Genomic DNA, 42,212 nt, shown 5'->3' on the forward strand with positions numbered 1-42,212 from the left:
GGCGGCGTGGCCGCGGGCGACGCCTGCACGAGCGCCGGAGCGGCGTCGATTGGACGGCCCCACGCGAGCTCGTTGGCGCGGGCGACGCCCAGGCCGAGCGGCAGGATGCCGGCGTGCGCGCTGCCGTCCGCGCGGCGGATCCGCAGGCCCGTGATGGCATCCAGCGAGGTCTCGGTCCACGTGCGCACCCCGCGTCCTTCCACGATCCCGTCCGCGCTCTCCACGGTGATCGCGCCGCGCACGGCGACGCGGGCCCGCTCGGGGCTGTCATCCGAGAACTCGACGACGGCGAAGTCGGGGAGAGCGTGGATTCCGGCGGCCACCAGGACCCCCAGCACGTCCTCCAAAAGCGCGCGCTCGGAGGCTGCGGCATCCCACAAGCCTGCGATCAGCGAGTCGGGGATCCCGGGAGGAAGGAGCATCGCGAACCGGTCTCCCGCGATCGCGTACCCGGCGGTGGCGGGCTGCTGCGGGGCGGGGTAGCGGAACACTCCTCCAGCCTACGTGGGGCGCCTCGGAGGACCCGCCACCGGCGCGGTCAAATCCAGGAGCGCATCCAGGCGTGCAGCCAGTAGAACTCGTACGGCACGCGCATCGCCGACCACAGCGGATACCAGAACGCCGACAGCAGGGTGACGACGACGAGGACGGTGAGCACGACCCGCTGGCCCGACCTGCGGCGGTTCGCCTCGGCGTGGCGGGCCCCCGCGATCTCGCGCAGCGTGAAGGTGAGCGCGAGGATCAGGAACGGCAGCATGAGCACCGTGTAGAACTGGAAGATCGTCCGCTCGGAGTAGAGCAGCCACGGCAGGTAGGTCGCGCCGAGGCCGACCAGCACCACCCCGTACCGCCACGAGCGGGCCACGGCGAAGCGGTAGACGAGCCACAGCGATGCGGCGATCCCGCCCCACCAGATCAGCGGGTTCGGCATGCTGTAGAGCACCTCGATGCAGCCGTGCGCGCTCGCGCACCCGTCGACGCCGTCGGCGGTGTTGCCGGCGTACATCGAGGTCGGCCGGATCAGCAGCGGCCACTGCCATGCCGGGCTCGCGTAAGGGTGCGCGGTGGTGATCGTCGCCGTCGAGGCGTAGATCGTCTGATGGTAGTTCCAGAGGTTCTGAAGGCTGAGCGGCACCCACGAAAGCCACCCGGAGGCCGGGTCGCCATCGACCGCTTGACGCCCGTAGCCGCCGTCGGTCGCCAGCCATCCCGCCCACGAGGCGAGGTAGACCACGAGCGCGACCGGCACGAGCAGCAGGAACGAGGCGACGCCCTGGCGGACGGCGTCGACGGGCCAGAAGTGCACGCCCAGGCGTCGCCGGGCGAGCGCATCGGTCACGACGGTGTAGATCCCGAACGCCGCGAGCACCCAGGCCCCCGACCATTTGACGGCGGATGCCGCGCCGAAGGCGACGCCGGCGGCGACGAGCCAGGGGCGGTTCCACAGCATCGGACCCCAGCGGCTCCACGGCAGCGACTCGGCGGTCACCGGGCCGCTCCGGGCGACGATGACGGCCGCGAGCCGGTCGAGGTGGCGCCGGCGGTCGAACAGGATGAACCAGAATCCCAGCAGAACGAACGCCGTGAGGATGATGTCGAGGATCGCGACCCGGCTCATCACGATCGCGAGCCCGTCGATCGCCATGAGGCCGCCGGCGATGCTCGCGAAGGCGATCGAGCCGCTCAGCTGCTTCGCGATGAGGTAGACCAGCAGCACCGCGGCGGTGCCCGCGACGGCGACCGCGACCCGCCAGCCGAACGTCGAGTCGGGGCCGAACAGGGCCATGCCCGCCCCGATGAGGTATTTCCCGAGCGGGGGGTGGACCACGAAGCTCGGATCGGTGGTGAAGAAGTCGGTTTCCCCGGCGGCGAGGCGGGTGTCGGCATCCTCGGGCCAGGTGGCGGCGTAGCCGAGCACCCACTGCGTCCAGGAGTCCTTCACGTAGTACGTCTCGTCGAAGACGACGGCGCGGGGGTGGTTCAGGTTCCACACCCGCAGCAGCGCACCGAACAGGGTGATCACGAGCGGTGCGATCCACGACAGCCGGCGGTGCAGGAGCGGATCCGCGGCCAGTCGCGCACGCCACGCGTCGTAACGGGTCGGCGGGATCTCGGGTGCGTCCGGCAGCAGCGGGTCCGCGGTCGAGGTCACGGCCTCCAGCCTAGGACGTGCGCCGCCTAAGCTGAGGCGGTGCTCATCCTCGCCGCCACGCCCATCGGCAACCTCGGTGACGCCACGGCGCGCCTGCGCACCGCCCTCGAGGAGGCGACCATCGTCGCCGCCGAGGACACCCGGACGACGCAGCGCCTCCTGCAGGCACTCGGCATCGAGAACCGGCCCCGGCTGATCGCCCTCCACGACCACAACGAGAAGCAGCGGGCGGCCGAGCTCGTCGACCTCGCGCGCGACGGCGATGTTCTGCTGCTCAGCGACGCCGGCATGCCGACCGTCAGCGACCCCGGCTACGCCGTCGTCGCCGAGGCCGTCGCGCGCGGCGTCGACGTCACCGCGCTGCCCGGCCCGAGCGCCGTCATCACGGCGCTCGCCCTCGCGGGTCTTCCCACCGATCGCTTCACGTTCGAGGGGTTCGCGCCGCGGAAGGCGGGGGAGCGCCGCACCGTCTTCGGCGCGCTCGCTTCCGAGCCGCGCACGATGGTGTTCTTCGAGGCGCCCTCACGGCTGGCCGACACGCTCGCCGCGATGGCAGAGGCGTTCGGCGCCGATCGCCGCGCCGCCGTCTGCCGCGAACTCACCAAGCTCCATGAGGAGGTCGTCCGCGCTCCGCTCGGCGACCTCGTCGCCTGGGCCCGTGAGGGCGTCCGCGGGGAGATCGTCGTCGTGATCGCCGGGGCGCCGGTGCGCGCGGTGTCGGAAGAGGACGCGGTCGCCCAGGTGCTCCGGATGGTGAGCGGCGGCACCCGGTTGAAGGATGCCGCGGCCGAGGTCTCCCGCGAGACGGGACTGCCCTCCCGCGACCTGTACCGCGCCGCGGTGGCCGCGCGGTCCTGACGCCCGCCCGGAACGCCGAACGCCGCCCCATCCGGCGGATGAGGCGGCGCCCGACGTGGCTGTCAGCCCTTGACGGATCCGGCGGTCAGCCCGCCGACGATGTAGCGCTGCAGGGACAGGAACAGCACGAGCACGGGGAGCGAAGCAAGGATCGCCCCGGCTGCGAACAGGCCCCAGTTGCTGGAGAGCTGGTTCGAGACCCACTGGAACATGCCGACGGCGAGTGTCCAGTTGCCCTCGGAGACGAGGACGACCTTCGCGATGATGTAGTCGCCGAACGCGGCGATGAACGCGAGCAGGGCGACGACGGCGAGGATCGGGGTCACCAACGGCATGATCAGCTTCCAGAAGATCTGCGCGTGCGTCGCGCCGTCGATCTTCGCGGACTCGTCGATCTCCATCGGGATGGTGTTGAAGAAGCCGTACATGAGGAACGTGTTCACACCCAGCGCGCCGCCGAGGTAGACGCAGATGAGCGAGATCTTCGAGTCCAGGCCCAGGGCGGGGAAGACCTCGCCGAGGGTGAGGAGCATGAGGAAGATCGCGACGAACGCGAGCGCCTGCGGGAACATCTGCACGATGAGCAGCGCCGTCAGGCCGATGCGGCGGCCGGTGAAGCGGAATCGCGAGAACGCGTACGCCGCCGCCGCGCCCATCAGCACCGCGCCGATCGCGGACGCGCCGCCGACGAGCAGCGTGTTGCCGTACCAGGACCAGTAGCTGGTTCCGGCGAGGTCGCCGAAGTTGTCGAGGCTGAACACGGAGAACAGCGAGTTCGCCGCGGCGAGGTTGCCGTTGGGGTTGAACGCCGCCGAGACGACGTAGACCAGCGGGAACATCGCGTAGAAGAGGATGACGGCGGCCAGCAGGTACTTCCAGCCGACCTCGGTGAACCAGCGGCGCCGCTGCGCGGGCCGGCGGTTCTGCGCCTGGGGGCGGGTGTCGCCGCGTGTGGCGGGAGCGGTGGTGGTGGGAGCGGACATCACTGGTACTCCTCCAGCTTCTTGGTCTGGCGGAACGCGATCGCCGAGATGACACCGACGACGATGAACACGAGGATCGACAGTGCGCTGGCGAGCCCGTAGTCGGCAGCGCCGCCCGAGACACCGGAGATGTCGTAGATGGCGGAGATGAGGATGTCGGTGTTGCCGAGCGCGTACGGGGCGCCGGGGATCGCCGGGCCGCCGTTGTTGAACATGTAGATGACGGTGAAGTTGTTGAAGCTGAACGCGAACGACGAGATCAGCAGCGGCGCGGTCGACACCAGCACGAGCGGCAGGATGATCGAGCGGAGCTGACGGAACTTGCCGGCTCCGTCGATGGATGCCGCTTCCAGCGCATCCTGCGGCAGCGCCTGCAGGGCGCCGGTGCAGACCAGGAAGTAGTACGGGTAGGTCAGCCAGACGTTGACGAACAGCACGGCGAACCGTGCCAGCCACGGATCACCGAGCCAGTCGATCTGCGCACCGCCGAAGAAGAAGTCGTTGATGACGCCGAACTCCGCGTTGAACATGCCTCGGAACAGCAGCGCCGACATGAAGGCGGGGAAGGCGTACGGGAGGATGAACAGCGTCCGGAGCACCTTCTGCCCGCGCACCCGCGGGTCGTTGAAGATGAGGGCGAAGACCAGGCCCAGCCCGAACGGGATCGCGACCGACAGGATCGCCCACGCGAACGTCCACCCGGTGACCATCGCGAGCGGCTGCAGCATCGCGGGATTCGTGAACAGCTCGACGAAGTTCGCGAAGCCGACGTTGACCGTCCAGCCGGCGGGGAGCGCGGTGCCGTCCTCGGAGACGAACCGGCCGTCGTCGGTGGCCGTGTAGACCGCACCCGAAGCGCTGTCGGAGATGGTCTGGGACTCCGGGTCCCACGTCATCGTGGAGAGGTAGACGGCGCCGCTCGATCCGTCACGGGTTCGGATGGACCCGTCGTTGGGGTCGTCCGAGACCGGCACCCGCAGGTCGACGACCTGATCCTGCAGCGCCTTGTCGGAGATGATGTTGTTGCGCGGGACGATGTTCCACCCGGGCACCTCGGTCGGGGCGCCGGATGCCGGTGCCGCGCCGACCGAGTCGAGCGGCTCGTCGGCCGTTCCCGCCTGGATCTCACCGTCGAGGACGACCGCGAAGCCCAGCTCGCCGCCGCGTTCGACGACCGCGAGCGGCAGGGAGGGGGAGCCTTCGACGCGGCGCTCGCCCTGGGCGAGGGCCGCTTCCACGGCCTGCTCCTGCGAGCCGACATGGCCGGAGCCGTAGTTGGTGAAGGCGATGTAGCCGGTGTACAGGAAGATGAACACCTGGAAGATGAGCAGGAACGACAGCCCCGGCAGCAGGTACTTCAGCGGAAGCGCCTTCTTCGTGAAGTAGACGACGTCCGCGATGACCAGCAAGGCCAAGGCGAAGCCGAACACGATCCAGGACTCCGCCTGGAACGCGGCGATGATCGCCAGCAGGCCGACCGCGTTGACGGCGGCCATGAGGACGAGCTTCACGATGAAGCCGACGCCCAGACCCGACCATCTGCGGGCGTGCGATTCGGGCGGCGGTGCCGAGGTGTCCGCGTCGAGAGTGCTCTGCGGGGCCGTCATGGTCATCTCCCTTTCCAGGAAAAACGGGTTCCGGGCGCGGAGCGGTGTGCTCCGCGCCCGGAAGGGGATCAGCCGATCGCAGCCTCGATGTCAGCGACCATCTTGTCCCACGTCTTCACGGGGTCGGCGCCCTTGATGACCTGGACCTGAGCGGCGTTCCAGAGGTCCCAGACCGAGCCCATCTCGGGGATGGAGGGCTGGGGCACACCGTTGGCGGCAGAAGCCAGGAAGCCGGCGACGATCGGGTCCTCGGCGATGGCCGGGTCCTCGGCGAGCGTCTTCCATGCGGGCAGGCGCGGGTCAGCCTCGTAGAGCGCCTTCTGCGCGTCGTCGGTGGCGAGGTAGTTCACGAGGAACTCTTGCGCGACGAGCGCGTTCTCGCTCTGCGAGCTGACGTAGAAGCCCTGCACGCCGACGAAGGGCGCTGCGGTCTCGCCGCCGGCAGAGGGGATCGGGCTGACCTTGATGTTGGCGTCCTGCGCGGTCAGCGCCTCGATCGCCCACGGGCCCTGGATGGTGAACGCGGCCTTGCCGGACGCGAACAGTTCGTTGTTGGTGTCGTAGTCGATCGTGGTCGAGATGTCTCCCGTGCCCTTCTCGCCCTTCTCGCCGAGCCACGTCGCGAACGCAGCGCCCGCCTCGCCGCCCATGCCGACCTCGGTGGTGTACGAGCCGGACTCGTCCTGCACGAACACCGGAGCGCCGAAGGAGGTCTGGAAGCCGTACATCGTGTACGCGTCACCGGTCTGGCCACCCGTGTTGATCACGAGAGCGCGCTCGGCGCCGGCCTCGTCGGCTTGGGCGACCATGTCGTCCCACGTCGCCGGGACGTCTTCGCCGACGAGGTCGGTGTTCTGGATGAGGGCGATGGACTCGAGGGCGTACGGGAAGCCGTACACCTGTCCGTCGTAGCTGAACGCGTCGACCGCGACCTGCTCGAGCTCATCTGCGGCGGCGCCGAGGTCGACCGTGTCGACGACACCGGCGGCGACGAACGCGCCGAGGAAGTCGTGGGCGCCGATCGTGATGTCGGGGCCTTCACCGGTGGGGACCTGGTTGATGAAGTCGTTGCGGATGTCCTCGAAGTTCTTCTGGACCAGCTCGATGGTCGCGCCGGTCTCCTCCTCGAAGGCGGCCGCGGCTGCCTCGATGGCAGGCTCCCGGTTCGCGTCGGTCCAGACGGTCAGCGTGACCCCGCTGGCGTCGATGGGAGCCGCTTCCGACTCCTCGGGTGCTGCGGGGGTGTTCGTTCCGCCGCTGGCGCAACCTGCCAGCAGCAGGGATCCGGCCGCCAGTGCAGCGACGCCGATGCCCATCTTGCGCATGGATGTTCCTTCCGGATGTGGTCGATCCGGCGGGGCCTCGGGTGAGATCGCGCCGTCACGACCGGTGGTGTGATGTTCCGATCAGGCGATCGGAACGGTTTCTCTCAGTGCGGTTGACGGTTCCCCGTCGAGGAGCGCTCGGTCATCGACCGCTCCCGTCGGCTGCATGCGGCAGGCGGACGACGGCGACGTCGCCTCCTGCCAGCACCAGCGTGCCCCGGATCTCTTCCTGTGTCAGCAGGTCGAGGCCGGAAGTTTCGAGCGTGGCCGGTTCGGCCGCGTGGTTGATGGCGACGAGGTAGTCGGCGTCGGCGCCGCGCCGCACGATCGTCTCGACGCCGGCGGGGGTGCCGGGCGGCGTGACGCCGGCGTCCGCGTAGACCTCGGACATGATCGCCTGCAGGCCCTCCGCGTCGGGACGCGTGCTGATGTACCAGGCCGTTCCCTCGCCGAGCGTGTTCCGCGTGATCGCGGGCTCGCCCTCGGCCGGCCCCGACAGGTAGGTGCCGCGGACCTCGGCGGTGGTGATGATGAGGTCTTCCTGCCACACGTCGGCGCGGATCGTCGCGCCGTCGAAGTCCACCTCGGCGCTCGCGCCCTCGCGCAGCGGCAGGTGCTCCTCAATCCGAAGGCCCAGGGCCTCCGCGAGCGGCGCCGCGAAGCCACCCGGGTGGACGGCGTCGTTCGCGTCGACGACGGCCGAGAAGAACGACACGACGAGCGTGCCGCCGCCGCGGACGTAGGCGGTGAGGTTGGCGGCATCCGCCTGCGTGAGCAGGTACTGCGCGGGCACGACGACGAGCTTGTAGCGGGAGAGGTCGTGACCGGGAAGGGCGAAATCGACGGTGATGTCATCGCGCCACAGACGCTCGTAGAACGCGCGGATGCGCTCGTCGTGGTTCACGTCCTCGGACGGGCGCCACTCGAGGTCCTGCGCCCAAAACGACTCGAAGTCCCAGAGGACGGCGACGTCGGCGTCCACGGTCGCTCCGCGCACCTCGGCGAGGCGGCCGAGCTTCGCACCGAGGTCGACGACCTCGCGGAAGACCCGGGTCTCGGTGCCGGCGTGGGGGAGCATCGCGCTGTGGAACTTCTCGGCGCCCGAGCGTCCCGCGCGCCACTGGAAGAACAGGATGCCGTCGGCGCCGCGTCCGAAGTGCGAGAGGGAGTTGCGGGCCATCTCACCCGGACGCTTGGCGACATTGCGGGGCTGCCAGTTCACGGCGGACGTGGAGTGCTCCATGAGGATCCACGGCTTGCCGCCGCCCACTGAGCGTGACAGGTCGGCGGCGATGGCCAGGCCGATTTCGCCCTCTTCGTCGGCCGCCCACAGATAGTGGTCGTCGGAGACGATGTCGACCTCCTGCGCCCAGGCCCAGAGGTCCACACCGTGGTGCTGGTTCGCCATGAAGTTCGTCGTGATGGGCTGCGCGGCGTGAGCGCGGATCGCGTCCTTCTCGATGCGGAAGCACTGACGGAGCTGTTCGTCGGTGAAGCGCGCGAAATCGAGCCGCTGCGCCGGGTTGATGGTGGAGGGCGCCGCGGCGGGGGCGCCGATGTGCTCCCACTCCTCGTAGTGCTGGCCCCAGAAGGCGGTGCCCCAGGCGGCGTTCAGGGCCTCGATCGCGCCGTAGCGCTCGCGGAGCCACTCGCGCCAGGCGCGAACGGCGTTCGGGGAGTAGTCCTCGCCGACGGGGACGCCGTACTCGTTGTGGATGTGCCACATGACCACGGCGGGGTGGTCGGCGTAGCGCTCCGCGAGGGCGCCGGCGATGCGGGCGATCGCGGTGCGGTACTCGGGTGCCGAGTGGGAGACCATGCCGCGGGCGCCGAAGCCGAGGGCGACGCCGTCCTTCGTCACGGCGCGTGCGTCGGGGTAGGAGGCGAAGAACCACGCCGGGGGAGAGGCAGTGGGGGTGCCGAGGTCGACGGCGATGCCGTTCGCGTGGAGGAGCTCGATGATCTCGTCGAGCCATTCGAAGTCGAACTCGCCCTCGCGCCGCTCGATGAGGCCCCACGAGAAGATGCCGATGCTGACCATGGTGACGCCTGCCTCGCGCATGAGGCGGACGTCCTCCCGCCACACCTCGCGGGGCCACTGCTCCGGATTGTAGTCACCGCCATAGGCGATGCCGTCCAGTCGGGGCCAGGCGGAGGTGGTCATGGCGCGGGTCATCCTCATCGATCTGTGGAGCGCCGGCCATAGCGCACGGGATGCAGCTGGGACCGGTAACAGGTTCGCACCGATTGTACGCGGACGGAGGCCGCTCGAGACTGCGGCGTTATCGAACTGTGACCGGTCCCATCGGATGCCGGGCCTCAGGGCGCGATCGGTATAGAGTCAGCGCGTGGTCCTCCCCTCCGCGCGCAGACGGCCCACCATCCGCGATGTCGCGGAGGTGGCCGGTGTTTCGCATGGCACCGTGTCCCGGGTCATCAACGGCGGCAAGTGGGTTTCGGAAGACGCACGGGTCGCCGTCGAGGAGGCCATCCGCACCACCGGCTACACCGTCAGTCATGCCGCGCGGGCGCTCGCCACCGGCCGCTCGAGTTCGGTCGCGTTCCTGTTGACCGAGCCGCAGCACCTGCTGTTCGCCGATCCCACGTTCGCCCTCCTCCTGCGCGGCGCCACCGAGGCGCTCGCCCAGCGCGACATGACGCTCGTCCTCCTCATCGCCGAGCACCCGTCGCAGTACGCGAACATCGAGCGGTACGTCCGTGCCGGTCACGTCGACGGGGTGCTGCTCATCTCGTCGCACGAGTCCAACCCGCTGCTGGCGGCGCTGACCGCCGCGGGGGTCCCCACCGTCTGCACCGGCGTGCCGCTCGGCGACCGAGCGCACGTGCCGACCGTGTCGGTCGACGAGGAGGGTTCGGCGCGGGAGATGACGCGCCACCTGCTCGCCGGCGGGTACCGCCGGATCGCGATCATCACCGGTCCCGACGACACCCCGGGCGGCCGCTACCGTCTCCGCGGGTTCCGCGAGGAGATGGGGGACCGCTTCGACGCGACCCTCGTCGAGCAGGACGTGTACTCCAGCGACGCGGGCGCCGCGGCGATGACCCGCCTGCTGGAGCGTGCCCCCGACATCGACGCCGTGTTCGCGGCATCCGATGTCATGGCCGTCGGTGCGATCGCGGCGCTGCGCAAGGCGGGCCGTCGCGTTCCCGACGACGTCGCCGTCGCCGGGTTCGACGATTCCGGGCTCGCGGCGACCACCGACCCGCCGCTGACCACGATGCGTCAGCCCTGGTCGGAGATCTCCCACCGCATGGTCGAGGTGCTCCTCGACGTCGTCGCCGGTCGCGAGGGCGAATCGGTGGTGCTCCCCACGACGCTGGTTGCGCGCGAGAGCACCTGACGCCGCGTCACACGCGGCGGCGGAAGACGGCGTGCCGCATAGAATCTCCTGGTGACTTCCGGCGGCTCCTTCTACATCACCACCCCGATCTACTACCCGAGCGATCTGCCCCACATCGGGCACGGGTACACCTCGGTGGCGGTGGACACCCTCGCGCGCTGGCACCGCCAGGCGGGCGACGACACCTGGATGCTCACCGGCACCGACGAGCACGGTCAGAAGATGCTCCGCGCCGCGACCGCAAACGGCGTGACCCCGCAGGAGTGGGTCGACAAGCTCGTCGAGGAGAGCTGGTTCCCGCTTCTGGAGACCCTCGAGGTCGCCAACGACGACTTCATCCGCACCACGCAGCCCCGGCACGAGGAGCGCGTGCAGAAGTTCGTCCAGGCGCTCTACGACAGCGGTCACATCTACGCCGGTGAGTACGAGGCGCTGTACTGCGTCGGCTGCGAGGAGTTCAAGCCCGAGGCGGAGATCGTCGACGGCACCGGCCCGTTCGAGGGGCTGAAGGTCTGCGCCATCCACTCCAAGCCGCTGGAGCTGCTGCACGAGAAGAACTACTTCTTCAAGCTGAGCGAGTTCCAGGACCGGCTGCTCGAGCTCTACAAGACCGAGCCCGACTTCGTGCGCCCCGACTCCGCGCGCAACGAGGTCGTCTCGTTCGTCAAGAGCGGTCTGAAGGACCTGTCGATCTCGCGCTCGGCGTTCGACTGGGGCATCCGGGTGCCGTGGGACGACTCGCACGTCATCTACGTCTGGGTCGACGCGCTGCTGAACTACGCGACCGCCGTGGGCTACGGCGACGACCCCGAGCAGTTCGCGCAGCGCTGGCCGGCGTACCACGTCGTCGGCAAGGACATCCTCCGCTTCCACGCCGTCATCTGGCCCGCCATGCTCATGGCTGCCGGACTCGACGTGCCCCGCGGCGTGTTCGCGCACGGCTGGCTGCTCGTGGGCGGCGAGAAGATGTCGAAGTCCAAGCTCACCGGCATCGCGCCCGCCGAGATCACCGACGTGTTCGGCGCCGACGCGTACCGCTTCTATTTCCTCTCCGCGATCGCCTTCGGCCAGGACGGCTCGTTCTCGTGGGAGGACCTGTCGGCCCGTTACCAGGCCGAGCTCGCCAACGGCTTCGGCAACCTCGCCTCGCGCACCGTCGCGATGATCGGTCGCTACTTCGACGGCGTCGTCCCCACGCCGGGAGATGCGGCGGAGATCGACCTCCGGGTGCAGAAGACGGTGGCGGATGCCGCGGCCGCGGCGGATGCGGCGATGACCGACTTCCGCCCCGACGTCGCCATCGACGCGATCTGGACGATCGTCGACGAGCTCAACGGCTACATCACCGAGAACGAGCCGTGGGCGCTCGCGAAGGATGAGGAGCAGCGCGAGCGGCTCGAGACCGTCCTCTACACCGCGGCGGAGGGCCTGCGCGCCCTCGCGGTGCTGCTCTCGCCGGTCATGCCGGCCTCGACCGCCACCCTGTGGAGCGCGCTCGGCGCCGACGCCGCCCTCGGCGAGCTCACCGCGCAGCCGCTCCGCGAGGCGGGCACGTGGGGTCAGCTCCCCGCCGGCACCCGCGTGGGCACGCTCGCGCCGCTGTTCCCGCGCGTCGAGCAGACGGTATGACGGACGACCCCAGCGGCTACGTCCGCCAACGCGAGCAGTCGGCGCGTGACGTGCGGTGGCCGGCGCCTCCCGAGCCCCTCGCGGTGCCGGTGTACGACAACCACGCGCACCTGGAGATCGAGGACGGCGACGAGCCGCGCTCGCTCGCGCAGCAGCTCGACCTCGCCGCCGAGGTCGGGGTGCTCGGCGTCGTGCAGGCCGGTGGCGACATCGATTCGTCCCGCTGGTCGGCGTGGGCCGCGGCATCCCACCCCCGCGTGCTGGCGGCGGTCGCCATCCATCCCAACGAGGCGCCCGCGTACAAGGCGGCCGGCCGGCTCGACGAGGCGATCGCCGTCATCGACGAGCTGACCGCGCAGCCGCGCGTGCGCGCCGTCGGGGAGACCGGACTCGACTTCTTCCGCACCGATGAGGACGGACTGCCCGCGCAGTTCGAGTCCTTCGAGGCGCACATCGACATCGCCAAGCGCCGCGGCGTCGCGATGCAGATCCACGATCGCGACGCGCACGAGGCGGTGCTCGAGACCCTCGAGCGGGTCGGCGCGCCCGAGCGGACGGTCTTCCACTGCTTCTCCGGCGACGCCGACATGGCCCGGTACAGCGCGGAGCGCGGCTACTGGCTGAGCTTCGCGGGCAACATCACGTTCAAGAACGCGCAGAACCTCCGCGACGCGCTCGCGGTGACGCCGCGGGAGCGGATCCTCGTCGAGACCGACGCCCCCTTCCTCACGCCCACTCCGCATCGCGGGCGGCCGAACGCGCCCTACCTGATTCCCGTCACGGTGCGTTTCATGGCGGAGGAGCTCGGTGTCGAGGTCGACGAGCTGTGCGCGCAGATCGCGCAGAACACGCTCGAGGTCTACGGAGCCTTCACCGACTGAGCAGCCCCGGCGCTCACGCCGGGCAGTCGCGGCCGCGTCGTCGAGCCGGGCACGAGCTCCCACGGCAGGTCGACCACGCGCGGTCCGTCCTCGCGGAGCGCTGCGGGAAGGGTCGCGAACATCGCCTCGGCGGCGAGATCGGGGCGGATGCACACGTGCGTCACGCCGAGCCGCCGGTTCACGGCGCAGTCGCTCGAGCACAGCGCGACCAGCTGCACGTCGCGGGGGACGATCAGCCGCATCTCCTCGAGCTGCAGATAGATCTCGGGGCCGTCCTCGGCGCCGGAGAAGATCGCATCGGCGCCGGCGCCCAGCGACTCGGTCACGACCCGCGGCAGGGTGCGCCGGTCGGCGTCGACGACGCGCACCATCGGCTCGCGCCCGCGCACCGAGCACCAGATCTCGTAGGCGGCGCGGCCGATGTCGTCGCGGGGGTGCCCGCTGTCCTCGGTCACGAATGCGATCCGCGACGCGCCGGCCGCCTCGAGCGCGTCGAGTCCCGCGCGCACGGCGGCATCGATCCCCGTCCGGATGCTGAGCCCTCGGGAGCCGTCGACGAACTGGTCGTCCGCCACGATCGGGATGCCGCGGGCGATCGCGGCCCGCAACAGCTCCTGGCTGGCGCGCGCGTCGGGCACATAGAGGGCGTCGAGCGTCGTGCCGGCGATCAGGTCCGGCGTGGACTCGGGGAGCACCGTCACGGTGAAACCGTGCGTGGCCGCGGCGCGGACGAGGGAGGTGAGCTTGCGGGTGCGCTGCAGCTCCCACCGACGGTCCGGCTCGTCGCCGGCCATGACGAACCCGACCGTCATGGTGCGGCCGCTCCGGAGGGCCGTGGCGTGGCGGTTGGGGACGTAGCCGAGGTCGGCGGCGATCGCCTTGATGCGTTCGCGCGTCTCCGGACGCATGCTGCCGCGGTCGTTGAGCGCCTGGCTGATGGCCGCCGTCGACACGCCTGCGGCGCGGGCGATGTCCTTCAGCGTGACGCTCGAGTTCACGGCCGCTCGCCCTCGTCCCCGACTGCGTCTGCGGCCTGCGCGGGCAGGATCGTCCGGACGGCGTCGGCCCAGGCCGTCCCGTGCCCCTGCGAGGCGAGGGTGTGGCCCCGGGCGATGAGCTGGTGCATCATCACGCCGGAGAAGTGCCGCAGCGCGCTCTCCACCTGCGCGGAGTCGCCCCGCCGGCGCACCCGGGCGAGCTCCTCGTCGAGGATGCCCTGCACGAAGTGCCGCAGCTCGACGACCGAGGGCGACACCTCGTGGACGCGGCGGGCAGCGGCGTGACGCTGGGCGGCCGCCTCCACGATCTCGCGGGCCTGCCCCACTGTCACCGCCTCGTCGACGGGTGCGTGCAGGCGGATGGTCTCGAGGTCGAGCAGGTCGATGCCGGGCAGCAGTGCCACCTCGGGGTCGACGTTGCGGGGAAGGCCCAGGTCGATGATGATCTGCGGCGCGGTGCCGCCGGCGCGGGCCTCGGCGTGCGAGAAGGCCTCGAGCGCGTACGTGTCGGCGGTCGCGGTGCAGGTGACGATGACGTCGGCGGCCGCGGCCTCGGCGGCGTAGTCGTCGACGCTCACGTGCACGAGGTGCTCACGGTTGGCGAACTTCTTGCGCCCCGAACGGGAGTGCACGCGGATGTCTTCGGCGCCCACGGCGCGCAGCGCCGCGAGGGCGGCGGCGGCGTAGCGTCCGGTGCCGACCAGCAGCACGCGGGCACGCGCCCAGTCGTCCAGCCGAGGGGTCACGAGGTCGACCGCGAGACGGACGAGCGAGCGGCCCGATTCGCCGAGGCGGGTCGTGTTCTTCACCGTGCGCGAGGTTTCCGTCGCGCGCTGGAACAGGTGCTCGAGGGGGGCGGTGGTCCGGCCGCTTTCACGGGCGGATTCGAGGGCGCGGCGCACCTGACCGGCGATCTCGTCCTCGCCGACGGCGACCGAGTCCAGGCCCGAGGCCACCGAGAACAGATGATGGGCGACCTGGTTGCCGTGGGCGAAGTCGACGTTCTCGCGGAGGGCGCGGAACGGCATGTCGGCGGCGTCCGCGATCGCCTCCATCGCGGCATCCATCGCCGGCAGGGGAGAGGCGAGATCGGGGTCGTCGGAGATGTCGAAGTACGCCTCGAAGCGGTTGCAGGTCGCCAGCACCACGGCGCCGCGCACCGATTCGTGGACGTTCGAGAGCCGCCCCGCGAGGTCGTCGCCGACCGTCGACAGTCGCTCGAGCGAGTCGAACGGCGTGGAACGCTGATGAGCGGTCAGACAGACGAGCACAGTGCGGAGAACCCCCTCGGATCGGAGCTAGTATATCGATTAACCGATTCGAGGAGTTCATCATTCCGGCCCTCAGCCATCCCCTCATCGCCCACGGCACCGCGCAGTCGCGCCTGATCCGGGCGCTGCTCGGCGACCGTCCGGAGATCACCCCGGTCTGGTTCATGCGCCAGGCGGGTCGTTCGCTGCCCGAGTACCGGGCGCTGCGCTCGCGCGGCAGCATGATCGACGCGTGCCTCGACCCGGCGATGGCCAGCGAGATCACGATGCAGCCGGTGCGCCGGCACGGAGTGGATGCCGCGATCTTCTTCAGCGACATCATCATCCCGCTCGCGCTCATGGGCATCCACGTGGAGATCGCCGCCGGTCGCGGGCCCGTCTTCTCGCAGCCGCTGCACACCACCGCCGACATCGCACGCACGGTCGCCATCGACCCCGCGCTCGTGACCGAGCGCGGCGGCCCGATCGTCGACGCCGTCGGCCGCACGACCGCGATGCTCGCCGAGCTCTCCGAGGAGCGCGGCGAACCGCTGCCGCTCATCGGCTTCGCCGGCGCCCCGTTCACCCTCGCGGCCTACCTCGTCGAAGGCGGCCCGTCGAAGGACCACATGGCCGCCCGGCGCCTCATCCACGATGACCCGGCAGCCTGGGCCGACCTCACCGCGTGGCTCGCCGAGGTCACCGGGCGCTTCCTCGCCCTTCAGATCGAGGCGGGCGCGAGCGCCGGTCAGCTCTTCGACTCGTGGGCCGGCGGCCTCCACCCCGACGACTACCGGTCATCGGCGCTTCCGGCCTCGGTCACGGCACTCGCCCACGCGCGCGCCCTGCCGCTGCCGGACGGCGTCGACCGCCTGCCGCTCGTGCACTTCGGGGTCGGCACTGGCGAGATCCTCGCCGACATGGCCACGCCCGACATCGACGCCCTCGGCGTCGACTACCGGGTGCCGCTCGACGAGGCGCACCGCCGCATCGGCCGCGACCTCACGCTGCAGGGAAACCTCGACCCGGCGATGCTGTTCGCGCCCGAGCCCGTCCGCACCGCGGCGATCCACGGCATCCTCGAGGCGGGCCGGAGCGCCCGCGCCCACGTCTTCAACCTCGGTCACGGCGTCCCGATGGACGCTGATCCCAACGCGATCTCGGCCGTCGTCCGGACCGTCCACGACTGGCGGGCGCGGTGATCGCACAGTCCCACACTCCTGCCGTCCACGATGTGATCGTGGTCGGCGGGGGCATCGCCGGCCTCACCCTCGGCTGGGAGGTCGCCCGCGCCGGTCTCGACGTCGTCGTGACCGACGCCGAAGAGTCCACCGGCGGGATGCTGCGCCGGGGCGTTCTCGCCGGGGTCGAGCTCGACCTCGGCGCGGAGTCCTTCGCGACCCGCACGAGCGGCGTCGTCGACCTCGTCGACGACGCGCGTCTGCCCGTGCAGTTCACCTCTCCGCGCCCCGGCGGAGCCCACCTCGCCTACCGTGGCCGGTTCGGTCGCGTCCGCCGCTCGCCGCTGCCGCGCCGCGCGCTCATCGGGATGCCGGCCGATCCCGCCGCCGCCGATGTCGCGGCGATCCTCGGCCGCGCCGGTTCCCGGCGCGCCCTCGCCGAGCGCACTCTTCCCGTGGCGGACGGTCCGGAGCCGTCGCTCGCCGACCTCGTCATCTCGCGTTACGGCGCCGCCGTCGCCGAGCGCCTCGTCGAGCCGCTGTGCCGGAGCGTCTACTCGCACGACGCCGCCTCGGTGCGACTGTCGGCTCTCCACCCCGCCCTGTGGGAGGCGTACCACGCGCACGGCTCGCTGACCGCGGCGGTCGACGCGCTCGCCCCCGACTCCCGCGCCGGCAGCGCCGTCCGCGGTGTCGAAGGCGGCCTGTGGCGTCTCGCTGCGCAGCTGCACGCCGCCGCCCTCCGCGCCGGCGCACAGATCCGCACCGGGGGGAGAGTCCGCCGGCTCCGTTCCGAGGACGGAGCGACCGACGTCGTGCTCGACGATGAGACCCTCCGCGGGCGCACCGTCGTCCTCGCGACCGGGCCGGGAGCAGCCGCTGACCTCCTCGGCGTCCAGATCGCCGCGGCCGCGCCGGTCCGGCTCACCGTCGCCGAGATCGCCGGCGACGCCCTGCGCCGCCACCCGGTCGGCTCGGGCGTCATCGTCGCTCCCGACGTGGCCACGCCCGCAAAGGCGCTCACCCACGTCGACGCGAAGTGGGACTGGGCCGATGCCGCCCTCCCCGCAGGGCGCTCCGTGGTGCGGCTGTCGGCACGCGACGGCGACGCCGGAGGGCTCGAGACCGGCGCCCAGGTCGCCCGCGCCGTCCGCACCCTCACCGGTGCCCCGGTGAGCGCGGGCGATGTCCGCACCCTCACGCAGGTCGTCTGGCCCGACGCCGTCTGCCCGCCCGCCACCCGTTCGGCGCTCGCCACCGCAGCGCAGGAGCGCGGCATCCGCCTCACCGGCGCCATCGCCGCCGGGACGGGACTCGCGTCGGTCATCCCGCACGCACGGTCGCTCGCGACCGACATCATCGCCTCGCACACCCCTCACGAAGGAGCACGTCATGTCCGCTGACGAGCAGTCAGCCCCCGGTCTCGGCTACACGCTGTTCGCGATCCTCGCCGGGCCCCGTCCGCGCCCGGTCGCTCCGAGCAGCGAGGCGCTGGCCGCCCTCACCGCCGTGGCCGACACCTTCCCGGCGGTCGGGGTGACCCTCCGCGGTCTGTACGACGTGACCGGCATGCGCGCTGACGCCGACCTCATGGTCTGGCTGCACGGCGAAGACCCCGCCGGCCTCCAGAAGGCGCTGCGGGAGCTCCGCCGGACGGATGCGCTCGCCGCGTTCAAGAACATCTGGAGCGCGATGGGCGTCCACCGCGAGGCGGAGTTCAACAAGCGTCACGTGCCCGGTTACCTCCGCGGCGAGCACGCCCGCGAGTGGCTGTGCCTGTACCCCTTCGTCCGCAGCTACGAGTGGTACCTGCTGCCCGAGGAGGAGCGCTCCCGGATGCTCATGGAGCACGGCCGCCAGGGTGCGAAGTTCCGCGACGTGATCGCGAACACCGTCTCGACCTTCGCGCTGAGCGACTACGAGTGGCTGCTGCCGCTGGAGAGCGACAACCTCATCAGCCTCGTCGACCTGATGCGCGACCTCCGCGCCACCGACGCGCGCCGCCACGTGCGCGAGGAGGTGCCGTTCTACACGGGCCGCCGGGTCGAGATCGCCGAGCTCGCCGAGGTGCTCGCGTGAGCGCGCAGAACGTCGGCGAGCCCTTCCGCCCGAAGCCGCCGCGCGCCACGGCCGCCGTCGCCGCCGACGGCTGCGTCGTGCCGGGGGCGACCGAGGCCACGTGCGACGGCGCGCCGCACGCGACCGCGCCCGTCGCCTACGACGGCATCCTGCTGCTCGGCTTCGGCGGTCCGGAGGGACAGGACGACGTCATCCCCTTCCTCCGCAACGTCACCGCAGGTCGTGGCATCCCCGACGAGCGTCTCGAGGAGGTCGCCCACCACTACCGCCACTTCGGCGGCGTCTCGCCGATCAACGAGCACAACCGCGAGCTGAAGGCAGCGCTGGACGCCGAGCTCGCCTCCCGCGGGCTCGACCTGCCGGTGTACTGGGGCAACCGCAACTGGATGCCCTACGTGACGGATGCCGTGGAGTCGGCGCACCGCGACGGCCGGACCAAGCTCCTCGCCATCGCCACCAGCGCCTACAGCTCGTACTCCTCTTGCCGTCAGTACCGGGAGGACCTCGCGGACGCCGTCGAGGCGACGGGGCTGCAGGAGAGCCTGCAGATCGACAAGGTGCGGCAGTTCTTCGACCACCCCGGCTTCGTCGCACCGTTCGTCGAAGGCATCCGGGCAGGCGTCGCCGAGCTCGCGGAGCGCGGCATCACCGACCTCGCGAACGACGTCGAGATCCTGTTCTCCACGCACTCGATCCCGAACTCCGACGCCGACCGCTCCGGCCCGCCCGAGCGCGGCTTCGGCCCCGGCGGCGCGTACGTCGCGCAGCACACCGCCGTCGCGCAGGAGATCATGGCGCAGCTCGGCATCCCGAGCTCGTGGCAGCTCGTCTTCCAGAGCCGCTCCGGTCCGCCGTCCGTGCCGTGGCTCGAGCCCGACATCAACGACGCGATGCAGGAGCTCCCCGGGCGCGGCCGGAAGGCCGTGCTCATCGTGCCGCTCGGGTTCGTGAGCGACCACATGGAAGTCATGTGGGACCTCGACACCGAGGCGATCGAGACGGCGGGCGAGCTCGGCCTCATCGGCATCCGCACCGCCACCCCGTCGACGCACCCCGCGTACGTGTCGGGCCTCGTCGACCTCGTGCAGGAGCGCCTCGCCGGCACCCCGGTCGAGGAGCGTCCCGCCGTCACCGACCTCGGACCCTGGTACGACGTCTGCCGTCCGGGGTGCTGCGAGAACAAACGTCTCGGCTTCCAGCCCGCCCTCGCGGGGGTCGCCCCGTGAGCGCGCTCCGACTCGGCACCCGGGCGAGCCTGCTCGCGACCACGCAGTCACAGCACGTTGCGGATGCACTCGCGGCGGCGTCCGGTCGGGAGGTCGAGCTCGTCAAGATCACGAGCGAGGGCGACGTCACGAGCGGCCCGCTCGCGCAGATGGGCGGCACCGGCGTGTTCGCGACGGCGCTGCGCGACGCGCTGCTGCGGGACGAGTGCGACCTGCTCGTGCACTCGATGAAGGACCTGCCGACCGCGCGATTCCCCGGCATCGTCGTCGGCGCCGTGCCGGTGCGGGCGTCGCAGCACGATGTGCTCTGCGCGCGCGACGGTCTGACGCTCGAGACGCTGCCCGAGGGTGCCCGCGTCGGCACCGGGTCTCCGCGCCGCGTTGCCCAGCTGCTGCAGCGCCGCCCCGACCTCGTCGTCGGCGGGATCCGCGGCAACGTCGAAAGCCGCCTCGCGAAGGTCGCCTCTGGCGAGTTCGATGCGATCGTGCTCGCCGAGGCGGGTCTGCGCCGCATCGGTCGGGAGGCGGCCATCACCGATGTGCTGCCGTGGCCGTCGTCGGCTGCGCAGGGTGCGCTGGCCGTCGAGATCCGCGAGGGCGACACCGCCATCGCGGACATCGTCCGTCTCGTCGAGGACGCCGACACCGCTCTCGCGGCGAACCTCGAGCGCGCGGTCCTGCACCGCCTGGAGGCCGGTTGCGCGGCTCCCGTGGGAATCGACGCCGTGCGCGACGGCGATGCCGTGACGCTTGTGGCGTCGGTGTATTCGGAGGACGGCCGGCGTTCGGTCACCGCCGAGCGCCGACTGCCCGGGGACGTCGACATCGACGCCGCCGCCGCGGACGTCGTGCAGGAGCTGCTTGCCGGCGGGGCGGCGGACCTCGCCGACCTCGCCGGATACTCCCGATGATCGGCGGCTACCTCACCGGCCGTCGCGTCCTCGTCCCGCGCTCGGGGGCCTGGGGGGAGCGCGTGCGCGCCGACCTCCGCAGCCGCGGGGCCGACGCGGTCGTCGCCCCGCTGATCGGCTCCGCACCGCCGCGCGACACCGCAGCGCGCGACCGTGCGTTCGCGGCGCTGTCGTCGGGGCGGTACGAGTGGCTCTTCGTCACGAGTGCCGCGACCGTCGAGCAGCTGCGCCAACACCGGGTCGAGGTGCCGCCGACAACCCGCATCGGCGTCGTCGGCCGCGCCACCGCGCGCGCCATCGCGGACGCCGGCTGGGAGGTCGAGTTCGTCCCGGCGGGCACCGCCAGTGCCGCCACGATGATCACGCAGTGGTGCGCCGGCCGTGACCCCGCGGCCACCGGCCGCGCCCTCGTGCTGCGCAGCGACCTCGCGCAGGCCGTCGTCAGCGACGAGCTGGAGGTGCGCGGCTTCGCCGTCGACGTCTGCATCGCCTACCGCACCGTCGGCATCGACCTGCCCGACGGCGTCGCCGACGATCTCCGCTCGGGTGTCATCGACACCGTGCTGCTGACCTCGCTCAGCGTCGGCCGGGAGCTCCGCCGCCAAGTCGGCGAGCTGCCCGAGAGTACCCTCGTGGCATCCATCGGCCCCGGCACCACCCGCGACGCGAGCGCCCTCGGCTTCCGCGTCGGCCATACCGCCCGCACCCAGAGCATCGACGCCTTGATCGCCGAGCTCGACGCCCTCGTTCCCCAGGAGTCCGCATGACCGCCTTCCCCACCCGCCGGCTCCGTCGCCTGCGTGGCACGCCCGCGCTGCGCCGTCTCGCCGCCGAGCACTACCTCGACCCGTCGCAGCTCGTGCTGCCGGTGTTCGTGAAGGAGGGCATCTCCGCGGCGCAGCCGATCACGAGCATGCCCGGGGTGTCGCAGCATCCGCTCGACGCGATCGCCGACGTCGTCGACGAGGCCGCCGCGGCGGGCCTCGGGGGCATCATGCTCTTCGGCGTCCCCGCCACGCGTGACGCCGAGGGCAGCGGCGCGACCGACCCGGACGGCATCCTCAACACGGCGATCGCCGTCGCCGCGCGCGCCGCCGCCGGACGTCTCACCGTGCAGGCCGACCTGTGCCTCGACGAGTTCACCGACCACGGGCACTGCGGTCTGCTCGCCGCCGACGGCTCGGTCGACAACGACGCCACCCTCGAGGTGTACGCCGCGATGGGCGTCGCGCAGGCCCGCGCCGGCGCCGACGTGCTGGGCCTGTCGGGGATGATGGACGGCCAGGTGGATGCCGTCCGCCGTGCGCTGGATGACGCCGGCTTCGCGCACGTCGCGATCCTCGCCTATTCCGCCAAGTACGCCTCCGCCTTCTACGGGCCTTTCCGCGACGCCGTCGAGTCCACGCTCCAGGGCGACCGCCGCACCTACCAGATGGACCCCGCGAACGGCCGCGAGGGCATCGAGGAAGCTCTCCTCGACATCGCCGAGGGTGCGGACGTCGTCATGGTCAAGCCTGCGATGCCGTACCTCGACGTGCTCGCCCGGGTCGCCGACCGCTCGAGCGTGCCGGTGTGGGCGTACCAGGTGTCGGGCGAGTACGCGATGATCGAGCACGCGGCATCCGCCGGTCTCATCGACCGCGACCGCGCCATCGGGGAGAGCCTGATCGGCATCCGCCGAGCCGGAGCCGACGTCATCCTCACCTACTGGGCCCTCGAGGTCGCTCACTGGCTGCGCGCCGGGAAGGAACTGGCATGAGCCGCAACGACGAACTGTTCGCCCGCGCCCGGGAGGTCATCCCCGGCGGCGTGGACTCGCCCGTCCGCGCCTACGGGTCGGTCGGCGGGACGCCGCGCTTCATGGTGTCCGCGCAGGGGCCGTACGTCACCGACGCCGACGGGCGCGAGTACGTCGACCTCATCGCGAGCTGGGGTCCGGCGCTGCTGGGCCACTCCCACCCCGCCGTCGTCGACGCCGTCATCGCCGCCGCGCGCCGGGGTCTCTCCTTCGGAGCGCCGACGGCCGCCGAGACCGAGCTCGCCGAGGAGATCCGTCGCCGGGTCCCCGCGGCCGAGAAGATCCGGCTGGTCTCGACCGGCACCGAGGCGACGATGACCGCGATCCGTCTCGCGCGCGCCGCGACCGGACGCGACCTGCTCGTGAAGTTCGCCGGCCACTACCACGGCCACTCCGACGGCCTGCTCGCACAGGCGGGCTCGGGGCTTGCGACCCTCGCCCTGCCCGGCTCCGCGGGCGTTCCCGCCGCCGTCGCCGCGCAGACCCTCGTCGTGCCGTACAACGACCGCACCGCGATCGAGCAGCTCTTCGCCGCCCACGAGGGCCGCATCGCCGCGATCATCACCGAGGCCGCCGGCGCCAACATGGGCGTCGTGCCGCCGGCGCCCGGGTTCACCGCGTTCCTCTCCGACATCGCGCACCGCAACAGCGCCGTGCTCATCAGCGACGAGGTGCTCACCGGCTTCCGCTCGTCGGCCTCCGGGTACGCAGGCGTCCTCACCGCTGCGGGGGAGGAGGTCGTCCCCGACCTCGTCACCTTCGGAAAGGTCATCGGCGGCGGCCTTCCCGTCGCCGCGGTCGCGGGTCGCGCCGACATCCTCGACCTCCTCGCGCCGACCGGCCCCGTCTACCAGGCGGGCACGCTGTCGGGGAACCCGGTCGCCGTCTCTGCGGGCCTCGCGACCCTCACCCACGCGACCGCCGACGTCTACGACCGGCTGGAGGCGGCGGCGCAGGCCGTCGCGGGCGCGGCATCCGCTGCCCTCACCGAGGCCGGTGTGCCGCACGTCGTGCAGTGGGCGGGCACGCTGTTCAGCATCTTCTTCGGCGACGCCGTCGTCGGCGGGGTGCCCGATTACGCGACCGCGACGACGCAGGACTCGGCCGCGTACGGCCGGTTCTTCCACGCGATGCTGGATGCCGGTGTCTCGATGCCGCCGTCCGCGTTCGAGGCCTGGTTCGTGACCGCCGCCCACGACGACGCCGCGATCGGGCGCATCGTGGACGCACTGCCGGCGGCGGCGCGGGCTGCCGCCGGCTGAGGCGGCTTGACCGCGGTTCGTCTGACTGGTGGTTGACTGCTTGCGACGTGTGCGAGCAGAATCAGCCGCATGGTCACCCGGACTCGCCCCGCGTGGCCCTGGGTAGTCCTGCTTTTGGCCGCAGTGATCGCCGGATTCCTCGCCCTCACGGTGTGGACCGGACTCTGCATCGACTACGTCCCGGAGTCTGCGGCGGTCAGCACCTGCACGATGGCGCCCTCGCTCGGTTGGCCCGGAGCGATCGTGGTCGCCGGGATCAGTCTCGCCGTCGCCGTATTTTCGATCGTGCGACTCGTGCGACGGTGATCAAGGTGATCACCGCGGCATCCGTCACGTCCGCGTGACCGCGGATCGCAACCGGACCGGTGAGGTCGTCACCGTGCGCCACGTCATCGAGGTGTCGAACCAGATCGGTGCCATGACCTCGGGGACGCCGCGGTTCATCCGTATCCGCCAGCCGATCTTGTCGAGGAATCGGTGGTGGAACCAGCACAACAGGACTCCGTTGTCCGTGTGGGTCGGGCCGCCGACCGCGTGCTCGACGACGTGGTGGATCTCGCACCACGCGGCCGGGGTGCCGCACCCGGGGATGATGCACCCGCCGTCGCGGAGGGCGATCGCGCGGCGCTGGTGCCGGTTGAAGACCCGCTCCTCGTTCCCGATCGAGGTGATCCGACCGTCGCGGCTCGTCACGCGCTGGATCGTCCCGGCGCACGCGATGTGCCGCGCCACGTCGATCGAGATCGGCTCGTCGCACCCCTGCGCGTGCGCGTACCCGCGGCCGGACGACATGTCGTCCTCCGTCACCTGCACGACGAGTGTCGGCGCATATCCACCGAGGGTCGGCAGCAAGCCACTGGACGCCGCCACCCCCAGCGCCGCCGCGAACGCGTCGTGCTGCCGCTGTGCCCGGGACCGGTCATCGCGCGGCGCCGACAACGACGGGTCGTCGTCGGGATCGAATGCGACCTTCGGGGAGAGCTGCGCATCGAAGATCGTCTGGAGTTGTGCGGCGACGTCGGGGAGCAGCATCCCGCGCACGGGGACACCGTGCGGCGTCGCAGTGCCCAAGACGACTGAGCGCTTCCGCTCGGCGGCGCGCTCGCGGGGCTCCGCACCGTCTTGATCCAGCGCGATCGCCCAGGTCTGCGCGTGGATCTTCAGGAGCGCCGCGCACGCCGGCGGCGCACCGTCGGGACCTTCGCCGCGGGCCTCGGCGACGACGACGGCGGCGGCGTCGCGGCGGGCGGACTCCGACACCCGGGGAGCAGTTGTGCGCAGCGGTTCGGTGATCGACAGGACGCCGTCCACACCGAGCACGCCGTCGACCATCGCTTCGCGCACCTCCGGGTACGCCGGTGCGCACTGCTCGCCGCTGATCTCGGACACCGTCGGGCGCACCGCGGTCGCCGCGCGCTGCAGCCGCGCCGCGCTCCGCGCATCGACGCGGGTCAGCTTCTCGACGAGCTCGGTGACGTCGCGGCATCCGAGATGTGACGTCATCCGCTCGTCGCGGACAGGCCGCTCGGAGCGCCGCATCACCTCACCCACGGCGTCGAGAAGGAGCGCCTCGACGAGCCGCTGCAGTTCGCCGACAGCCATGAGTTGCTGCGCGAGTTCGGGTTCCGTGGCTCGCTCCAACCAGCGCTCGGCGTCGCTCCGCGCGACCACCGACGCGGCCTGCATCTGCAGGTCTCGAAGTGGCGGTCGGAGGAGGTCCATACCCCCAATCCTGCCGAGGGGGTCCGACATTGATGGCGAGAGAATGCGCCGATCAGGATCTGAATCTCTCGCCCGATGATGAGAGTCCTCTCATCGATCAAGGCCCTCGCGAGCTGGCTCTACGTGAGGCTTCCGGACGTGCGAAATCGGGCCCGAACAGTCGCTCTCGGCGTCGACCCGAGGTGCTTATGCTCGTGCGCCTCCGGCCACACGCAACAACGCTGCGAGTCCCGCCGCCGTGCATCCGCCAGACGGACCCGCCCTGACTAGGCTGGTCCTCATGCCCGTGACCCTGCTCGGCGCCGCCGAGATCCGCGCGCTCGCCGCCGACCTCGACGTGACCCCGACCAAGAAGCTCGGCCAGAACTTCGTCGTCGACGCCAACACGGTGCGCAAGATCGTCACGGCCGCCAAGGTCACCGCCGCCGACCGCGTCGTCGAGGTGGGGCCAGGCCTGGGCTCGCTGACCCTCGCGATCCTCGAGACCGGCGCGCCGGTCACGGCGGTCGAGATCGACCACCGTCTCGCCGCGCGCCTGCCCGCCACCGCCGCGGCGCACGGCGTGCCTGAGGGTGCGCTCACGGTCGTCGACAGCGACGCCCTGCGCGTCACCGAACTCCCCGGCGACCCGAACGTGCTCGTCGCGAACCTGCCCTACAACGTCAGCGTGCCCGTCCTGCTGCACTTCATGGAGACGTTCCCGAGCCTCGAGCGCGGCGTCGTCATGGTGCAGGCCGAGGTCGGCGAGCGCCTCGCCGCCCCCTCCGGCTCCAAGGTCTACGGCGCCCCGAGCGTCAAGGCCGCCTGGTACGGCCGCTGGCGCCTGGCCGGCACCGTCTCCCGCCAGGTGTTCTGGCCGGTCCCGAACGTCGACAGCGTGCTGGTCGGCTTCGAGCGGGATGCCACGCCGCGCGGCACCGAGGAGGAGCGCCGCCGCACGTTCGCGATCGTCGACGCCGCCTTCCAGCAGCGCCGCAAGATGCTCCGCCAGGCGCTGTCCGCGGTGCTCGGCGGGAGCGCCGCCGAGGCGAGCGCCGTCCTGGAGGCCGCCGGGGTCGCACCGACCGCCCGCGGCGAGGACCTCACGATCGACGACTTCGCGCGCATCGCGGCGGTCTGACCGGCGGCATCCGTCCCTCGGTACGAAGATTTCCCGCGTCATTCACCGCGCGTTCGAAACATGTCGGTAACATTCGGGCAAGCGCGATGACGACCCGACGTCCTCGCACCGACGGAAGAGAACCCCATGCGCCGCGCCGAACATCCGGCCGCCGAACGGATCCTGCTCCATCTCAGTGACACGCACCTGCGCGCTCCCGGCCCGCAGCTGTTCGACAGCGTCGACGGTCACGAATACCTCACCACCGCTCTCGCCGGCATCGAAGCCAGCGGTGTCGCACCCGACGCCGTGATCTTCACCGGCGACCTCGTCGACCTCGGCGAGGCGGGCGCCTACGACATGCTCCGCGAGCTCGTCGAGCCGTTCGCCGAGCGCCTCGGTGCGAAGCTCCTGTGGGTCATGGGCAACCACGACGAGCGGGGTGCCTTCCGCGCGCGCCTTCTCGACGAGGTGCCCGCCGACCCGACCGCGCCCTACGACCGCGTCGACGAGCTCGACGGCCTGCGTGTGGTGACCCTCGACTCCAGCGTCCCCGGTCATCACCACGGCGAGGTCACCGACGCTCAGCTCTCGTGGCTGCGCGACGTGCTCGCCACCCCCGCGCCGCTCGGGACCGTGCTTGCGATGCACCACCCGCCGGTGCCGAGCGTGCTGCCGCTGGCGGCGAGCGTCGAGCTCCGCGACCAGCGGCGCCTCGCCGACGTGCTCCGCGGCAGCGACGTCCGCGCGATCATCGCCGGCCACCTGCACTACTCGACGTTCGCGACCTTCGCCGGCATCCCCGTCTCGGTGGCGTCCTCGACCTGTTACGCGCAGGACCTCACGGTCCCCGTGGGAGGGACGCGTCCGACGGATGCCGGGCAGTCGTACAACCTCGTGCACGTGTACGACGAGACGGTCGTCCACTCTGTCGTCCCGATCGCCGTGACCCCGCCGCTCGAGTACATCGACGCGGCGGAGGCTCAGCGCCGCCTCGGCGCCGCCGGCATCGAGGGTGCGCTCACCCGTGGTGCTCGAGTGCCCGCACCGGCGCTGCACTGATCGCGGGGTTCTCCCACGGCGCCCGCACCGGGAACAGCCGCTCCAGCAGGCCCGTCACCGCGCGCACGCGCACCTCTTCGGGAACCTCGTGGTCGCCGCCGTCGTTGAGGCAGAACATGTCCACGTCGCTGCGCTCCGACAGGCGCTCCATGCGCCGAAGCGACGCGGCCTGAGTCGTCTGGAAGTAGCGCACGCGCGGTGCGGTCGAGGCGATCGCACGCCCCGTGAACGCCGCGTAGTAGTGGTACAGGCAGTTCGTGACCGAGACGTCCGTCGCGGAGCGGAAGCGGGATGCCGCGGTGCGCGCGATCTCCTCGGGGAACTGCTCCTCGAGCTCGAACATGACACTGCGGCGCAGCGGCGCCGCGCAGTGCTCGAGGTCGCGGACGATGACGCGGCCGAACCGCTCCTCAAGCAGGGCGCGGTTCACGCGGAGCGCGTTGTCGTGGCCGCTGCGGGCGGTGCGGTTGGGGCCGGTGCCGATGCGGATGTCGCACTCCACGAAGGACGACACCCCGCCGGGGGAGAAGAACAGCTCGGGGGAGACCGGCCGCCCGAAGAACATGTCGTCGTTGGAGTACAGGAAGTGCTCCGAGAGACCCTCGATGCGGTGCAGCTGCGATTCGACGGCGTGCGAGTTGTGCGTGGGCAGCACCGACGGGTCGGCGAAGAACTCCTCGCTGCGCACGATCGTCACCTTCGGGTGATCGAGCAGCCACGTCGGGGCAGGGGAGTCGGTCGCGATGAAGATGCGACGCACCCACGGCGCGTACATGTGGACGCTCCGCAGTGCGTAGCGGAGTTCGTCGACGTGTCGGAACCGGGCCGGGCCGTCATCGCCCTCACCGACCACGTACTCCGACATGCGGGCGGCCCGCTGTCGCTGGAACTCCGTGGACGAGCCGTCCACCCACGAGAACACGATGTCGATGTCGTGCGTGATCTCGGCGGGGTGGGGGTCGAACATGCCGCGCAGGGTCTGCCAGCTGCGGCCGTACCGCTCCACGACGTCGCGCTCGATGTCCTCGGCGGGGATCACCCGGCGGGTGAGGTCGTTGGCGTGCGGCGCCTCGACGAGCTCCTCGCCGAACCGCCAGAACTCGAGCCGCACCGCGAACCCCGCGCCGTAGCGGAGCTCCCCGGCGAGGCGGGGACGAAACACCCGGACGGACGACGGCCCGCGCCCGCTGCTGCGGTACTCCGCGACCGGTACGGCCGTGCCGCCCTTGGGCTTGGCGTACAGCGGCTCGTCGGCGGCACGCGCGGCAAGGGCGGCGAGGGCGGGAGCGCGATCGGCGAGGTCGACGACGAGACCGGGAACGCCCGCGGAGCGCAGGAGGAGATGACGGATGCCGGCGCCGTCGAGGACGTCTGCGATGAGCAGCAGGTCGGCGATGCGGGCCTGCTCGGGGGTGATGTCATCATGGCGCAGGTGCAGCACGCCGCCGTGCAGGACGATGTCGTCGCGTTCGAGGAGCTTGGTCCACGATCCGCCTTCGGACGGCAGTGCAGTCAATTGCGCCATATCTCTCCTTCTGGATGCATCGGATCGGCCAGCATAGGCGGGCCGCGTTTCCGAGACGTTTCGGTCGTCGGGATCGCTAGCCTGGGGGGATGACCACCGATTACGCCGAGCGCTTCCCCGAGTCCCGCAACGGCGACACCCACCGTCCGTATCAGGCGGCATCCGATCGCTACGACGGCGGCGCCTTCCGCCAGGTCGGCTCGAGCGGCCTGTTCCTGCCCGCGATCTCGCTGGGGCTCTGGTGGAACTTCGGCGACAACATCCCGTTCGACTCCCAGCGTACCCTCCTGCGGCACGCCTTCGACCGGGGGATCACGCACTTCGACCTCGCCAACAACTACGGTCCGCCGTTCGGCTCCGCGGAGACGAACTTCGGCCGCATGATGCGCGAGGACTTCGCGCCCTACCGCGACGAGATCGTCGTCTCCTCCAAGGCGGGCTACGACATGTGGCCTGGGCCCTACGGCAGCCACGGCTCCCGGAAGTACCTCATCGCGAGCGCCGAGCAGTCGCTGCGCCGGATGAGCGTCGACTACGTGGACATCTTCTACTCGCACCGCGCCGACCCGGTCACCCCCATCGAGGAGACCATCGGAGCCCTCGACACCCTCGTCCGCCAGGGCAAGGCGCTCTACGTCGGCATCTCGTCCTACAGCGCCGAGCGCACCGCGGAGGCGGTCGCGGTCGCCGAGCGGCTCGGCACGCCGCTGATCATCCACCAGCCCGCGTACTCGATCCTCAACCGGTGGGTGGAGGACGGTCTGACCGACGCGCTCAAGACCGCCGGCATGGGGGCGATCGCGTTCACCCCGCTCGCGCAGGGACTGCTCACCGACAAGTACCTCGCCGACGGCCGCGGCGACCGTTCGCAGAGCCGGTCCTCCCTGCCCGACGGGCAGCTGAGCGAGAAGGCGCTGCAGACGCTGCGCGACCTGAACACGATCGCCCAGGACCGCGGGCAGACCCTCGCGCAGATGGCGATCCAGTGGGTGCTCCGCGATGAGGTCGTCACCTCGGCGCTGATCGGCGCCTCGCGCACTGAGCAGCTCGATCAGAACCTCGCTGCCCTCGAGGCCGCACCCTTCGATGCCGACGAGCTCGCTCGCATCGACGCGCTCGCCGGTGCGATCGACGTCGACCTCTGGGCGGAGTCGGCGAACGCGTGAGCGCCCTCTTCGACACCTCACGACGCGTGCACGTGCGCGCCCCCGGCAAGCTCAACCTCTCGTTCGAGGTGGGGGATGCCGCGGATGACGGGTACCACGACGTGGCATCCGTCTATCAGGCGGTGTCGCTGTACGAGGACCTCTGGGCAACTCACGCCGACGGCTTCACGATCGCCGTGACGGGCGACGTCGACGTCTCGGGTGTGCCGCTGGATGACACCAATCTCGCGGTCCGGGCCGCGAAGCTCGTGACGACGATGGCCGAGTGGGACGGCGGGGTGCACCTCGAGATCCACAAGGGGGTGCCGGTCGCCGGCGGCATGGGCGGCGGCTCGGCCGACGCCGCGGCCGCGCTCGTCGCGGTGAATGAGCTGATCGGTGCGGGGCTCACGCACGCCGAGCTGCAGCGGCTCGGCGCCGACCTCGGCGCGGACGTGCCGTTCTCGGTGCTGGGCGGCACCGCGGTGGGCACCGGCCGGGGCGACGAACTCGCGCCGGCGCTGGCCCGCGGCCGGTTCGACTGGGTTCTCGTCGTGAGCGACGGCGGACTGTCGACACCGCAGGTGTACCGCGAGCTCGATCGGCTGCGCGCCGAGGCCGACATCACGCCCGACCGCGCCGCCCCGAGCGTCGACCCGGCGGTGCTGCGTGCGCTGCGTGCAGGGGACGCCGAAGGGCTCGGTGCCGCCATCCGCAACGACCTCGAACTGGCCGCGGTCACGCTCATGCCCGAGCTCGCCCTCGTGCTCGAAGCGGGCAAGCGCCGCGGCGCCCTCGGCGGGCTGGTGTCGGGGTCGGGACCCACGGTCGCCTTCCTCGCGGGCGATGAGCGCCAGGGCGCCGACCTCGCGGCCGCGCTCGCGGGCGAAGGGCTCCGCGCCTTCCATGTATACGGCCCGGTCCCCGGCACCCGGGTGCTCTGAGCGTGCCCGCGGAGGGCCGTAGCCTGGGAGTATGAGCTCCCTCGACGCCACATTCCACACCGCCGACCTCGACGAGTCCCTCAGCGCATCCTTCGCCGCGCAGGGACTGCGCGTCGCGCGCGTCGGCGACGAGGACACGGCGGGGTCGTACGCGTGGACCGACGCGGTCGCGCGCGGCTTCCTCGACGGTGAGCGCAACGATGTGCAGCGGCGGACCGCGTTCGAGCTGAACGGGTACCGTCGCAAGATCGGGGTCTACGACGACGCCGGGGTGGATGCCGCGGTGCCGGTGGCCACGTTCGCCTCGTGGGGCGCGGAGCTCGCCGTCCCCGGCGGCACCGTGCCCGCCTGCGCCGTCAGCTCGGTGACCGTCGCCCCGACGCACCGACGCCGCGGCATCCTGAGCCGGGTCATGGCGAGCGAGCTGCTCACGGCCGCAGGCGCCGGATACCCGGTCGCGATGCTCACCGTGACCGAGTCGGGAATCTACGGCCGGTTCGGGTTCGCCCCCGCCGCGCAGGCCGCGCACTGGAAGATCGACGTGCGTCGCGCCCGCTGGAGTGGACCCGACGCGCCCGGACGCATCGATTTCATCAGCCGGGAAGAGGGTCGGCGCGTCGCACCGGCGCTCCACGACCGCGTGCGGGTGACGACGCCCGGCGAGATCGACATGCCCGGCGGGCACTGGGACCGGGCCTTCGGCACCCGCGCCGACGCCGAGAAGGCCGAGGCGCGCCGGGTCGTGCAGTACCGCTCGCCCGGTGGCGAGGTCGAGGGGCTCGCGATCTACACCGTCACCGAGAACCACGACGACTACGCCGCGTCGACGGTCACGATCGTGCAGCTGATCGCTGCGACGGATGCCGCGTACGCGGCACTGTGGAAGTTCTTCCTGTCGATGGATCTCATCGGCACGATCTCGGCGAGTGAGCTCTCGGTCGACGAGCCGCTGTGGTGGATGATCTCCGACCAGCGTGCCGCCACCATCACCGTCCGCGACCACCAGTACGTGCGGGTGCTCGACGTGCCGGCGGCGCTGCGTGCCCGCAGCTACGACGTCGATGACACGATCGCGCTCGAGGTCACCGACCCGCTCGGCATCGCGGACGGCGTGTTCGTGGTGACGGCGGGGGAGCAGGCCGAGGTCGAACCCGTCGACAGTGCGCCGGTCGGGGTGCCGCTCGTCCGACTCGGGGTGCCAGAGCTCTCCGCGCTCCTGCTCGGCGGCGTGTCAGCGGCGACCCTGGCACGGGCCGGGCGCCTGGAGACGGGTGATCCGGCGCGCATCGCCCGGGTGTTCGCCTCGACCACGACCCCGCGACTGAGCTTCTGGTACTGACCCCGGGCGGCGCAGGCGGGCCGTGCGAGGATACCGGCGTGGACCAGAGCCGGACGGAACTCGATGAGCTGAGGGCGCGGGCCTACGGTCCGGGCGCCGACATCGCCGCTGACCGAGGCGCGCTGGCACGGCTGCGGGAGTTGGAAGCGGCGGCACGGGCCGCCGCGAGGCCGGTCCCCGTCGCTGCGCCCGCGCAGCCCGCGGCTGTCGCGTCGGAGGCGATCATCGAATCCGTGCCGCCCGCGCCCTCGACATCGGCGTCGCCCGCACCGGCTGTGGAAGACGCTCTCGTCGCGACGGCACGGCCGGGGTGGCGCCGCTGGCTGTGGCCCGCGTCGGTGGTCGCCACGGCCGCAGTCGCCGTCGGCCTGACATACGCCGTCGGCGTCCCCGCCGCGTCGCAGCCCTCGCTCGACGAGGGGGTGCGGCTGGTCGACACCGTGCCGGCCGGTTCGGCTCTCGAATGGCCGGAGGAGCTCACGGGATGGGGATCTGTCGGACCGCGGTTCGAGTACCACGGGCTCGCGATCGCCGGCATATCGGCCGCTGACTTCGATGTGGGGGACCGCTGCCTGTCCATCCTCAGCGTCAGATCGATCGAGACCTACAACGACTCGGACGGGTTCGTCGGGCCGATGTTCGGTGGCTGCGGTGCGGGAGGATTCCCCGCCGCCGTGGTCTTCCGGGTGAGCGACGAGCTTCCGGCGGAGTTCCGAGAGCGGTTCCCTGCGGGAGCGGCCGTCCAGTTCGTCCTCGACGGCGAACGTCTGCGGGTCCTCACCGACGCCGACTGACGCCGGTTGCCGCCACCGCCCGCGTAGCCTGGAGTCGATGGCACATCTTCTCGGGGCCGAGGCCCTGCACCTGGAATACCCGACCAAGGTCGTCTTCGACGGCGTCTCGCTCGGGGTCGACGAGGGCGACCGCATCGGCATCGTCGGCCGCAACGGCGACGGCAAGTCGAGCCTCATGGCGATGCTCGCCGGACGCCGGGAGCCGGACTCCGGCCGCGTCACGGTGCGCGGCGGCGTCACGATCGGCGTCCTCGAGCAGGCCGACGTCCTGCCCGACGACCTGACCGTCAGCCGCGCCGTCGTGGGAGATGCCCCCGAACATGAGTGGGCCGGTGACGCCCGGGTCCGCGACGTGCTGGCGGGCCTCGTGTCGGACCTCGACTGGGATGCCGCCGTCGGCACGCTCTCGGGCGGTCAGCGCCGTCGCGTCGCGCTCGCGAGGCTGCTGGCAGGCGACTGGGACGTGCTCGCCCTCGACGAGCCCACCAACCACCTCGACGTCGAGGCGATCGCATGGCTCGCCGAGCACCTCAAGCGCCGCTGGGCGACCAGTTCCGGCGCGCTCATGGTCGTCACGCACGACCGCTGGTTCCTCGACGAGGTCTGCACCAAGACGTGGGAGGTGCACGACCGCATCGTCGAGCCCTTCGACGGAGGCTATGCGGCCTACATCCTGCAGCGCGTGGAGCGCGACCGGCAGGCCGCCGCCATCGAGGCGCGTCGCCAGAACCTCGCCCGCAAGGAGCTCGCGTGGCTGCGCCGCGGCGCCCCCGCACGCACGTCGAAGCCGAAGTTCCGCATCGACGCCGCGAACGAGCTCATCGCCGACGTCCCCGAGATCCGCGACCGCGTCTCGCTGCAGTCCCTCGCCGTCGCCCGCCTCGGCAAGGACGTCGTCGACATCCTGGATGCCGGCGTCGCCTACGACGGCCGCGACGTGCTGCGGCACGTGGAATGGCGCATCGCGCCGGGGGAGCGCACCGGCATCCTCGGCGTCAACGGCGCCGGCAAGTCGACGCTCCTCGGTCTCATCTCCGGCACCGTCGAGCCCACCAGCGGCCGCGTCAAGCACGGCAAGACCGTCAAGGTCGCGACCCTCACCCAGCGCATGGACGAGCTCGACCCGCACCTCGACGAGCCCGTGCGGGTCGTCGTGTCGCGCCTGCGCACGACGTACACGTTCGGTGCGGGCTCGAAGGCGCAGGAGCTCACTCCCGGCCAGCTCCTGGAGCGCATGGGCTTCTCCTCCGCGCAGCTGTCGACGCCGGTTAAGGACCTCTCCGGCGGCCAGAAGCGGCGCCTGCAGCTGCTGCTCATCCTCCTCGACCAGCCGAACGTGCTCATCCTCGATGAGCCGACCAACGACCTCGACACCGATATGCTCGCGGCCATCGAGGATCTCCTCGACTCGTGGGCCGGCACCCTCATCGTCGTCTCCCACGACCGCTACTTCATGGAGCGTGTCACCGATCAGCAGTACGCCGTCATGGGCGGGACTCTCCGTCACCTCCCCGGCGGAATCGAGGAGTACCTCCGACTGCGGCACGCCCAGCCGCAGGCGACGGGCGCCGTGCCCGCGCAGGCTCAGACGGCGACGGATGCCGCGCCCGTGGCATCCGGCCTCGTCGGCGCCGAGCGGCGCAGCGCCGAGAAGGAGCTGCAGTCCCTGGAGAGGCGGCTCGAGAAGCTGACGAAGCAGGTCGACGCGTCGCGGACGTCGCTCGCCGACCACGACCAGGCCGATTACGCCGGCCTCGGCGAGAAGATGAAGGCGATCAGCGCCCTCGAGGCGGAGATCGCCGAGGTCGAGGAGCGCTGGTTCGAGCTCGGCGAGCAGCTCGGCTGAGCGTCAGCCGGCGCGCGACGGCGCCTCACGCAGCGTCAATCCGGTGACGAACTCGCGCGGACGCCCCGTCAGCGGGTCGACGAAGCGCAGCTCGCGGGCGAGCAGCTGCAGCGGCCGGTCGGGGTCATCGGGGGATTCGTCCTCGAGCACGGGGTAGAAGCGGTCGTTCAGGATGCCGATGCCGATCGCGGCCAGGTGCGCGCGGAGCTGGTGCATCCGCCCGGTCCGCGGGCGCAGGAGCGTGTGGACGACCGGCAGCCCGGCGTGGGTGCCGGAGCTGAGACCGGTGGCGAGGTGTTCGATCCGCGTCTCGGAGTTCGGCTCGCCCTCGACCGTCTCCGCGACCCGCAGCCGGCCCTTCTCGCTCGACAGACGGCTGCGGACCACCCGCGGAAGCTCGGGGACACCGGCATCCGGCACCGCGGAGACCGCTTCGTAGACCTTTTCGACCGTCCGCTCGGCGAACATGCTCTGGTATGCGCCCCGACTGTCCGGACGCACCGAGAACATCAGAAGACCCGCCGTCACCCGGTCGAGGCGGTGGATGGGCGTGAACTCGGGCAGATCGAGGCGTCGCCGCAGGCGCACGAGTGCGGAGTTCTGCAGGAAGCCGCCGCCGGGGGTCGTGGGGAGGAAGTGCGGTTTGTCGATCACGACGAGGTGATCGTCGCGGTGCAGGATCTCCTCGGTCACAGGGAGCACGTCTTCGACGGGCGGTTCGCGGTAGTACCAGATGAAGTCGGCCGCACCCAGCGGGGTGTCGGGCGTCAGCGGCATCCCGTCGATGCCGACGACCTCGCCGCGGTGGAAGCGGGCGAGCAGCACCTCGGGATCGAGGTGCGAGAAGCGGTCGGTCACGTATGCCGCGATCGTCGGCCACGGACCGGTGCGCGGCACCCGCAGTCGCGTCGGGCCGACGCCGTCCCGGACGGGGAGCGGTGCGCGCATCGCCATCGCGGAATCAGGCGTCGAAGCCGAGGCTGAGCTTTCGCAGCAGCCCGGCCAGACGCTCGCGGTCGGCGAGGGAGAGCACCGACAGCAGCTCGGCCTCCGCATCGACCAAGCGGGTGATCGCCGCGTCGACGCGGTTGCGTCCCGACTCGGTGAGGGAGACGAGCACGCCACGCCCGTCGCCGGGGTCGGCGGCGCGCACGACCAGTCGGCGCTCGACGAGCCGGTCGATGCGGTTGGTCATGGTGCCGCTGGAGACGAGGGTCTGCTGCAGCAGCTGCTTGGGGCTCAGCCGGTAGGGCTCACCGGCGCGCCGGAGCGCGGAGAGGACGTCCCACTCCCAGGGCTCGAGCTCGCTGCGGCTGAAAGCCTCACGCCGGGCGCGGTCGAGGTGGCGCGAGAGGCGGTCGACCCGCGACAGCACCTCGAGGGGGGAGAAGTCGAGGTCCGGTCGCTGCGCGATCCACGCGCTGACGATCCGGTCGACCTCGTCGTGTTCGGGCGCCATCCCTCCATTATCGCCCGGTGGGCTCGAGGTCATGAGCGCCCGCCCCGCCCCCTCCCGCATGGCAGACTTGACGGGCGGTTCCCCCACCCGGGGCCCGCGGTCCGCCGTGGTGTAATGGCAGCACGACAGCCTTTGGAGCTGTGAGGTCTAGGTTCGAGTCCTGGCGGCGGAGCATGACCGAGAACTCGTTGGACTCCGGCCTCGCCGTCGTCATCCTCGCCGCCGGAGCCGGGACGCGCATGAAGTCCGCCCTTCCCAAAGTCCTCCACCGCATCGGCGGCCGCCCGCTCGTCGGGCACGTGCTCGATACCGCCCGCGACCTCGCTCCGGCTCACGTCGTCGTCGTGGTCCGCCACGAACGCGACCAGGTCGCGGACGCCGTCCTCGGAGTCGCCCCAGAGGTCGTGGTGGTCGACCAGGACGAGATCCCCGGCACCGGGCGCGCCGTCGAGGTCGCCCTCGACGCCCTCCCGGACTTCGCCGGCGACGTCCTCGTCCTGAGCGCCGACGTGCCGCTGCTGGATGCCGACACCCTCGGCGCCCTCGTGCGCGAGCATCGCGCCGCCCGCGCCGCCGCGACCCTGCTGAGCGCCCAGGTCGACGACCCGCAGGGGTACGGCCGGGTCATCCGAAGCGCCGACGGCACCGTGTCGCGGATCGTCGAGCAGAAGGACGCCGACGACGACGAGGCGGCCGTCCGCGAGATCAACTCCGGCGTGTACGTCTTTCGCGCCGCGGAGCTGCGCACCCAGCTGGCCCGCGTCGGCACCGACAACGCGCAGGCCGAGAAGTACCTCACCGACGTCGTCGGGCTGCTCCGCGAAGAGCGGCTGCAGGTCGCGGCATCCGTCGTCTCCGATGTCGCCCTCGTGCAGGGGGTCAACGACCGCGTGCAGCTGTCCGAGGCCGCACGCGCGCTGAACGCCCGCACGGTGCGGCGCTGGCAGCTCGCCGGTGTCACGATCCTCGACCCCGCGACCACCTGGATCGATGTCACGGCGACTCTCGCGCCCGATGTGACCGTGCTCCCGAACACGTACATCCTGCGGTCCACCGCGGTCTCGGAGGGCGCCACGATCGGGCCCGACACGAGCCTCGTCGACTGCGAGGTCGGCGCCGGCGCGACCGTGACCCGCACGGACGCCACGCTCGCCGTCATCGGCGCGGACGCCACGGTCGGCCCGTTCGCCTACCTCCGCCCCGGCACCGAGCTGGGTGTGAAGGGCAAGATCGGCACCTTCGTCGAGACGAAGAACTCGACGATCGGCGCGGGCAGCAAGGTGCCTCACCTCTCGTACATCGGCGACACCACGATCGGCCGGAACGTGAACCTCGGTGCCGGTGCGATCACCGCGAACTACGACGACATCACCAAGCACCGCACCGAGATCGGCGACGAGGTGCACTCCGGCTCGCACAACGTCTTCGTTGCGCCGGTTAGGATCGGAGATGGCGCCAAGACAGGTGCCGGAGCGGTGATCCGCAAGGATGTGCCCGCCGGCGCTCTCGCCCTGAACGTCACCCCCCAGCGCAACATCGAGGGCTGGGTCGAGACCAACCGACCGGGAACCGGAGCTGCGGAAGCCGCCGCCCGGGCCCGGTCCGCACAGAAGGCGGACGATGGGTCGCAAGAAGCAGCAGACGGTTGACCTGGACGCCGAGCGCGGCATCGCGCCCGGCCTGGTCGCGAAGACCAAGAAGCGTCTCGTCGTCGCGTCGGGTCGTTCGCACGAGGAGCTCTCTGCCGAGGTGGCAGGCGCGCTCGGCACGCAGCTCGTCCCCACCGAGCACCGCACCTTCGCCTCCGGCGAGATCCTGACCCGTTTCGAGGTCTCGATCCGCGGCTGCGACTTCTTCCTCGTGCAGTCGTTCGGTCCGCCGGTGAACGAGTGGCTCATGGAGACCCTCATCATGCTGGATGCCGCCAAGCGCGCGTCCGCGAAGCGGATCACCGTCGTCGCGCCGTACTTCCCGTACTCGCGGCAGGACAAGAAGGGCCGCGGCCGCGAGCCGATCAGCGCCCGCCTCGTCGCCGACCTGTTCAAGACGGCCGGCGCCGACCGCGTGATGAGCGTCGACCTCCACGCCGCGCAGATCCAGGGCTTCTTCGACGGGCCCGTTGACCACCTCTTCGCCAAGCCCGTCCTCCTCGAGCACTTCGAGAACACGCTGTCGGCTGACGACCGGGCCAAGCTCACGGTCGTCTCGCCCGACACCGGCCGGGTCCGGGTCGCCGACACCTGGTCGGACAGCCTCGGCGCCCCCCTCGCGATCATCCACAAGCGGCGCGATCCGAACGTGGCCAACCAGGTCACCGTCAACGAGATCGTCGGTGACGTGAGCGGTCGCGTCTGCCTGCTGGTCGACGACATGATCGACACCGGCGGCACGATCGTCAAGGCGGCGCAGGCCCTCAAGGCGAATGGCGCCGAGCGCGTCATCGTCGCCGCGACCCACGCGATCTTCAGCGACCCGGCCGCGGAGCGGCTGCAGGACGCGTCCATCGACGAGGTCGTCGTCACCGACACGGTGCCGCTGCCTCCCGAGAAGCGCTTCCCCGGGCTCACGATCCTCCCCATCGCCCCGCTCCTCGCGCGGGCGATCAAGGAGGTCTTCGAGGACGGCTCGGTGACCAGCATGTTCGACGGCGCCGCCTGATCGGGCATTCCATGGCCTCGCCGCACTCCGACTCCGACTCCGACGCGGGCACCGGCGCCCCGTTCTCCCTCCCGATCGACGACGTCGAGGCGCTGCTGCGCACGGATGCCGGCGGACTGACCTCCGACGACGCCGCCGCCCGGCTCCGTGAGCACGGGCGCAACGAGCTTCCCGAAGCTGCGCGGACGCCCGCCTGGCGCCGGTTCCTGTCGCACTTCAACGACATCCTGATCTACATCCTGCTGGCCTCAGCCGCCATCAAGGCGGTCATGGGGGATTGGCTGGAGTTCTGGGTGATCGTCGCCGTCGCCGTCATCAACGCGGTGATCGGCTTCGTGCAGGAAGGGCGTGCCGAGAAGGCTCTCGCCGGCATCCGCGGGATGCTGTCGCGCGAGGCGGCGGTCCGCCGCGACGGCGCCTGGATCACGATCCCCGCCGCGGAGCTCGTCCCCGGCGACATGGTCCGCCTCGCGCCCGGCGACCGGGTGCCGGCCGACCTGCGCCTGACTCAGGCGGTGCAGCTGCGCATCGACGAGGCCGCCCTGACGGGGGAGTCGGTGCCCTCGTCGAAGCAGACCGAACCCGTCGACGCGCATGTCGGCATCGGCGATCGCCGGTCGATGGCCTATTCGGGCACGATTGTCTCGGCCGGCCAAGGGCGCGGCATCGTCACCGACACGGGGGCTTCGACCGAAATCGGCCGCATCCAGGAGCTGGTGCAGGATGCCGGGTCGCTGCAGACCCCACTGTCGATGCAGCTCGGCAAATTCGGCAAGGTGCTGACCCTGGTCATCCTCGGGATGGCCGCGGTCATGCTGCTGATCGGCCGCTACGTGCACGATCTGCCGTTCGACGACCTCATCTCCGCGGCCATCGGGTTCGCCGTCGCGGCCATTCCCGAGGGTCTCCCAGCCCTCGTCACGATCACTCTCGCCATCGGCGTGCAGCAGATGGCGCGTCGCCACGCGATCACCCGGAAGCTCCCCGCCGTCGAGACGCTGGGCTCGGTCTCCACGATCTGCTCCGACAAGACCGGCACCTTGACGAAGAACGAGATGACCGTGCGCACGCTCGTCACCCCGATCGGGCATTACGAGGCGACCGGGCTCGGGTACGACCCCGACGGGCGCATCATCGACGCCGACGGCGACGAGGCCTCCAGCAGCGACCTCGCCGCCCTCCTCGCCGTGGCGACGCTCTGCAACGACGCGCACCTCGTCAAGGACGGCGACCGCTGGAGCCTTGTCGGCGAGCCGACGGAGGGCGCCCTGAAGGTCGTCGCGATGAAGGGCGGCGCGTCGAGTGCCGGCACCACCCGCCGCGATGTCGTGCCGTTCGACTCCGCGCACAAGTTCATGGCGACGCTCAACGAGTCCGATGACGGTGCCCGCGCGATCCTCGTGAAGGGTGCCCCCGACCGTCTCCTCGCCCGCGCGCTCACGCAGCGGGGCCCCGACGGCTCCGAGCCGCTCGACCGCGTCCGCTGGGAGAGTGAGGTCGACGCGCTCAGCGCGCAGGGTCTCCGCGTGCTCGCCGCCGCCCGCAAGGCCACGCGTGCCGAGCACGTCGAGGCCGGCGACCTCGTCGACCTCGAGTTCCTCGGGCTGTGGGGCATCGTCGATCCGCCCCGCCCCGAGGCGATCGACGCCATCGCGGACTGTCACGCCGCCGGCATCCGGGTGAAGATGATCACCGGCGATCACGCCGGCACCGCCGTCGCGATCGGCCGCGAGATGGGGCTCGTCAGCGACGAGCGCTCCCGCGTGCTCACCGGTCCCGAGCTGGAGGAGCTCAGCCAGACGCAGCTCGCCGAGGTCGTCCGCGACGTCGACGTGTACGCCCGGACGAGCCCCGAGCACAAGATCCGCATCGTCCGCGCCCTCCAGTCGCACGGCGAGGTCGTCGCGATGACCGGCGACGGTGTCAACGACGCGCCCGCGCTCACCCGCGCCGACGTCGGGATCGCGATGGGCATCAAGGGCACCGAGGCGACGAAGGAAGCCGCGGAGATCGTCCTCGCCGACGACAACTTCGCCACGATCCGCAGCGCCGTGCGCGAGGGTCGCCGGATCTACGACAACCTCCGCAAGTCGGTCGTCTTCCTGCTGCCCACCAACGGCGCTCAGTCGCTCGTCGTGCTCGCGGCCGTGCTGTTCGGCTTCACGCTGCCGCTGTCGCCGGTTCAGGTGCTCTGGGTGAACATGGTCACCGGCGTCACCCTTTCGCTCGCCCTCGCCTACGAGCCGGCCGAGCGCGGCATCATGACGCGCCCGCCGCGCCCCTCGGGCGGGTCGATCATCTCCCGACGCGAACTCGGGTTCGTCCTCGCCGTCTCGCTCGTCATCGGCGGGGTGACCCTCGCCGTGTTCGGCTGGGCGCTGGCTGCCGGGGCCGAGCTGGCGGTCGCGCGCACGATGGCGGTCACGGTGCTCGCGTTCGGGCAGCTCGGGTTCCTCCTGAACTGCCGGTTCCTCTCCCGATCGAGCCTCACGCCGGCCGTTCTCCGCGGCAACCCGATGGTCGGTTGGTCGGCGGCGGCGCTGCTCGTGCTCCAGCTCGCCTACACCTACCTGCCGCTGCTGAACGGACTGTTCGACTCGCGCCCGCTCAGCCTGCTGCAGGTGGGTGTCGCATTGGCGGCGGGTGTCGTCGTGTTCCTGGTCGTCGAGCTGCTGAAGCTCGGCGTCCGCCGCCCCGTCACGGCTGCCGCATAGACGGGGCAGAGCCTGCGCTCGGCCGTGACCGTAAGCGTGAGTGCGTTCGCCCCCACCCCCGAGGAGCCTTCGATGAGCCGCCCCGCCCTCTCCCGTCCCGTCCGCGTCGGTGCCGCCGCGGCATCCGTCGCCGGTCTCGTCCTGCTCGCCGGGTGCGGCGCCGAGACGGAGAGCCCGGACGCGGCCGCCGAGCCCGTCGCCCCCGGAGCCGACTACGCCGACGGCACCTACACCGCCGACGGCTCGTATGCGACACCCGAGTCGGTCGAGACGATCACGGTGACCGTGACGCTCGAGGACGACGTCATCACGGACGTCGAGGTCACCGGCAACCCCACCAAGCGGGAGTCCGAGCAGTATCAGAGCAAGTTCATCGGGGGCATCTCCGCGGAGGTCGTCACGC

At 71.4% G+C, this 42,212-nt stretch carries 35 protein-coding genes, 1 tRNA gene and 1 pseudogene; 25 read left to right on the forward strand and 12 right to left on the reverse strand.

Annotated elements, in window-relative coordinates; genetic code table 11:
* Together ACHFGS_RS08185 and ACHFGS_RS08190 are read right to left on the reverse strand one after the other, a co-directional pair.
* Positions 1 to 491: pseudogene (locus ACHFGS_RS08185) on the reverse strand (FHA domain-containing protein); the annotation flags it as partial.
* A gap of 47 nt (positions 492 to 538) precedes the next feature.
* A complete protein-coding gene (locus tag ACHFGS_RS08190; protein ID WP_394278731.1) occupies positions 539 to 2,152 on the reverse strand; it encodes a dolichyl-phosphate-mannose--protein mannosyltransferase in 1,614 nt (537 codons plus the stop codon).
* A gap of 39 nt (positions 2,153 to 2,191) precedes the next feature.
* Here ACHFGS_RS08190 and rsmI point away from each other — a divergent pair, with 39 nt between their 5' ends.
* Positions 2,192 to 3,010 carry a 16S rRNA (cytidine(1402)-2'-O)-methyltransferase gene (gene rsmI / locus ACHFGS_RS08195; RefSeq protein WP_394289347.1) on the forward strand — a complete coding sequence of 273 codons (819 nt, stop codon included), beginning with the start codon at positions 2,192 to 2,194 and terminating at the stop codon, positions 3,008 to 3,010.
* A 62-nt stretch (positions 3,011 to 3,072) separates the two neighbouring features.
* On the opposite strand, the gene ACHFGS_RS08200 is transcribed toward rsmI, so the two are convergent.
* The 4 genes from ACHFGS_RS08200 to ACHFGS_RS08215 form a co-directional block, all read right to left on the reverse strand.
* Complete coding sequence (locus ACHFGS_RS08200) at positions 3,073 to 3,993, reverse strand: sugar ABC transporter permease (RefSeq protein WP_394280133.1); 921 nt, start codon at positions 3,991 to 3,993, stop codon at positions 3,073 to 3,075.
* Positions 3,993 to 5,600, reverse strand: coding sequence for an ABC transporter permease subunit (locus ACHFGS_RS08205; RefSeq protein WP_394280132.1), 1,608 nt, complete (start codon positions 5,598 to 5,600; stop codon positions 3,993 to 3,995). The genes ACHFGS_RS08200 and ACHFGS_RS08205 overlap by 1 nt, the downstream gene beginning before the upstream one ends.
* Before the next feature lie 68 nt (positions 5,601 to 5,668).
* Complete coding sequence (locus ACHFGS_RS08210) at positions 5,669 to 6,925, reverse strand: extracellular solute-binding protein (RefSeq protein WP_394280131.1); 1,257 nt, start codon at positions 6,923 to 6,925, stop codon at positions 5,669 to 5,671.
* A 142-nt stretch (positions 6,926 to 7,067) separates the two neighbouring features.
* Positions 7,068 to 9,089, reverse strand: coding sequence for a beta-galactosidase (locus ACHFGS_RS08215; RefSeq protein WP_394289348.1), 2,022 nt, complete (start codon positions 9,087 to 9,089; stop codon positions 7,068 to 7,070).
* A 184-nt stretch (positions 9,090 to 9,273) separates the two neighbouring features.
* Between ACHFGS_RS08215 and ACHFGS_RS08220 the strand changes: the two genes are divergently transcribed.
* The 3 genes from ACHFGS_RS08220 to ACHFGS_RS08230 are packed head-to-tail and all read left to right on the forward strand — an operon-like array spanning position 9,274 to position 12,797.
* The gene (locus ACHFGS_RS08220; protein WP_394278127.1) at positions 9,274 to 10,287 is read left to right on the forward strand and encodes a LacI family DNA-binding transcriptional regulator; all 1,014 of its coding nucleotides are present in this window, start codon (positions 9,274 to 9,276) and stop codon (positions 10,285 to 10,287) included.
* A gap of 51 nt (positions 10,288 to 10,338) precedes the next feature.
* Positions 10,339 to 11,916: a methionine--tRNA ligase gene (metG, locus tag ACHFGS_RS08225; protein WP_394278126.1), complete on the forward strand. Its 1,578-nt coding sequence runs from the start codon at positions 10,339 to 10,341 to the stop codon at positions 11,914 to 11,916.
* The gene (locus tag ACHFGS_RS08230; RefSeq protein ID WP_394289349.1) at positions 11,913 to 12,797 is read left to right on the forward strand and encodes a TatD family hydrolase; all 885 of its coding nucleotides are present in this window, start codon (positions 11,913 to 11,915) and stop codon (positions 12,795 to 12,797) included. The genes metG and ACHFGS_RS08230 overlap by 4 nt, the downstream gene beginning before the upstream one ends.
* Here the strand turns inward: ACHFGS_RS08230 and ACHFGS_RS08235 are convergent.
* Positions 12,776 to 13,795 (reverse strand): LacI family DNA-binding transcriptional regulator, encoded by a 1,020-nt coding sequence (locus ACHFGS_RS08235; RefSeq protein WP_394278124.1) that lies wholly within the window; start codon positions 13,793 to 13,795, stop codon positions 12,776 to 12,778. The two genes, ACHFGS_RS08230 and ACHFGS_RS08235, sit on opposite strands and share 22 nt — an antisense overlap.
* Complete coding sequence (locus ACHFGS_RS08240) at positions 13,792 to 15,066, reverse strand: glutamyl-tRNA reductase (protein ID WP_394278123.1); 1,275 nt, start codon at positions 15,064 to 15,066, stop codon at positions 13,792 to 13,794. Before ACHFGS_RS08240 ends, ACHFGS_RS08235 begins: the two co-directional genes overlap by 4 nt.
* 113 nt (positions 15,067 to 15,179) lie before the next feature.
* On the opposite strand from ACHFGS_RS08240, the gene hemE reads away from it, so the two are divergent.
* From hemE to ACHFGS_RS08285, 9 genes are all read left to right on the forward strand, one after another.
* Entirely contained in the window at positions 15,180 to 16,247 is a 1,068-nt protein-coding gene (hemE, locus tag ACHFGS_RS08245) for a uroporphyrinogen decarboxylase (RefSeq protein ID WP_394278129.1), read from the forward strand.
* On the forward strand, positions 16,244 to 17,629 hold the full coding sequence (locus ACHFGS_RS08250) for a protoporphyrinogen/coproporphyrinogen oxidase (protein WP_394289350.1): 1,386 nt from the start codon (positions 16,244 to 16,246) through the stop codon (positions 17,627 to 17,629). Before hemE ends, ACHFGS_RS08250 begins: the two co-directional genes overlap by 4 nt.
* The gene (gene hemQ / locus ACHFGS_RS08255) at positions 17,619 to 18,305 is read left to right on the forward strand and encodes a hydrogen peroxide-dependent heme synthase (RefSeq protein ID WP_394278157.1); all 687 of its coding nucleotides are present in this window, start codon (positions 17,619 to 17,621) and stop codon (positions 18,303 to 18,305) included. The genes ACHFGS_RS08250 and hemQ overlap by 11 nt, the downstream gene beginning before the upstream one ends.
* Positions 18,302 to 19,531, forward strand: a complete 1,230-nt coding sequence (locus tag ACHFGS_RS08260; RefSeq protein WP_394278158.1) for a ferrochelatase — start codon at positions 18,302 to 18,304, stop codon at positions 19,529 to 19,531. The genes hemQ and ACHFGS_RS08260 overlap by 4 nt, the downstream gene beginning before the upstream one ends.
* Entirely contained in the window at positions 19,528 to 20,442 is a 915-nt protein-coding gene (hemC, locus tag ACHFGS_RS08265; protein WP_394278159.1) for a hydroxymethylbilane synthase, read from the forward strand. The genes ACHFGS_RS08260 and hemC overlap by 4 nt, the downstream gene beginning before the upstream one ends.
* Positions 20,439 to 21,209 carry a uroporphyrinogen-III synthase gene (locus tag ACHFGS_RS08270; protein WP_394289351.1) on the forward strand — a complete coding sequence of 257 codons (771 nt, stop codon included), beginning with the start codon at positions 20,439 to 20,441 and terminating at the stop codon, positions 21,207 to 21,209. The genes hemC and ACHFGS_RS08270 overlap by 4 nt, the downstream gene beginning before the upstream one ends.
* Positions 21,206 to 22,201, forward strand: a complete 996-nt coding sequence (gene hemB, locus ACHFGS_RS08275) for a porphobilinogen synthase (RefSeq protein WP_394289352.1) — start codon at positions 21,206 to 21,208, stop codon at positions 22,199 to 22,201. Before ACHFGS_RS08270 ends, hemB begins: the two co-directional genes overlap by 4 nt.
* A complete protein-coding gene (hemL, locus tag ACHFGS_RS08280; protein ID WP_394289353.1) occupies positions 22,198 to 23,502 on the forward strand; it encodes a glutamate-1-semialdehyde 2,1-aminomutase in 1,305 nt (434 codons plus the stop codon). Before hemB ends, hemL begins: the two co-directional genes overlap by 4 nt.
* A gap of 69 nt (positions 23,503 to 23,571) precedes the next feature.
* Positions 23,572 to 23,808 carry a hypothetical protein gene (locus tag ACHFGS_RS08285; RefSeq protein ID WP_394280242.1) on the forward strand — a complete coding sequence of 79 codons (237 nt, stop codon included), beginning with the start codon at positions 23,572 to 23,574 and terminating at the stop codon, positions 23,806 to 23,808.
* Between the two features lie 24 nt (positions 23,809 to 23,832).
* Here the strand turns inward: ACHFGS_RS08285 and ACHFGS_RS08290 are convergent, their stop codons facing one another.
* On the reverse strand, positions 23,833 to 25,224 hold the full coding sequence (locus ACHFGS_RS08290) for a DUF222 domain-containing protein (RefSeq protein WP_394280241.1): 1,392 nt from the start codon (positions 25,222 to 25,224) through the stop codon (positions 23,833 to 23,835).
* 280 nt (positions 25,225 to 25,504) lie between these two features.
* On the opposite strand from ACHFGS_RS08290, the gene rsmA reads away from it, so the two are divergent.
* Both rsmA and ACHFGS_RS08300 read left to right on the forward strand, forming a co-directional pair.
* Positions 25,505 to 26,344 (forward strand): 16S rRNA (adenine(1518)-N(6)/adenine(1519)-N(6))-dimethyltransferase RsmA, encoded by an 840-nt coding sequence (gene rsmA, locus ACHFGS_RS08295; protein ID WP_394280240.1) that lies wholly within the window; start codon positions 25,505 to 25,507, stop codon positions 26,342 to 26,344.
* 126 nt (positions 26,345 to 26,470) lie between these two features.
* Positions 26,471 to 27,385 carry a phosphodiesterase gene (locus ACHFGS_RS08300; protein ID WP_394280239.1) on the forward strand — a complete coding sequence of 305 codons (915 nt, stop codon included), beginning with the start codon at positions 26,471 to 26,473 and terminating at the stop codon, positions 27,383 to 27,385.
* Here ACHFGS_RS08300 and ACHFGS_RS08305 read toward each other — a convergent pair.
* Positions 27,345 to 28,910, reverse strand: a complete 1,566-nt coding sequence (locus ACHFGS_RS08305; protein ID WP_394280238.1) for a stealth family protein — start codon at positions 28,908 to 28,910, stop codon at positions 27,345 to 27,347. The two genes, ACHFGS_RS08300 and ACHFGS_RS08305, sit on opposite strands and share 41 nt — an antisense overlap.
* A gap of 89 nt (positions 28,911 to 28,999) precedes the next feature.
* On the opposite strand from ACHFGS_RS08305, the gene mgrA reads away from it, so the two are divergent.
* The 5 genes from mgrA to ACHFGS_RS08330 are packed head-to-tail and all read left to right on the forward strand — an operon-like array spanning position 29,000 to position 34,978.
* The gene (gene mgrA, locus ACHFGS_RS08310) at positions 29,000 to 30,076 is read left to right on the forward strand and encodes an L-glyceraldehyde 3-phosphate reductase (protein WP_394280237.1); all 1,077 of its coding nucleotides are present in this window, start codon (positions 29,000 to 29,002) and stop codon (positions 30,074 to 30,076) included.
* Positions 30,073 to 30,999 (forward strand): 4-(cytidine 5'-diphospho)-2-C-methyl-D-erythritol kinase, encoded by a 927-nt coding sequence (locus ACHFGS_RS08315; RefSeq protein ID WP_394289354.1) that lies wholly within the window; start codon positions 30,073 to 30,075, stop codon positions 30,997 to 30,999. Before mgrA ends, ACHFGS_RS08315 begins: the two co-directional genes overlap by 4 nt.
* A 31-nt stretch (positions 31,000 to 31,030) precedes the next feature.
* Positions 31,031 to 32,338 (forward strand): GNAT family N-acetyltransferase, encoded by a 1,308-nt coding sequence (locus ACHFGS_RS08320; RefSeq protein ID WP_394278696.1) that lies wholly within the window; start codon positions 31,031 to 31,033, stop codon positions 32,336 to 32,338.
* Between the two features lie 38 nt (positions 32,339 to 32,376).
* On the forward strand, positions 32,377 to 33,132 hold the full coding sequence (locus tag ACHFGS_RS08325; protein WP_394278695.1) for a hypothetical protein: 756 nt from the start codon (positions 32,377 to 32,379) through the stop codon (positions 33,130 to 33,132).
* 37 nt (positions 33,133 to 33,169) lie between these two features.
* Positions 33,170 to 34,978, forward strand: coding sequence for an ABC-F family ATP-binding cassette domain-containing protein (locus ACHFGS_RS08330; protein ID WP_394278694.1), 1,809 nt, complete (start codon positions 33,170 to 33,172; stop codon positions 34,976 to 34,978).
* Between the two features lie 3 nt (positions 34,979 to 34,981).
* Here the strand turns inward: ACHFGS_RS08330 and ACHFGS_RS08335 are convergent, their stop codons facing one another.
* Together ACHFGS_RS08335 and ACHFGS_RS08340 are read right to left on the reverse strand one after the other, a co-directional pair.
* A complete protein-coding gene (locus tag ACHFGS_RS08335) occupies positions 34,982 to 35,932 on the reverse strand; it encodes a pseudouridine synthase (RefSeq protein WP_394278693.1) in 951 nt (316 codons plus the stop codon).
* Between the two features lie 7 nt (positions 35,933 to 35,939).
* Positions 35,940 to 36,437, reverse strand: coding sequence for a MarR family winged helix-turn-helix transcriptional regulator (locus ACHFGS_RS08340; RefSeq protein ID WP_394278692.1), 498 nt, complete (start codon positions 36,435 to 36,437; stop codon positions 35,940 to 35,942).
* Positions 36,438 to 36,537: 100 nt separating this feature from the next.
* On the opposite strand from ACHFGS_RS08340, the gene ACHFGS_RS08345 reads away from it, so the two are divergent.
* The 5 genes from ACHFGS_RS08345 to ACHFGS_RS08365 form a co-directional block, all read left to right on the forward strand.
* Positions 36,538 to 36,609, forward strand: a tRNA-Gln gene (locus ACHFGS_RS08345).
* Position 36,610: 1 nt separating this feature from the next.
* Positions 36,611 to 38,086 carry a bifunctional UDP-N-acetylglucosamine diphosphorylase/glucosamine-1-phosphate N-acetyltransferase GlmU gene (gene glmU, locus ACHFGS_RS08350; RefSeq protein WP_394278691.1) on the forward strand — a complete coding sequence of 492 codons (1,476 nt, stop codon included), beginning with the start codon at positions 36,611 to 36,613 and terminating at the stop codon, positions 38,084 to 38,086.
* Positions 38,058 to 39,095 (forward strand): ribose-phosphate diphosphokinase, encoded by a 1,038-nt coding sequence (locus ACHFGS_RS08355; RefSeq protein WP_394278690.1) that lies wholly within the window; start codon positions 38,058 to 38,060, stop codon positions 39,093 to 39,095. Before glmU ends, ACHFGS_RS08355 begins: the two co-directional genes overlap by 29 nt.
* A gap of 11 nt (positions 39,096 to 39,106) precedes the next feature.
* On the forward strand, positions 39,107 to 41,809 hold the full coding sequence (locus ACHFGS_RS08360; protein WP_394278689.1) for an HAD-IC family P-type ATPase: 2,703 nt from the start codon (positions 39,107 to 39,109) through the stop codon (positions 41,807 to 41,809).
* Between the two features lie 72 nt (positions 41,810 to 41,881).
* Positions 41,882 to 42,212: hypothetical protein (locus ACHFGS_RS08365; RefSeq protein WP_394289355.1), on the forward strand; the 331-nt coding region annotated here is incomplete at its 3' end.

It is taken from the genome of Microbacterium sp., assembly GCF_043427715.1.
GTDB lineage: Bacteria > Actinomycetota > Actinomycetes > Actinomycetales > Microbacteriaceae > Microbacterium.

Excerpts from the sequence above, each read along its gene's own strand:
- glmU (WP_394278691.1), top strand. The coding sequence starts at position 36,611 with ATGACCGAGAACTCGTTGGACTCCGGCCTCGCCGTCGTCATCCTCGCC.
- ACHFGS_RS08360 (WP_394278689.1), top strand. The coding sequence starts at position 39,107 with ATGGCCTCGCCGCACTCCGACTCCGACTCCGACGCGGGCACCGGCGCC.
- ACHFGS_RS08215 (WP_394289348.1), bottom strand. The coding sequence starts at position 9,089 with ATGACCACCTCCGCCTGGCCCCGACTGGACGGCATCGCCTATGGCGGT.
- ACHFGS_RS08320 (WP_394278696.1), top strand. The coding sequence starts at position 31,031 with ATGAGCTCCCTCGACGCCACATTCCACACCGCCGACCTCGACGAGTCC.
- ACHFGS_RS08300 (WP_394280239.1), top strand. The coding sequence starts at position 26,471 with ATGCGCCGCGCCGAACATCCGGCCGCCGAACGGATCCTGCTCCATCTC.
- ACHFGS_RS08205 (WP_394280132.1), bottom strand. The coding sequence starts at position 5,600 with ATGACGGCCCCGCAGAGCACTCTCGACGCGGACACCTCGGCACCGCCG.
- ACHFGS_RS08210 (WP_394280131.1), bottom strand. The coding sequence starts at position 6,925 with ATGCGCAAGATGGGCATCGGCGTCGCTGCACTGGCGGCCGGATCCCTG.
- ACHFGS_RS08285 (WP_394280242.1), top strand. The coding sequence starts at position 23,572 with ATGGTCACCCGGACTCGCCCCGCGTGGCCCTGGGTAGTCCTGCTTTTG.
- ACHFGS_RS08330 (WP_394278694.1), top strand. The coding sequence starts at position 33,170 with ATGGCACATCTTCTCGGGGCCGAGGCCCTGCACCTGGAATACCCGACC.
- mgrA (WP_394280237.1), top strand. The coding sequence starts at position 29,000 with ATGACCACCGATTACGCCGAGCGCTTCCCCGAGTCCCGCAACGGCGAC.
- ACHFGS_RS08290 (WP_394280241.1), bottom strand. The coding sequence starts at position 25,224 with ATGGACCTCCTCCGACCGCCACTTCGAGACCTGCAGATGCAGGCCGCG.
- ACHFGS_RS08200 (WP_394280133.1), bottom strand. The coding sequence starts at position 3,993 with ATGTCCGCTCCCACCACCACCGCTCCCGCCACACGCGGCGACACCCGC.
- hemB (WP_394289352.1), top strand. The coding sequence starts at position 21,206 with ATGACCGCCTTCCCCACCCGCCGGCTCCGTCGCCTGCGTGGCACGCCC.
- rsmA (WP_394280240.1), top strand. The coding sequence starts at position 25,505 with ATGCCCGTGACCCTGCTCGGCGCCGCCGAGATCCGCGCGCTCGCCGCC.
- hemL (WP_394289353.1), top strand. The coding sequence starts at position 22,198 with ATGAGCCGCAACGACGAACTGTTCGCCCGCGCCCGGGAGGTCATCCCC.
- ACHFGS_RS08305 (WP_394280238.1), bottom strand. The coding sequence starts at position 28,910 with ATGGCGCAATTGACTGCACTGCCGTCCGAAGGCGGATCGTGGACCAAG.
- ACHFGS_RS08355 (WP_394278690.1), top strand. The coding sequence starts at position 38,058 with ATGGGTCGCAAGAAGCAGCAGACGGTTGACCTGGACGCCGAGCGCGGC.
- ACHFGS_RS08270 (WP_394289351.1), top strand. The coding sequence starts at position 20,439 with ATGATCGGCGGCTACCTCACCGGCCGTCGCGTCCTCGTCCCGCGCTCG.
- hemQ (WP_394278157.1), top strand. The coding sequence starts at position 17,619 with ATGTCCGCTGACGAGCAGTCAGCCCCCGGTCTCGGCTACACGCTGTTC.
- ACHFGS_RS08230 (WP_394289349.1), top strand. The coding sequence starts at position 11,913 with ATGACGGACGACCCCAGCGGCTACGTCCGCCAACGCGAGCAGTCGGCG.
- ACHFGS_RS08340 (WP_394278692.1), bottom strand. The coding sequence starts at position 36,437 with ATGGCGCCCGAACACGACGAGGTCGACCGGATCGTCAGCGCGTGGATC.
- ACHFGS_RS08335 (WP_394278693.1), bottom strand. The coding sequence starts at position 35,932 with ATGGCGATGCGCGCACCGCTCCCCGTCCGGGACGGCGTCGGCCCGACG.